This is a genomic window from Peribacillus deserti, assembly GCF_016909175.1.
GTDB classification, from domain to species: domain Bacteria; phylum Bacillota; class Bacilli; order Bacillales; family DSM-1321; genus Paraperibacillus; species Paraperibacillus deserti.
Genome location: NZ_JAFBFI010000012.1, coordinates 57,672 through 115,342 on the forward strand (window position 1 = coordinate 57,672; position 57,671 = coordinate 115,342).

The window sequence follows — 57,671 nt, forward strand, 5'->3', positions numbered from 1 at the left end:
CCTTTAGCTTATTACCGCAATGAACATTGTTTCATTGCGGTTTTTTTATGTTTAAGGCTGATTTTAGCCCTATTTAGAATGAGCGGAAGGCGCAAGAATAGTGCGCAGAAAATGGGCAAGGAAGACCCACAGACTTCCAGCGCCGGGGAGGCTCCGGACTGTAAGCGGAAAGCGGTGCCTGCTTAACAGAACTATATTAAAAAATAAAATTGTAATCAGGAGAGTGTCGTTTTGAATCAGAAAACATTTAATCATTTAGGTTATTTGCAAATAAAAGAAGAAATTTCCCGCTTTGCCATGACTGAAACTGGAAAAGAGCTGATATTGGCAAGCATGCCATCCGTGAATAAAAAACAAATAGAATCATGGCTAGATGAAGTTGCAGAGGGTGCTTCGATCCTTGAAAAAAGTTCGAGTGTGCCAATAAGTGCTATGGGCGGCATGGAACGTTTATTTGAAGGGATTAACAAGGGAGTGGCCTTACGCGCAGAACAATTGACGAAGCTGCTTGAGTTTCTGGATTCCAGTGTAAAAATGAAACGCTTCATGAAAGACAAGGACATCTTAGCACCAAGAGTTGCCTCCTATGCGGAGGCTATTGAAGAAATACCGGAATTGACTGCTGAAATCCACCGCTGCGTTCGGAACAACAGGATCGATGATCATGCCAGCAAGGATCTAATGAAAATCAGGAGAAGTATTGCTTCTCAACAGGATAAGCTCAAAGAAAAAATTACTTCTATTATTAAATCAAGTAAATTTAAAACTTATCTGCAAGATCAGGTGGTCAGTGAAAGACACGGGAGATATGTGATTTCCGTAAAGAAAGAATATAAGGGAAAAATCAAGGGCACAGTTTTGGATACGTCAGCTTCTGGGTCAACGATATTCGTCGAGCCCGAAGAAGTGTATTATCTGCAGGAAGATCTGAATCTCTTAAAAGTGCAGGAAGAAACTGAAATTGAAAAGGTATTAAGCTATCTGACCGGGTTAGTGGAAGAACGTGAAACAGAACTGAGGCTTGCTGCAGAAACAATGATTGTTTATGATGTCATTTTTGCAAAGGCTAAACACAGCAGGCTCATGTCAGCTAATAAAGTAATGGTAGCGGATCATAACTTTATTGATCTTAAGGAAGCCAGACATCCCCTCCTGGGTAATCACGCGGTGCCTTTAAACCTTACTCTTGGTGATGAACATAACGTTCTTGTCATCACAGGTCCAAACACTGGAGGCAAAACTGTAACGCTGAAAACGGCCGGCCTTTTAATCTTAATGGTACAGAGTGGCTTCCATATTCCAGCTGCGCCCCATAGTACGGTAGGGATTTTTCAAAAAATATTAATTGATATTGGGGATGGCCAGAGCATTGAGCAAAACCTTAGCACGTTTAGTTCACACATAAAGAATGTGATTGAGATCTTAAAGGAAGCTAATGATTCGAGCTTGGTTTTAATGGATGAATTAGGATCAGGTACAGATCCGGGTGAGGGCATGGGGCTGGCTGCCATGATTTTGGATCAGCTTGAAAGAAAGGGATGTACCGTCATCGCAACAACTCATTACAGTGAAATTAAAGAATTCGCCGATCTGAAGGAAGGCTTTATTAATGGATCCATGGAATTTGATTTAGAGACTTTAAAACCGACTTACCGGCTTATCATTGGCAAGGGGGGAGAAAGCCAGGCATTCACGATAGCTTTAAAATTAGGAATGCATCCGGAGCTTATTGAAAGAGCGCATAAAATCACCTATAAAGAGGAAAAAAGGTACAGTATAGAAAATGCAGACTATACAATTAAAAAAGATTGGGAGAAGCAGGTTTCCATTAACAAGTATCCTAAAAAAGAGAAGAAAAAGTCTGCAGAAAGGGTTCAATCTATTTATTCTCGTGGTGATAATATACTGGTTCAGGCCACTGGAGAGCACGGAATCATTTATGATGGACCAGATGATTTGGGCAATTATATCATTCAGGTAAAAGGGGTAAAAAGAAGTGAAAATCACAAAAGGCTTAAACTTTATATTAAGGCCTCCGACCTGTACCCAGACGATTACGATTTCAGCATTATATTCGACTCGAAGGAAGACCGAAAAACCAGTAAATTAATGCAAAAAAGACATGTTGAAGGATTAGTGATCCGCAAACAAATAAATGAATAAATTGTCTAACTATAAGGATTCCGGCTTTCCGTCTGGTATTTGATTGAATAATGACGAAAAAAAATATACTTTTCCTTAGAAATATGCAAATGCAATAGCTGGAGAGTTACATCCGGTTGCATTGATAATTGCTGTCCTATATTTTCATTTCAACGGCCCTAGATAAAAACAAAGAGGAGCCAGTGAATACCTGGTAAAACCTTATAAGTTAAGCCAGTTATCGAGCACCATTATGCAGGCTTTAGTAAGAAAAGGAAAAGCTGGCCGCATCCATGTAGTCCAGAAATAAAAAAAGCCCCGTACAGCGTTACAATGGAACACAACGCGAGTACGGGGCTATTGTTTAGCTGAAGAGCTTTTCTTTCAATAGCTGGATAAACTGAGTCATATCTTTAGGAGACGGAAAAGATGCCTGGGCCAGTGTATCGCTTCCGCCGCCTTTTCCATTGTAATCCCGCAGGTTCTCTTTAAACCATTTTCCGCATAAAAATCCTGAGGACGCAGGCATTGCTGCGATTAGCCTAAATTCATTCAAATTGTATAAAAGGGCAGGCTTTCCTGATTTTTCTGCCAATATTCTGCCCATGCTTTGCATTTCTTTTATTGGGAAATCAAAGGGGCATTCAATATATGAACCAGTATGTTCGGAAATGATTTTTTCCGCCGTGAAATATTGATTTTCCATCTTTGTATTTTCTAATTCTTTCTGTAAGACCGCCATATCCGCTTCCAGTTTATCAACTTTTGCTGAAATGCCCTTGGAACTTGAACTGAATTTTGAGGCAAGGCTTGATATTTGGGAGTGAATATCCTGAAAGTAGGTTAAAGCCCGGATGCCGCACATAAAGTGCAGGCGGGTTTTGCCGCGCTGCTTTTCGGTTTTAATAATTTTTAAGATTCCAATTTGGGCTGTGCTTTCCACATGAGTACCGCAGCAGGCTGAAACATCGATTCCCGAGATATCGACAATCCGGATATCCTCTGTAACCTTCGGAAGCTTTCTTAATGGAAGCTTGGTTAGTTCTGAGTGAGTCACATGGAAGGTTTTTATTTTTCGGTTTTCCCAAATATATTGATTCGCGCGATTTTCAATCTGCATCAGCTGCTCTGTATGTAACTCGCTGATATCACAGTCTATGGTTACTGTTTCTTTGCCAAGATGAAAGCTGAGTGTTGGTGCGTCAAAAAGCTCAATACAAACAGCTGAAAGTAAGTGCTGTCCGGAATGATGCTGAGTATGGTCAAGCCGTCTTTCTTTATCAAGCCTGCAGGAAACTTCCTTTAGTTCTAAAGGAAGTTTAACCTTATGTAGAATATTGCTGCCCTCTTCAATAACATCCAGTACTTGGACATCATCAATAAACCCGTGATCGGCTGGCTGGCCGCCCCCTTCAGGATAAAAAGCTGTTTCTTCAAGCATAACTAGAAAATGGTCATCTTTTTCTCTGATTGATGTTATCCTTGTTGACCATTCAGATAGTCCAGGATCGCTGTAAAATAATTTCTTTGTCATTAACTTTCATTCCTTTTGAGAAATTTCTAATAAAAGTATACCATTTTAACAGGAGACCGGCACCGAGGGTAGTATGGAGAACTGTCCTTTAAAAAGTTAGGGAGTAGTCCATTATTAGGAGTATGAAGGACAAAATGCAGTAAATGAGTTCTCGAAAAGTCCTTCATAAGGGAAGTGAAGGACAAAATTTAGTAAATGAGTTCTCGAAAAGTCCTTCATAAGGGAAGTGAAGGACAAAATGCAGTAAATGAGTTCTCGAAAAGTCCTTCATAAGGGCAATGAAGAACAAAATTCAGTAAATTGATTCTCGAAAAGTCCTTCATAAGGGAAATGAAGGACAAAATTGAGTAAATGAGTTCTCGAAAAGTCCTTCATTAGAAAAATGAAGGACAAATTTCAGTGAAATAAGTTTTTAATTTTCGTAAAATACTATAAACTTAAAATGACTACTTGTACAGGAGAGATAGACCATGACAAATTTAGTAAGTGAAGAACATATTTTATCTCATATTAAAAACCTCGTTTCTATTCCGTCCCCTTCTGGCTATGCGGAAGAAGCCATTTCACATGCAGCTCATTTTTTAGAAAAAATAGGCGTGAATTATAAGATAGCAAATAAAGGTGCATTGATTGCCACGATAGAAGGCAAAGACACCAGCATACACCGATTGCTGACTGCTCATGTTGATACTCTGGGAGCTATTGTTAAGGAGATCAAATCCAGTGGAAGATTAAAGCTTTCAAAGATCGGCGGCTTTCATTGGAATGCAGTGGAAGGAGAATACTGCAAAATACATACAGCAGAAGGCAAAATATATACAGGTACAATTTTAATTCATGAGACGGCCGCACATGTTTATAAAAATTCGGGGGACATCAAACGAGACGATGAATCCATAGAAGTAAGAATTGATGAAGTGGTAAAATCCAAGGACGAAACAGAAAAACTTGGTATTTCTGTGGGAGATTTCGTTACATTTGAAACTAGAACAGAAATAACCGACAGCGGCTTTATTAAATCCAGACACCTGGATGATAAAGCAAGTGTTGGAATTCTAATGCATATTATGCAATTAGTAAAAGAAAACAACATTTCCCTTCCATACACCACTCATTTTCTAATCTCTAACAATGAAGAAATTGGTTATGGAGGCAATTCAAATATTACTCCTGAAACAGTTGAATATTTAGCAGTTGACATGGGTGCAATCGGGGATGGCCAGGCAACGGATGAATTTACGGTTTCAATCTGCGTAAAAGATTCAAGCGGGCCTTATCATTATCGCTTGCGCCAGCATTTGGTGGAGCTGGCAAAAACGAACGATATCGAATACAAACTCGATATTTATCCATATTATAGTTCAGATGCATCTGCTGCCATTTCAGCAGGACATGATATCGTACACGGATTGATAGGGCCCGGGATTGATGCTTCACATGCATTTGAACGTACACACGTTTCTTCTTTAAAGCATACGGCAAATCTCGTTTTAAACTATATTCAATCTGATTTGGCTTAAAAAGTGTCTTTACATTGTTAGAAAATTCCTTATAATAAAGGTAATATATGACAGGCGATGACGAGAAAAGTAAGAAAGTATTCGACTTTTACCAGAGAGCTTCGGCAGCTGAAAAGAAGCAAAGGAGAATCTATCTGAAAATGGCCTCTGAGCCTCACTTCGAAACCAGACTTTCTGGCAGTAGGCTGTGACGAGAGTAGGCACTCGTTATAAATGTCTGAGTATACAAGCTGATGATTCAGTTTCGTACTTTCAGAGTCCGGTCAATGTGAATTGCCGGAGAATTAAGGTGGTAACGCGGATAACCTCCCGCCCTTAGACAGTTTTGTCTTTGGGCGGGAGGTTTTTTTATTTGCTATCTTTGTTAAAGTTCATTGTTGACTACCACACTGCCGTATTGGAGAGGAAGGTGCGAGACTCGTGCGGGAAAAGCAGGTAAAGTGAGACCCCGCTGGCGTGTAACGCCGAGGAGTCACCCGGACCAACCGCTGAAAGCGAGTTCCTGCAGTCGAAAACACAGGCGAGTTTAACAAAGCGTATCTTATCTCTAAATAAAAAGGAGGAAACAGAAATGAATGTTTTTATTGGCGGTGCATGGCCATATGCCAACGGCCCCTTGCATATAGGGCATATAGCAAGTTTGCTGCCGGGCGATATTCTGGCACGGTATTTTAGATTAGTAGGAGAAAACGTATTACATGTGTCGGGAAGTGACTGCCATGGTACACCTATTATGATTAGGGCCAAGGAAGAAGGCATTTCTCCGCAGACAGCAGCTGAGAGGTATCATTTGGAGTTTAAGAAAGTCTTTGAAGATCTAGGCTTTTCTTATGATTTGTACACTAGGACTGATGATCCTTTTCACCATGTAGAAGTGCAAAAAATCTTTATTGAGCTGCTAGAAAAGAACCTGTTATATAAAAAGAAGGAGGAACAGTTATATTGCAAAACGTGCAGCCGTTTTTTGCCTGACAGATATGTAGAAGGACATTGTCCACGATGCGGACAAGCGGCAAGAGGAGATCAATGTGACAACTGCTCCGCTATATTACATCCTGAAGAACTGCAGAATTGTCAATGCCGGCTGTGCGGGAATACACCTGAATTAAGTAAAACTGAACATTTCTCCTTTGCCCTATCGCAATTTCAGGAAATCCTTACGAACTATGTTCACTCTTCACAAACAAAACATCTCTGGCGTGATAACGCAATCGGGTTAACTTCACGCTATTTAGCTGAAGGTTTATTAGACCGAGCAGCCACCAGGGATTTAGAGCTTGGTGTGGAGGTACCCATCAAAGGATGGAGCAGCAAAAAAATTTATGTATGGATTGAAGCAGTTGCCGGATATTTAACTGCAAGCAAAAAATGGGCATCCCTGCGTGGAGAGAAATGGCTGCCTTTCTGGGAAAATAATGTGGAAGCATATTATGTGCATGGCAAGGATAATATCCCGTTTCATACGATCATTTGGCCGGCTGTCTTAGCAGGTCTTGGCCTCCATTTGCCAGACCGGATTATTTCGAGTGAATATCTTACTTTAGAAAAAAAGAAGATTTCTACGAGCAGAAATTATGCAATATGGGCTTCTGATTTAATATCCAGATATGATCCCGATTCTATCCGGTATTTCCTCACGATTAATGGACCTGAGAAAAGAGATGCCGATTTTACCTGGCGTGAATTTATTCACAGCCATAATAGTGAACTCCTTGGAGCATATGGAAATCTCGTAAACAGAACGTTTAAATTTATAGAAAAATCATTTGAAGGAAAAGTAGCAGGTCAGTTTTCTGACAAGAAGGTAAAGGATAAAATCTCTAGTTTATACGAGGAAACAGGTGAAAAAATCAGGACCGGGGAATTCAAGAGTGCTCTTGAAAATATATTTAAATTGGTAAGAGAGGCCAACATAAGGTTCGACGAACAGAAGCCATGGATCACTATAAAGAATGATAAAAAAAAATGCGAAGCAACTTTATATGAATCCGCCGTTATTATTGCTAACTTATCGAATTTACTTCAGCCCTTTATTCCCTTTTCTTCACAGAAAGTAAGAGAACGCTTATTGATAGCTGAACCGAGCTGGAAATGGATTGAACCTAATGAGTTTCACGCTGCTAATACGCAGCCTTTGTTTGAGCGTATAGACCTTGATAAAATAGAAGAAGAAAAAAGAAGATTAGAATGAAAGATGGCTATCACCACCTAGATAAGCATTTTTTCAAAGGACTTAAAGCTTTAAAAATTCTAGAAGTTAAATCGGCTGCTTGGACTGTGAAGTAAGTCAAGGCGGTTGGTCATTTTAATAGGGCAGAGTAAATGACAGGGTAATCCTTTACCTGATGGACCAGCATGCTGTCTTATTTATTCCATTAGAAAGGGAGTTGGAATTAAATGAATATAAAAACACCTGTTTGCCATACACTAGGCATCCAATTTCCTATTTTTCAGGCAGGCATGGCGGGAGGGCCGGCAACTCCTGCACTTGCAGCAGAAGTATCTGAAGCTGGCGGCCTTGGTTCACTCGGTGGAGCCTATATGAAGCCTGAAGAGATCAGAAGTGCAGTAAGAGAAATTAAACAGAGGACAAGTAAGCCCTTTGCAGTCAATTTGTTTTGTGCAGATTTAAAAGATAACTTGTACAATTCCGAAAGAGTTAACAAAGTGCTGAATTCTTTCAGAAAACAACTGGGCATCCCAGAAATACATAACCGCTCGAAGCTGATTGATTTATTTGAAGAGCAATTCCAGGTGTTATTGGAAGAAGAGGTACCTATAATTAGTACAGCTTTTGGCATACTGCCTTTAGAAAAAATGAAAGCAGTCCATGAAAAGGGAAAAAAAGTGATAGTAATGGTAACCACTGTAAATGAAGCAAAAAGGGCTGAACAAAGGGGTGTCGATATCATTGTCGCCCAGGGCAGCGATGCTGGCGGCCATAGAAGCACATTTGACATGGATCATCATCCGGACGGAGCCAATATTGGAACATTTTCACTAGTTCCGCAGATAACAGATAAGGTGAACATACCTGTAGTGGCAGCTGGGGGAATAATGGATGGGCGTGGTTTAGCAGCTGCCCTTTCCCTAGGGGCGCAGGGTGTCCAAATGGGAACAGCCTTTCTTTGCTGTACCGAGAGTGGAGCACACCCTGCATACCAGAAGGCAATATTGAATAGTACCGAAGAAAGTACAGTTATTACAAAAAGCTTTTCCGGACGTCCTGCGCGTGGCATTAAAAATGCATTTATCGAAGAATTTGAAAGGCAGGGCACAGTGCCGCTGCCATTTCCCGCTCAAAACACATTAACAGCGGATATAAGAAGGGAAGCTGCAAGGCAGCACAATGACCAATATATGTCATTATGGGCAGGCCAGGCTACAAGGCTTATCAAGAATGGAAAAGGGGCCAGAGATATTATTCTTGAAACGGTAGATGAAGCAGAAAAGGTTTTGAGGAACTTATTGAAATTAAGGGACTGACAACTCGTTTTTAAAAGCCGGAATAAATTATTTTGTGCCTGTAATCTTGCTCCATTACTATACAGACGATATTAAAAATGATAGATTAAATAGCGGTGCTTATGCAAAGTTTTGCTTTTAATATGTTTTTTATGTGTGGGCGTCTGATGAAATGGGGAAATTATTAAAGAACTGCGCATGTTATATAATACGAATTTTATAGCGCTTTCTCTGTGGGCATCAAGATTTTTATATAGCTAGTTTAAATTACTCATCCTATATAACACAAAAATCTAGACTTTAAATGATGAAATTAGGTATTAGGAGGGTCTTACACGATGGAATTTTTAGAAGCCGGAAAAGTTGTGAAACTTAGGGTAGACAGGGAAGCAAGGGCTGAGCGGGCCGATGAGGCTTTTGGCTTTTTTTTAACGAACGAAGAGGATGAAAGTGTGCTGTTACATAAAACAGAGATCAATGGCGAAGTGGAAATTGGGGAGGATATTGAAGTATTCCTTTATCAGGATAAAACAGGCAGACTGGCTGCTACTATGACCATTCCGGATGTTCAGATTGGAACATATGCATGGGCAGAAGTGGTAGAGGTCAGGCACGATTTGGGTGCTTTTGTGAATATAGGGATTTCTAAGGATCTTCTAGTTTCTCTGGATGATTTGCCGCTGATTGAAAATCTTTGGCCGGAACCAGGAGACCGATTGTATGTTTCTTTGAAAACGGATAGCAGAGGCCGGCTCTTTGGAAAGCTTGCTACGGAAGATGTGATGGGAAGTATCACGAATAAAGCATTATTTACAATGGAAAATAAGGATATCAAAGGGACTGTATACAGGCTGCTTAAAGTGGGTAGTTTTATCATCACAGAAGAAGGCTACAGAGGATTTATCCACGAAAGTGAACGGAAGAGAGAGCCTCGTCTCGGCCAAATGGTGGAAGGCAGGGTAATCGAAGTAAAAGAAGACGGAAGCTTGAATATATCCCTTTTGCCTCGAAAACAGGAAAAGATGGATGAGGATGCTGAGGTTTTATGGGAATATCTTATGTCGCGGAATGGAGCAATGCCATTTAGCGATAAAAGCCTTCCAGAGGATATACAGTCCAAATTCGGCTTGAGCAAGGCCTCTTTCAAACGAGCTCTTGGAAAGCTTATGAAAGAACAGAAAGTGTATCAGGAGAACGGCTGGACATACTCTTCAGACCGGAAATAAGATTGAAAAAATAGCTGGAAGCTCTGGGCTTCCAGCTATTTTTATGGACTTAGAACGTCCGTGAATGTTAAGTCCTGCCTTATATATGGAAAAATACCTCATTATAATTCTTATTTACTCCGCAATCCATAGATAATAAAAAGTATTCCGCACAATATACAAAAGCTTTTTGTAAAAGAAATCTTTCCTGATAGACCGAACAGTCCAATGACTGTAGTAAGAACCAGGACTGTCGGGCCGACCAATGCAAGAATGGTATTAATATAAAACGCCTTTTCCAGGCTGTTATATTTAAACATGAGTATAGCTGCAGTAATTTCTATACTCCCAGACAAAAGTCTTAGCAGGATGATAGAAAGAAGAGCTTTTTCGATAAAAATAACCATTTTGACCCTCCAGCTTGTATAGATTTCTAAATTAATATATGTACCTCAAATTAAATTAGTACAAGTCTATAAATCTGCAGGGGTTAAACGCTCAGACACCTTTTTTGCATGTGAATACATTAATATGAATGACTTCAAACTTGTCCCCTTTCATACAGACAAGCATTCATAATAACTGGGATAAGTGAATATGTTAATGATGATTGGACTGGCTCACTCTGTTTAAGAATGATTAGAGATAGGAAGCGATTTCATGAGGGGTTTTTGGAGAAAAAGCGGATTAGTTTTAGTTGGGGCAGCCATTCAGGGATTTGGGATGGGAGTGTTTTTGTTTCCGCATTCTATTCCATCAGGCGGAGCCGGGGGCCTGGCTGTACTCATTAATTATTGGTTTGGTCTCAATATCGGGTTTTCTCTCTGGCTTGTAAACTTTCTTATGCTAACGCTGGCAATCAGGTACCTGGGCAATCGAAGTACGGCTTGGACGATCGCTTCTATAACCATTACTTCTTTATCCATATATGCCTTTCAGCATTTTATTGATGTTCCTCAACGAAATGTGTTGATTGATTTAGGATTAGGCTCCATTTTTTTAGGAATTGGAGTCGGGCTTCTATTAAGAGAAGGCGTCTCCAACGGAGGAGTTGGAGTGATCGCCTTAATCATTTCTAACTCAAGAAATACTCTTCCTGGGAAATCTCTTTTTTTGATTAATGGAAGCATTTTTATTTTAACTGCTTCTATTATCGCATGGGAAATTATTCTTCAGGCACTATTGAGTCAATATATTTCCACTATAATAGTTGATCTCTTAGGAAGAGTAAATCCTAACCAGAGCTATAGCGTTACCTGGCGGAAAAAATAAATAAATTAAACGTAATCGTATCGAACCTTTGTTTGTGTGTTAGGAGTACCATCTTTCCCTTTAACATGTATCATAAATAAGGCAGCCATCCCAATGATAAGGGTTAATGCAGCTAGTGAGATAAACATGCCTGTACGGGACCATTCAATGAGGCGGGTAAAAATAGGCGGACCTATAGCTACTCCTAAAAACCGCACTGAACTGTAAACAGATGTAACAAAACCTCTGTATTCCTTTCCAACCGATCCGGTGATCAAAGTATTCACACATGGAAGGACTAATCCTGTACCAAAGCTGCTAATGACCAAAACAAATAAGAACGGTACAAGCTTTTCAAAGAAAACTAATAGGCTGTATGAAAGAGTCATGGATAAAAAGCCAATAACTATTAACTTTTTCATCAGTTCCAAATTTTTCCCTATCTTACTTCCAGTGATATAGGAAGTAGCACACAACACCAGCAATGGAATGGCTAAGATCAGCCCCTTCATTACTCCGTCAATTTTATATGTCTTTTCCAGTACATCAGACAGATAAAAGAGAATTCCAAAGAGCGTAAATAAACAAGTAGCTCCAGCTAAATATGTAGCTAGCAGCCATCTTCCATCTTTTTTGTATACGTTTTTTATTCCCAGTACATATTTGTCGAACGGGGGAGCTGCCTTTTTGTTTTGATTTTCTTTGATAAAAAACCAGGTCAAAAGGATAGAAAGTATACAAAAGGCTGGAAATGCGTAAAAAGGGGCATACCATACAACTAACCCGAATAAAGAACCGAGAATAGGAGATAAAACCTTTCCAAAACCGTTTGATGCTTCAACAACCCCAAGCACACGGCTCTGTTCTCCGCCTTTGAATAGGTCTCCGGTTAGCGCCATAGCGATCGGCGCTGTACCGGCTGCACCTATACCCTGCAGAATACGTCCCGTTAGAATCCATACATATGGGTTTGGAATTGAAGAAGCGGCAAAGCCTGCTAAGATGCCCCCAATACCATATATAATTAAGGCTGGAATAATGATGACTTTCCTGGATAGCCTGTCGGAAAGATACCCCAAAATGGGTATGAAAATCGCTGCAGCAATTGAAAAAACGGTTATCGTCAAACTTACCTGCATTGCTGAGAGCTTAAGTTCCGACTTCATAGCAGGCAGGATTGGAATCAGCATAGAATTCCCAAGAGTCATGATCAGCGGAATCGAGCCTATTGCCGCTATGGCCATGCCTTTATTTGAGGAGGACGCCACTTTGGTGTTCACACCCTTTCGTTGACTTACATATCTTTATATTCCTCATTATTACTTCACCATTAACGGCGGGGGAACAATCCATCCCTTGTCTTTGTTAACATCCAATAATTTTGCTGCATAATCAGCAAGCTGTGTATGAATGTTTCGGTAAAGCTCTGTAATATCTTTCCTTATCGATATTCCCATAATAGTAGAGGCCAATAACATGCCTCCGTTTACTTCCTTTAAAACCATCGCTGCTATTTCAGGGTCATTAAAACGAGCTCCAGCAGGAATGTCTTGAACTTCAACATTTGGACGGTCTGGAGGAGCAGGCGGCAGGCGAATGCCGGCTTCCTTGACAATGGTCTCTACTTGTTCAGCCCCCTGCATCAAGCAATTGTCCTTTAGGTCCCCTAAAAATAATTTAAGATCATGGTCACCGGTATGGTTGGTCAGCACTTGAAGCGTTACTAAAAATGCTTTAGTTTCGAATAAATGTGTCCAAAGATAGAAAACCTCTCCTGAATGCAGTGGTTCTTCTTTAGGATTTCCGCTTAAAATTCCCATGACAATCCCTCCTTTAGTAAGTCTAATACTATTTTTGCTATCCTTCTTAGAATTATGTATGGGTTTTATACAAGCCGGGACAGGAACCTACTTTTTCTTTTGACATATGCTGACAGTGAGCAATCAAAAAGAAGAGAAGGGCTGATTCCGTTGAAGTATAGTAAACGATTATTATATAGCTTATTATGTTTTGTATTATCTGCCAGTGTCCTGTTAACTGCATGTTCAGGCTCAAATACAGCCAAAGATACTACTGTGAATAAAAAGGCTTCCGCAGTGAAGGAAAAGGCTATCAAAATTGGCTATCAAAAAAACGGCCCCCTGGTTATATTAAAATCTCTCGGTACCCTTGAGAAACAGCTTAAGGGAGAAGGATTTCAAGTAGAATGGAAGGAATTCACGGCCGGACCGGCGCTCTTGGAGGCATTAAATGTAGGGAGCATTGATTTTGGCAGAACCGGGGATTCACCGCCTATATTTGCACAGGCGGCAGGTGCCCCTTTTGTTTACGTTGCAGCAGGTAAAACAAAGTACAAGGGAAGTGCGATCCTTGTCCAAAAAAATTCTCCAATCAAAACACAAAAAGACTTAAAAGGGAAAAAGATAGGCTTTGCTAAAGGGTCCAGTTCACATTATCTTCTGGTGAAAGCCCTCGAAAAAGCAGGGATTTCCTACAAAGATATACAGCCGCAATTTTTACAGCCTGGAGACGGTCGTGTGGCGTTTGAACAAGGAAATATTGACGCCTGGGTTGTGTGGGATCCTTTTACTGCAGATACAGAGCTGAATTCCAATGCGCGGATGCTGGTTAATGGAAAAGGACTTTCAACAGACCGTGACTTTTTCTTAGCTAACAAGGACTTTGCCAATCAGCACAGAGATATAATTGATATCGTACTGGAGGAAATTCAAAAATCATCTGATTGGGCCAATTCAAATCATAAGGAACTGGTAGCTGTCCTTTCACCACTTCTTAAAATCGATGAAAAGTCGCTGCTTCTCTCTGCCCAGCGCCGGCTATACGGAATCGACCCTTTGACTGAAGACATTATTAAAGAACAGCAGGAAATTGCAGATATGTATTATAAGCTGAAAATTATTCCAAGTAAGATACAAGTAAAGGACTTGATTGATACAGGGCGCTGATCTCAATAAAATGGAAGAGGGGATTTATGATGGTTAACCGGAGTAAAAATCGCCCAATCGATCTTTTAATTCCATGGGCGATTCCATTTCTTCTCCTTATTTGCTGGCAGCTTTTCGCTTCGCTGGGAGCAATACCTCAGAGGATTCTCCCTGCACCACTCGATGTATTCCGGGCAGCAGCAGAGCTGTCTAAAACAGGTGAACTCTCCGATCATATTTCCATTAGTCTTGGAAGGGCAGTGACTGGTTTCTTAATAGGGGGAAGCATCGGGTTTATACTTGGGCTTTTTAATGGTGTATCCAAAATCTCTGAACTATTATTCGATACTTCCATACAGATGCTAAGAACGATCCCGCATTTAGCATTAATTCCTCTTGTTATATTATGGTTTGGAATAGACGAAACTTCCAAGATTTTCATTGTAGCACTAGGTGTGTTGTTCCCAGTGTATATCAATACTTACCATGGAATAAAATCGGTCGATAAAGGGTTGATAGAGATGGGGAAAGCATATGGCCTAAAGGGATTTTCCTTATTTCGGACCATTATTTTTCCTGGTGCATTATCCTCTATTTTAGTTGGATTTCGGTTTTCTCTGGGAGTAATGTGGATGACACTTATCGTTGCTGAAACCATTTCAGCCCATTCAGGAATTGGATATATGGCCATGAATGCGCGTGAATTTATGCAAATGGATGTAATTGTGCTGGCAATTGTCCTTTATGCTCTCTTTGGCAAGCTATCGGACGTTATTGCCAGATTAATTGAGGGGAAATGGCTGCAATGGAATTCTTAGATAGTGGTCAAAAAAGGAGGCACAGTTCATGGAATCACAAAGGTTTGAAGCTCATATTTCGCTGAGAAACGTAAAAAAAACTTATAATAACCGTCCTGTACTGGATGGAATCAATCTTACAATAGGCAGAGGTGAGTTTATAGCCGTTGTGGGCAAAAGCGGCTGTGGAAAGAGTACACTCTTGAGGATTTTAGCGGGCTTAGAAACTAGTGATGAAGGTTCAATACTGATTAATGGAAATCCACTAAAAGGAATAAATCAAGATGCCCGGATCATGTTTCAGGATGGCAGGCTTCTGCCTTGGAAAAAAGTCATTGATAATGTAAGAATCGGTCTTAAAGGGGAGTGGGAACAGGAGTCCTTCCGTGCTTTAGAGAATGTGGATTTAATGGACCGGGCTGATGAATGGCCAGGCAAGCTTTCAGGAGGACAAAAACAAAGGGTAGCTTTAGCGAGGGCTTTGGTGCATAAACCAGAGGTCCTCCTGTTTGATGAACCGTTAGGAGCTCTGGATGCATTAACAAGATTGGAAATGCAGAAGCTGATTGAAAATATTTGGAAAGAACACAAATATACATCGGTCCTTGTGACTCATGATGTAGAAGAAGCAGTAGCTATTTCAGACCGGGTTATCTTAATTGAAAATGGCAGGATTGCCTTAAATCAAGAAATCAGCCTGCCAAGACCTAGGCTTAGAACTCATCCAGCCTTTACAGAATATGTTGAGGATATATTAAATCGAATCCTTTATCTAAAAAGTGAAAAAGATATGCATTTAATTGTAAATAAAAAGAAAAAGAGAGTCTTTTGAGAAGCTCTCTTTTTCTTTTTTTGTGTTTATATTCCATGCTGCTCTGTGGTTTTCATAAAGGCAGCAATTTCGCCATTCACTTTCTCCCACTTTTTCAAGATAAGGCCGCTTCCTTTTATAATAACCTCTTTACTTCCAGGCATTTCATTACATAAAGCAGCAGATTTGGCTGCGAATTTTGATTTAACCCCTAGTATTACAAGAGAAGGAACGGAGATTTCCTTAAGGTGCGGACTTATATTAAATTCCAAAAGATTTCTATAATCAGAAATCCATACTTGTATATCAGACTTTCTCATATGGTTTTTTAAAATCTCTCGTAAATGTACATCATTCGTTAAATGGCTGGATATCAGCCTGATTGCAAGCTCTTCCCGTTCCTCAAGCATTTTAATGGAAGCTTTATATAGATAATGGTGCAATCGCTGTTCAACCCGTGCAAACCCTTCGATCAGGATAAGAGCTTTCACTTCTTTTGGGAAACGCAGTGCTGCTGTCAAGGCGATCGCACAACCGCCAGAATAGGCTGCAAGATGAACGTTCTCAAGTCCAAGCTTTTTGATGAAGAAAAATACTTCCTCTGCTCTCTCCTTCAGGGAAATCCTGGACAAGCAGCTCCCGCTATCCCCGCTCCCGCTGAGATCAATAGCTATGATCCGAAATTTATGTTTAAGATAGGCGGATTGATAGCGGAATATTTTTCTTCCGACACCTGGAGGGTGAAGAAACAGTATAGGGGTTCCTTTGCCTTCGTCCTCGTAGTAGGTATATTTTCCATTAATCATTACATGTTTAAGCATACAAATCCCTCAGATAAACGTTTTGTTATATCTTCCCCAAATTGCTAAAAAATACAAGCACACTAGAGAGGGAAGAAAAATTAATTCAGGGTCATACTAATTCATAGTAAAAGTTCCGGTCTATAAGAAACGCCAAAGCTTATGGTTGAATTTAATTTTTTGTTGTTGAAAAGGAGCATTTTTGTATGGCAGAAGATACAAAACAAAGCGAAAAGGTGAGTAACTGGTGCCTGATCAGTATGGCATCCATCCCCTTAATCATGACCCTGGGGAATTCCATGTTAATTCCGGTATTGCCTATTTTAGAACGAAGGGTAAATATTTCTCCTTTTCAATCCAGTTTAATTATCACGAGTTATTCTATTGCATCCATATTTCTTATTCCTGTCGCCGGCTATTTATCAGATAGAATAGGCAGGAAAAGAGTAATTGTTCCGAGCTTAATTATTGTTATGGCAGGCGGACTGGTCTCTGCCTGGGCATCCTGGAGGATGGCTGACCCTTTTTGGACCATTATTGTGGGCAGGATTTTACAGGGGGTAGGTGCAGCAGGGGCGGCACCAATAGTCATGCCATTAGTAGGGGATTTATATAAAAAAGAAGACGAAGCAAGTTCATGTTTAGGTATTATAGAAACGTCAAATACGGCCGGAAAAGTTTTAAGCCCTATATTGGGTTCAGCTCTTGCAGCCTGGGTTTGGTTCTTACCTTTCTTTTCAATAACCATATTTAGTGCAATAAGCGTTATTATGGTTCTTTTCTTTATTAAGGCACCTAAAACAATGGATAAACCTAAGAAGATAACGGAATTTATCTCAAATACCAAGGAGATCTTTAAGCAGGAAGGAAGATGGCTGTATACGATTTTTTTTATCGGATGCTTCGCCATGTTTATCCTCTTTGCTGTTCAATTCTTTCTTTCTCAGGAGCTGGAAACTAAGTACCACGCAAAGGGCATAAATAAAGGACTGCTGCTTGCCATTCCCCTTGCGTTTTTATGTATATCGTCTTATATCACCGGACGCAAAATAAAAGGCGATAAAAAGCTGATGAAAAAGTTAATTTATATAGGATTGATGATCCTTTCTGTTTCTATAGCATTTACCAGCCAATTTGACAATTTAATTATCCTTTTGGCAGTAACCAGCATTTTTGGAGCTTCTATTGGTCTTCTTCTCCCCACACTTGATGCATTGATAACGGAAAATATAGAAAAAGAAGAGCGGGGGACTATTACTTCATTCTATAGTTCTGCCCGGTTTATAGGTGTGGCTGTTGGCCCTCCAGTTATGGCTTTCTTGCTTAAGAACAATCCATTATGGGGATTTATTGGTTCCGCATTAGCTGGACTACTGCTAGTTTTTGTGGTGAAGAAATTTATCAGAGTAGAGGACAGTGCATCTAATAAGGGGGGCGGCAAAGAGCAACAACCAGCTCCATAAATCTGAGACATACCTAGATATTGAAAAAATAAACTATTCGAGTTAAAGGATGAATCATTATGACAAGAGGGCAAAAAAACCTTGAACAATATAAAATGCCTCATATTACAGACAAAAAAAGAGACGTAACGTATCGAGTTGGGTATACAGCTACCACTGGTAATCAAACAGGGAATACAGATGAACCGGGTAAAAGATCTGATTGGCCAAATTAAAGTACGAAAAGCAAGCCAGGAGATGGCTTGCTTTTTTTTGAATTAAATTGATTAATTATGAGGCAGGAAATAGTTATAAATAAATTGAATGACTTACTCCGACAAAAAGACAATTCTGAGTTACAACTCATTTACAGCGTAACAGTGTTATGTTACACTGTTTTCGATGGGAGGTTAATTATGAATGATGAGTTAATTTCTAAAAAAGATCTGCTGGAACTGACTGGCATTTCCTACGGACAATTGTACAGATGGAAACGAAAAAATCTTATTCCTGAAGAGTGGTTCGTCAGAAAATCTACTTTTACAGGACAAGAAACCTTTTTTCCTAGAGAACAGATGTTATCCAGGATTAAGAAGATTCAAAACATGAAAGATGATTTATCATTAGACGATATTGCTGACTTACTATCCCCGGATCAAACCAGTTTCTCTATATCTAAGGAAGAAATATTGAAACAAGAAATAGTTTCTAAGTATAGTCTGGTTCAATATGCCGCTATTTTTCCTGAGAGGGAAGAATTATCCTTTTATGAATTAATTTATTTACATGTGCTAGATTCTCTGCTGGTATCAGGAGACATTCATGTGGATGAAGGAAGAATGGCTATTGAGTTCCTGCGGGAACATACTCAATTAATAAAACAAGGAAAGTCAAGATTGATTTTATTAAGGAAAATGGGTGTTTCATCTTGTTTACTGCTTACAAACACAGAAAGTGTTTATGCTGACAAGAAAACAAATATAGTATTTGATGCAGCCCTGGATTCTTTAGCTGAAGCACTTAAAATAAAAATTCAAGGAAAATAGGAGGACTATTTATGAAAACTGAAACAAAGTATCCTTTAAAAATTAATGGGTCAATGACAGTCCCAGGCGGAGCTTTTACGGAAGTTCATATCAATGGTTCAGGAAAAATCACAAGTGACTTCTGCTGTGATAGCTACCATGTGAATGGACAGTCTCATGTAATCGGCAATATAACGGCGGAAGAAGTCACAGTGAACGGTAAGGCAGATGTTCAAGGGAACCTAACAACAAAAGAAATAGTAATCAATGGCAAGGCAGATGTTACTGGAAATATTCAGGCCAGCGATATTCAGATTCATGGCAATCTGAACATTGAAGGTAATGTTGCTGCAGATGATTTTGTTTCTAAAGGGAAAACTACGATTGAAGGAAACTGCGAAGCTGAAGATTTTACTTCTAAAGGAATTATTCACATTAGCAAAATGCTCAATGCAGATTCTATTGAAATAAAATTAAATGCTGACAGTTACATTAAAGAAATCGGCGGAGAAGAAATTAAAATCAGAAGAGAAAGTATGGCCAATGGATTAGGAAAATTAATCTCTTTTTTGGCAAATCCGAAATCAAGTACTTTCACATCCGATTTAATTGAGGGCGATGAAATTTATGTGGAATTTACAACAGCTGAAATTGTAAGGGGAAATGAAGTGCAAATCGGTCCTGGCTGCACCATTAGGAGAGTGGAATACAGAGACGAATTAACTGTGGATCCTTCTTCAACCATTAAAGAGACCATACAGAACTAAATAGTTTCTTTGTAAAAAAGCCCTTTTCTGCAGCGTTTATACAGAGCAGGGCTTAAATTTAGTGATCTGTTATTTTTTGTTTTTTTCTAAAAGGCATCCACCAGTTCAAATCTCCAAGCAGTTTCATTAATGAAGGTACCAGCAGAATTCTGATAATAGTGGCGTCTATTAGAATAGCGATCGCTATTCCAATACCAATCTGCTTAACAGGAGTAACTCCAGTAAAGGCAAAAGCCCCGGTGATCACAATCATGATAAGTGCGGCTGAAGTGATAATTTTGCTGGTAGATGCCAGACCCTCAACAGTTGCTATATCATTATCACCTGTTTTTTTATACATTTCCTGTATTCTTGATATCAAAAATACTTCATAATCCATGCTCAGTCCAAATACCAGACTGAATACAAAAACGGGAAGCATTAATGCGATATCGGAGCTTTCAAGTCCAAAGTGGCCTTCCTGAAAAAGCCAGACAAGGATCCCGAAAGTAGAGGTCAGGCCTAAAATATTCATAGCTATGGCTTTTAACGGAATAACAACTGATCTAAAGGCAGCCATTAATATAAAAAAAGTGGATAGTAGAATGATCGAGAAGCCAAGGGCGGCCTTGTTATATATTTCGTCGAAAATTTCTTGATAAAATTTAACTCCGCCTCCAAACTGAAGCGGATAATCCCAGTCAGCCTTGCTCCACGTACGGATCCAGTCCTTTGCTGCAGCGGATTTTTCTTCTTCTTTTAATGTTACAGTGAGAAGCAATTTATCCCCGCTGATGAATTGCCCCATATACCTCTGGATGGACCTATTTAATTGTGGATTATTCATAGCGTTTAGCAGCTGTTCACTTGATTCCATGCGAGTGATGCTGTAAATGGATTCCACTGAAGAAACAGCAGCATCTTCTTTTAACCGGTCAACCAGCTTTTTCATGTCCTTCAAGCCGGCTTCATCTCTCCAATTTCCAGGGCGTTCTGCCACCACATAAGCGATACTTCCTTTGCCGGCATGGAAAGCTTCCTCAATCTTATCCATAGCCTTTCTTGATTCATAATGCGCAGGAAGTGCATCTACTTCAGGGATGGCCAGTTTCATTCCGCTTACTGGCAGGATGCCGATTAAAAGGATTACAAAGGCAGTTACGCCGATAATAATTGGATGTTTCATGACATGCCCAGCAAACTTCCTCCAGCCATCATTCTGATTTGTTTTTGGTTTGAGAATCATCCATTTATTAATATTTGACCCCAGTATGACTAAAAAGGAAGGAAGCAGGGTCAGAGCAGAGAGAACGGAAACGGCCACTACGACCATACCGCCGATGGCTACTGTCTGGAATATATTGATGTCAATTACCATCATGGCAGCCAGGCCGATGAATACACACAGCGCAGAAAACAGTATGGATTTTCCTGCTGTTTTTATGGTGATTTTTACCGCTTCATCTCTACTGTTCTTCTTAAGCTCTTCACGGAAACGGTTAATAAATAAGAGAGCAAAATCAATACTTAATGAAAGTCCCACCATTGGAATTACATTGAGCACGAAAACCGATAATTGCATTCGATCGCCTAGAAAGGACAAAATTCCAAACGAAATGACAACTGTGATTCCTCCAATTAAGATAGGTATAACCGAAGCAGCGAGGCTGCCAAAAGCAAGAAGCAGAACGATTAATGCAACAGGCAGTCCAATCAGTTTTGCACGTTTCAAATCTTCCTGGCTGGCTTTATTCATATCATCGACAACTATCGGAGTTCCTGTTATAGAAATACCCTTTCGGCCCTCCAAAGCCTTTTTAATTTGATCAGTCTCATATTTCACTTCATCTTTTGATTTATCGAATTGTATAGAAGCATAAGCAATTTCCGGCTTGAAGAGCTTATCTTCCTTGAGCGGTGAAAGGATCCCGTTGTCTATGTGCAGGTTTTCTACAGCAGATAAACCATCCGAAATACTCCTTTTAAACTCTTCCCCGGACTGGCCCCTCTGCTTTTCAAATAGGATGAGGACATTGGTGCTCGAGCGATGGAACGTTTCGTTTAATTCGTTTTCAACGGTCTTAAATTCTCCTTCTGTTTCAAATCCGTCACCCTTAAGGACAGAGGGGAGCTTTAAAGCGGAGGCGCTTAATCCCAATAATAACAAGACCCAGACTGCCACAAGATAAACCCTGTACCTTACAATCATATTGCTCAATTTCCTCATATTTACTCTCCTTGGCAGAGTATTATCTGCAGAACTATTTCGTGGTTCATGCAAAAGAATAAACTCTGAATAATGATGATTGTATAAAAGTTATTATTTTACATATGCTATTAGCAATTATATATGAAAAAGAGCAGGCCAGGTTAAAGAAAAGCTGCTACAAACCTTTGGGAGGAAACTGTATGTACGCAAAAAAACCGCCTATAGAATTTGAACCTATTATCGAAAGCACTGATGTGTATTCCTGCGCAGGAGACTCCTGCAATGGCTGGATGAGGAAAGAGTTTGTATCAGATACCTTAGACTGCCCTTTATGCGGAAGCAGTATGATTGAAGAGGTTAGAGACCTGCCCCAGATGAAAAAGAGCTATAATTTCTACTAGAAATCCGGCCCCTTGTATGGGGCTGGATTTTTATTTTCTAATTTATATAAATACCTGAGCACTCAGCTTTTTCTCCTCTTCATTCCCCCTTTTTTTAAAAAAACTTTCATTTACTTTGTATAGAGCCGTCTTGCTGCCCTGAATCGTACTATGTTAAGGTAAAAGTTTATGTTCGGGAGAGAGGTCATGGTATCATAAAACTATATTTTAAACAGAAAGTTTTAATAGGAAAAACTTAAGAAAAGAAGAGGTATAAGTATGTTTGATTATCATGTACATACAGAGTTTTCAGCTGATTCAAAAATGCCGATGGAAAAAGCATGTGAGACTGCTTTGGACATGGGACTTAAGGAAATTGCCTTCACTGAGCATCTAGATTACTTTTATCCAAATAGTGAGTTTATTTGGGAGTTTGATTATTTTCAGTATGCTCAGAAGGTCGAATCCTTAAGGAAACAATATGAAGGTCAATTAACCATTCTAAAAGCCGTTGAGGTTGGCATGCATCCATCCACGTACGAAAAAAGCAAAAAATTCACAGATGACCATGATTTTGATTATATTATAGGATCGGTCCACATAGTGGAGGATTTAGACCTTCATAATGGTGATTATTTCAAGGGGAAGAACCTTAATGATTCTTTAGAAACATACTTCAAAATCGTTCATGCCTATGTTAAAGAATACCAGGACTTTAACATTTTAGGCCATTTAACTTTAATAAAACGATATTTGCATTTTGTCAAATCCCACTGGCAGCAGGTAAAATGGGAGAATTATTTTGATATTATTGAAGATATTCTCAAGTCATTAATTGAGACAGGAAGAGGCATAGAAATAAATTTATCCGGGTTTCGTTACCGCCTGGACTGCACACTCCCCAATCTGCCTTTTGTAAAGCTGTATAAAGAACTTGGCGGAGAAATTATCACAATAGGGACCGATGCTCACAGTAAACACTTTGTGGGCAAGCATTTAGATACCGGGTATGAAATACTGAAAGAAGCAGGGTTCGAATATATTACAACATTTAAAAAGAGAAAGCCAATCTTTCATAGAATCGATTCTCTGTTTTAAACTATAAAGAAGCTGCACCCTGACAAGAGGCTGCAGCTTCTTACGTACAGACTAGTCCAAGGAATAGGTAATGGTTAACAGAAAAGTCTGCCCCGTAAATGGGCAGACTTGAGACTTTGTTTCACTTTATAGGAGTATTTCCTGCTTGCAGTTGAATTGGTTTCTTGGTTATCCTTCTGCCAAGCTCCGTTTGAAGCAGTAAAAATAATCCGCCAATTGACCAGTATAAAGGAAGCGCAGCCGGGGCGTTGAAAGAAAAAAGCAAGATCATAGCTGGAGACATTAAGCCCATAAACTTCATAGACTTTTGCTGTTCTTCAGGCATGTTTTTCAGAGACAGCCTAAATTGTAAGTAATAGATGAAGCCGGCAGCAATAGCCAGCGCATGATCTGCATGCCCAAGGTTAAACCAAAGAAAAGAATGTGACGCAATATGGTGAGAGCCCTTTATGGCATAATAAAAGCCCATTAGAATCGGCATTTGAATAAGAGCAGGAAGACAGCCTAAGTTCAATGGGGTTATTCCGTGTTTTTGGTATAACCCTGCGATTTCCTGCTGATACTGTTTTTGCGTTTCCGGATCTTTGCCAGATTTCATTTTCTTCTGAAGAGCGGCTAGTTCAGGTTTGAAAGCTTCCATTTTTCGTTTCATTTCTGTTTGAGTCTTAATCTGCCTCAGCGATAATGGCATTAAGATCAACCGGATAATGAATGTCATGCAGATAATGCTGAGTCCATAATTTCCATGAAAAATGGATGCAAAAAACTCAATGGCTGCTGTCATAGGTTCCATAAATATATGCTCGAAAAGAGTACTGCCGGCATTGCCATCCTTAGAAGAACAGCCTGACAGTGGTAGTGAAAGTAATAGTAAGGATATTACAGAGAGAACCCGCTTATACATCATATTCATATTCCTCCTTGTTATTTGCTTGTTAACTAAGGAGGATAGAAAGAGGTTCGTCTGAGTTCTGAGGCTGTTTTCTTCTAATAAGACTAATGAATTGAGTTATTGGATTTGTTTTGCACTGATTTCTTTTTTCTAATGTATAAGAGGTATTTCTATATACCTCATTATCCTTTTTGAGTTTAAGGCGATTATACCCATAAGATATATAATAGAATGCTGCTGGAAGAAGGACTGTAAGCAGTAAACCAAGACATAAGGCTGTCCGAAGCAGATGATAATCAATTTCTACGAAACTTTCCCACATAACAGTTTCCTCATTTTAAAATACTTTTTGTGTATTTTAACATGGGGGAGATAAAATCACTAGTGTACCTGGTATTTCTACGTTAGAAATGACTTAATACTCAGCCCGTAATAGAGTCTGCTTGGCCGGTTGCAGCCTCTATTTGTTTTTGGAATGATATTGTTTGGCAAGCATTTCTTTCGCCTGGTTATAGCTTAAACCAGAATTTCTATTTAATCTTTTAACTTCTTCAATGTCAGTTCCTGTAATTGTGTACTTCGTATCTTTCTTCATACCACTGTCCATTTTTATAGATTCTCGTTTTGCTGGCCAATTTCTTTAGCTCCAATGATCGCATTACCAAGCTCCAATTCCTTGTGTTCATTAACGGAATCACCCGGATAATTCTTAGGGTTAGGAAAAGAATCATCAGTTTCTATGGTTAACTCTGTCTTTTTTGGAGCCTGAGTTAAAAATTCATCGTTTTTTTGTTTGTGCACATTAAACACCCCTTTTATTTTATTATAGTGTCGAAAAAAAGAAGGTTTATTCCAGAGAAGCCGGGGTATAAAAGAAAAAAACTGTCCCAAGCAGACAGGTTTGATTAACGGAAACGAAAATGAAAGGCATTCGCAATTCTTCTTCTTTCCATTTTTAATGCTACAACTAAAAACGAAAACGCCGATCCCAATCTAATCAGGGAAATAATATTCATGGCGGAGTGCATGCCCGCATGGTTCAGGATTAGTACACCCAGCTGCGGTGCAGCAAATCCTACAAAGGAAAGTAAAAAGTTATAATTCGCAATATAATTCGCTCTGTTCTTTTCTGGTGACGCTTTTAACAGCTGATTAAATAAAAGTAAATTTGTTCCGGCAACAAAAATGCCTGTCCAGAAATTAATAGCTGTGATATAAAGCAGATTGGTGGAAAGCATATTTAAGGCAGGAGCTGAAGCCATGCCCGCCGCTGCTATGAATAATACCATTGTATTACCGTATTTATCTGCGTACTTTGCCCACCATTTTATGCTTAATATCTGGGCTGCCTGGTTAGTAACGGCAAAAATGCTCAGCCAAAGGGCAGTTGCATGTGCATCTTTAATTTGATAAATACTGAACAAAGACCAGGCCATTTGTGCTGCAAAGTTATATAAGAGAGCACATGCAAGAAAAGCTGTGTAGGGTTTATGCTTAAACACTTCAAGGGAAAATTTCCTCTTTGGCTTTTCCTGGACAGGCTTTATTGTTAATTCTTCTTTATGTTTTGAAAGGTAGTACACTTCGATCAAGGCAAAAGCGAAACCTGCCAATATCAGAATTTGATAGGGAAATGAACTGTCTTTGCTGTATTGCTCGAGGAAGAATCCGGTTCCAAAGGTCACAATTAATGCCGCGATATTATTAATTCTGTTTCTTGTGCTGAAGAAATCGCCTCTTCTTTTTTCTGGAATTATCTCACCAATCATGGTCTGCCAGGAAAGGTTAGCGAGTGCCCCAGGAAAGTTAAGTAACGCTATTAAAAATACCAGCAGCCATGCTGATATAGAATCGGAAAAAAAAGGAATGAAGAATATGAGCATAAACAAAAACCGTGTTGCAAATGTAGATATTACAGTGAAATTCTTTTTGCTTTGAACCCGGTTTAGTAAAATGGCTCCAGGGATTAAAGCGATCATCCCTATAATAGATGGAAGTGATGTAATTAATCCCATTTGCTGATTGCTTGCTCCTAAGACACCTAACGCCAATAGCGGAATATATCCATTTACAGTATTGATGGAGATAGTTTGTGCGAGACCGCTATATATGCTTGCTTTTTCATTTGAAGATAAACTCAATTGCTCCAATCTCTCCCTTTTTTTTTTGATTGACCAAGTGATTGTAATTGTTCGCTTCTCAAAATACAAGAGTGCGCAAAAAAAATAGGAAATAATACACAAGTGCAAATAATGGAAAAAAGCAAGAGCCCATAGAAAAGGGATCTTGCTTTTTGTGCTTTAATTACCTATTAAAACCTATCTTCTTGCTTGCAAAAGACATGCTATATGCGCCGATATTGTTAGAAGAAGGAGTTTTCATCTATCAGTTCCTGATAGGCCTCTTCTGCAGATTCCTGTGAGGTGAAAAGAGCATCATCATCCTCGATCACATGGAAGGTTTCATTAAGAAACAGAGCTACCTCGTTTGGATTATGAGGATGCTGGACAATTTCTGCCGGCCGAATGTTGGAAACAGAAGGAACATGGGGGTTATTATATATCACGAATACTTCATCGCCTGCTTTTAAATTTTCCCTGTCTAGAGTGGACATTTACGTACCTCCTTTTATAGTGTGAATGTAGTTTATGTATTGATCCGCTTAATTATAAAAGAAATTAGAAAGGACCGATACCAGGTTAAGCACAGATATCAAATTACGTGATAAATAGCCCTGGGATAATTGATCCTTTCAGGAGTTTAAAGATTTAATGACCCATTTCTATAGCTCTCCGGGCAACTGCATAATCATTCTGAAGCAATTTATTCAGATCATAGGCCGGATAAAATCCTCGCTGATACATAAAATTAAAAACTCTGCCATGAAGGGCAATTGCTCGGTTCAAGTGGGTATTTAACACTTTTCTAATATCTGGTGTGGCGGTTTCCGTTATGGCAATGGCATAATTTCTAACGGCTGTTTTAGCCATCATTAGCAGGGTTCCCCCATATAAAGCAGTTTCATCTCTTCTGGCTCCCTCGGTTACTGATGGGGCCATAGGCAGAAACTGAAGGAGCTCCTGAAGGTTCTGCTGAAAGGATTGAATAGAAAAAGAGTATAATTCCCGGAGCTGGGGATCGGTTATTTTTCTAAAATTTTTCTTGAGAGTCATTAAATTATTTGATGTAGCAGCAGTCAGTTCATGTAACTCAAGTGTTTCATGCCAAGCCAGGTGTCTTGCCTGTACCATGTATATCCCTCCTATTATCTTTCGACTTTGACAGTTTATTCAGAGGTGGTGCTTTCTGAAAGTTTTCCCATAAAAAGTACAAGGAAGATAAAAAACTCATACTGTCATCAAGGTCAAAAAGTTTATAAAGCCAAAAAAAAGGGAAACTTAATTAAACAAGAGATGATATATCATAAGGAAGGAGGGTAAGTTATGCTTTGGACTATTATCGGAATTTTACTGGTACTATGGGTACTCGGATTAGTATTTAAAATAGCAGGAGGACTTGTACACATCCTTTTAATTATTGCACTTGTAGTATTTATTATTAAATTTATTGCTGGCAGAGGCAGAGGAAGAAATAGAGTATAGAATCCGTAACAAAAGCAAAAGGAAATAAAATAGTTCCTGTCTATGGACTATTTTATTTCCTTTTTTTATTTTGCAATGATATAGGCGATCATGGGGCCATTAGACTTGAGATCATGGTGGGCCGTACAAATAAGACGGTATGTTCCAGGTTTCTTTAAATTCAGAGGGAGAACGGTTTCTTGACCCTTCTGCACGGTCCCTTTTATATTAGTTCCTTCTATATAAAAGGGATGTTTCATTCCATTCACTCCTAGGATTTTAAGCGTGACGTTTTTATTTGAAGGAATTACGATCGTGCCTGGGTCCCAGCGATAAGCTTCTATTATATTTCCGTCTAGCTCTGATTTGAACTCCCCCGTTACCAGATTGATAATAATCTCACCTTCAGAAGGATTGCTCGTACTTGTATTCAAAGATTCCCCCTCACGAATGTAAAATAGAGCCAGTGCGGCCATTATTGCAAAGATTGCAGCGGTTAAAATCCATTCTCTTTTTATGGTTATTAATTTCATTAATAACACCTCCTGCTATAAATCTATGCAGCTCCCCCTATTAAACTTGTCCGCATGCATAAAAAATATTTTCATTTCATGAATTTTAAGGATAAAAGTAAGGAATTCAAGCTTTTTTTGAGAATAAATCATAGATATAAACAGAAATAATGAAGCTTTATTATCAGAATATTCGGTTTTTGTGTAAAACTCTCGTTATATTTATGTTAAGAAAGTCATCCAATTAATATCTCCCTGTTCTTTATAACGCTACTTTTTCTGATATGATAGAAGACATTAGCGAACAAAGAAGCACTAGGAGGAATATACATATGAAAAAGACTTTATTCTCATTAGTCGCAGCTGCGGCGCTTACAGGTACAATGGGAGTTAATGCCCAGGCAGATGAAATGGTAGTGAAAAAAGGCGATACTTTATGGAGAATCAGCCAGAACCACGGTGTAGAAGTATCCGACTTAAAAAGATGGAACAATCTAAAAAGCGATATTATTCATCCTGAGCAGCATATAATAGTATCTCCGGACAAACGGCATGTCGTACATCAAGGTGAGACTATATGGAGCATTGCGAAAAAATATGGTGTGTCAGAGTACAATATTAAACAATGGAATAACTTATCTTCAGATATCATTCAGCCAGGCCAAAATCTAAAAGTGAATTCTGTTTCCTACAGTGTTCCGCCTCAAAAAACTACAGCTGCTTCAAAACCAGCTGAAGCTAAACCGGTGGCAGCACAACCTGCAGCTGCACGACCGACAGCAGCACAACCGGCAGCTGTGAAACAGGAAGCCGCCCCTGCTAAAGTTCTGACTGTAAATGCAACAGCTTATACGGCTGACTGTGAGGGCTGTTCTGGAATCACTGCAACTGGTGTGAACATAAAGGAAAATCCAAATGCAAAGGTTATCGCAGTAGATCCATCAGTTATCCCGCTCGGTTCTAAAGTGTATGTTGAAGGCTACGGCTATGCGACCGCAGAAGATACGGGTGGTGCCATTAAAGGCAACCGCATAGATGTTTTCATTCCGAATGAGCAGAATGCTTTAAACTGGGGAACAAAAACAGTTAAGGTTACCGTAATTAAATAATCACTTCACCACTGAGATTGCCTTATTGAGGGCAATCTCTTTTTTGTTAAGCTGTTAAAACTTGCTTGTTGATTGCGCCATGAAATGCGGAGAACGGTCCGGAAAGAGATTCTAAACCCATAATAAGGAATAGGTATTTTGGTCTATTAGAGTTTCTTGCATCCTTAAAGCGGGAATGAACTAATAGATGGTAAGAACTGAGAGGAGAATCTCTAAAATGATAAACGCAGAAGCTAAGGAGGCCGCAAAGACCCAGGCAAAGGAAGTCTCACATGAAATTAAACCCTGGATTAAAAAATTTGCCCGTGCAGGCTTTATGGCAAAAGGAACTGTTTTTTTCTTAGCTGGTATTTTGTCCTTATTAGCCGCATGTGGAATAGGCAGCAAAGCAAAGGGAACGAGTGGTGTCTTTGCTTCGGTTGTAAGCAAACCTTATGGAGAAATAATTGTATGGATTATTGCCTTAGGGCTTGTAGGGTATATATTGTGGCTTTTCTTTCAAATAATCAATCAGCAGTCTCAAAACAAACACGGAATGAAGGATATTATAAAAAGAATCGGATATGCCATATCCTGTGGTATTTATATTGGACTTGCTGGAAGGGCATTTTCTCTTGCCGCCCATGCTGGGAATTCCGGGAACACTAAGCAAACATGGACTGAAATGCTTTTGAGTGCAGAAGCCGGTCAATGGATCATAGGACTAATAGGAATCGGCATCTTTGGATGCGGAATGTATGAAATGTATGCTGGATGGAGCAAGGGCTTCCTAAAGCAATTTGACTTGGCCGGGATGAGCGAAAATGAAGTTGCCGTAACAAAGAAAGCGGGAATGCTTGGGCTGACTGCAAAGGGAATTGTCTTTTGCTTCCTTGGATATTTTGTGGTGAAAATGGCTGTAACAGTAAACCCGAATAATCCTAAAGGTTTGGATGGTGCATTAGAAAAAATGCTTCATCAAGCCTATGGACCCTGGATTCTTGGGGTTACTTCCATTGGATTAGCTATTTATGGTCTATATGAAGTGATGAAGGGAAAAAATAAGCATATTATCATTTAGTGAAAATTCATCCGCTTTTATTGGTTAATTTTTTTGTTTTTATATGATTGAATCCAATGTTTAGAAAAACAGTCCCGTGGGAAAAGAGTTATAACAAACACAAATTAAAAAGAGTAATCAATTTTCTTTCAGTAAAAAATCCAGCATTGACTTCAAGTGAAATATGGGTTATAATTAGGACTTAGTTTCAATTATATTAGTTGAGGATATGAATTGAAATATCGAGGGTAATTAAAAAGCAGAATTTTAACAGACTTTAATTACAACATGATATTTCCGCTTAATGCTAACCCAAGTGCATGCTGCTGCACTTATTAAGCTGGGGTAATACCGGCATATAGACGCGGTCTATATGATATAACAGTTACAACTATTTTAAATAAGTAGATTAGACGGTGTTACCGTATATTATAAAATTTTGCTGAAAGAGTCAAAATCTTGTTTTTCAACTGGCGCGACCTAGGAGTCGCAGGATGGAAGAGAGGTAGGGCTTTCATATTTAGGTTTTGAATGTTGATTACTCTCACCTAAATATATGCTATACAGTTTAAACACAGTTAAGCTGTAATAGTATGTTTAACTTTACAAACAAATATTTGTTCCAAAAAGGTGCTGCCATACATTTGGCTGCACTTTTTTCAATTTTTCTGCTCTACGTCAAAGGATTTTTGATTGTAGTGATGGAATATATATAGAATGTAAACTTTGAATAAGAACATAAACATTATACGATGACTAAGTACTAAGTTAAAATCAGGAGTGGATTACATGCTGGAGATCGAAAGGGATATAACACCGTATTCAGCCCATACACTGCTTGCTCCTTCTTATCGAATTGATACAAGAGATTTCACTGAGAAGGAATATAATAAATTTGTAAAGTTAAATACGGTAAGAGACTGGTCCTCATTAAAGTGGAAAGATGTCGGGAGGCCATATCAGGTAACTTCCTATGCAAAGGACAAAAAGAATTGGGAAACTGAAAACCGTCGTGAACTGCCTGCCCGCACTTCGTGGGAAATGTTTAATAAATCTTTTCATGAATGGTTTGTTAAGGATGTTCCCCAAGAAATGGATATAACAAAAGAACGTTTCTTTAATAGCTTAAAGCAGTTTAAACCTGCAGAAACGAAGGCAGCTGCAGGAGGCTTCATCAGAATCCATCTTTGGAATTATGTACATAGAATTCAGGATGGAATATGGGATCCTCGCGGCAAGAGAGCCCTATTTGAGGGGCTGGAGCTCAAAGCTCCCAAAATTTTGTTTCTAGGTGCCGCCGAAGGCTACGAAGCGATGCAGCTCGCCTCCTTGTATCCAGGAAGCGAAATAGTCCTGGTTGACTATGATCCATTTTGCAAGGATACCCGGTACGGAGAATTTCCGGATTCTTATCCTTTTTTGGGGGAAGATCCGCTGACTGGCGGGAAGAAAATCTATTATAAAACGGATATTCCTACGGAGTATGTAGTTTCTGATATAAGAAAGCTGCCATTTGGCCATGAATTTGATATTGTCCTAAGCGTCGGTCTGCTGGAGCATTTTCCTGATGAAATGAAAGCAGAGGTTGTAGAGTGGCACCGAAAGTTTCTAAAGGCTGGGGGATATATAATCATGACCACGCCGAGGGCTCAGCTTCGATCAAAGCTATATTATGAAATCATGGCAGATGTAATGAACCATACCTACCGAGAGTTGATGACAATAGAGCAGATGGGATTGTATCTGTATGAAAACGGACTTGATATTCTTCGGCACGGGTATATCAAGGTTCATAATGGTATTGTAGCTAGGGCACGATAATTTCTGGCATGTTAATGTGCCAGCTTCTTTAGTAAGAGTATTTAGAGCAAGTTAATGATATAGTATGGGAAAGAGAAAGAGACTTGATTAACAGGGTGATATGATGCAGGAAGAAATAAGTCTTTCAGTAAGGCCTTTAGTCGAATATGTTTTTAGAAGCGGAAGTATTGAAACAGGATTCAGGTCAGCGACAGCTATGACCGAGGGCACAAAGATCCACCAAAAAATACAGAAGTCGTATAAAGAAACAGACCAAAAAGAAGTATTCTTGCGGACTGAACTGACGCTTGAGGAAATAATGATCAAGCTGGAAGGCCGCTGCGATGGACTTTTAATCGAAAATGACGAAATAATCATAGATGAAATCAAATCTACAAAAAAAGATCTTAATGGAATTACAGAAGATACATATCCAGTCCACTGGGCTCAGGCCCAATGCTATGCTTATATGTATGCAAAATATCATCATTCTGCCCATATGATTGTGCAGCTTACATATGTACACGTGCTAACAGAAGAAAAGGCAGTTTTTAGAAAAAGATTAAGTTTCGATGAGCTGGAAACTTTTATAAACTTTGTAATAAAAGAATACCTGCCATATGCCAATTTAAGACTTCGGCATATGGCTAAAAGAGACAGCAGTATCCAAAGCTTAAAATTCCCTTATTCCTCCTATCGGAAAGGCCAGAGGCACTTTGCAGGTGCCGTTTACAAAACTATATCAGAGCAAAAGAATTTATTTGCAAATGCTCCAACCGGAATTGGGAAAACGATATCGGCCACTTTCCCCTCGATAAAGGCTATGGGCGAAGGGAAATTAAAACGGATCATATATCTTACGGCTAAAACTATAACAAGGCAGGTGGCTGAAGAAGCTTTTTTTCTGATGTTACAGAAAGGCCTCACTGTACATTCAGTAACCATAACAGCAAAAGAAAAGGTATGTTTTAAGGAAAATCTGTCTTGCAGTAAAGAAAGCTGTGATTTTTCCAATGGCTATTATGATAGGATTAACGGGGCAATTCTTGATATTTTATCAAACGAAACGATTATGAATCGCAAAGTAATCGAGCAATATGCTTTCAAACATAAAGTATGCCCTTTTGAATTTTCCTTAGATCTTGCTTATACGGCGGATGTCATTATTTGTGACTACAATTACATCTTTGATCCTAAAGTTTCCTTAAGAAGACTTGTTGAAGAGCAAAAAAAGGAAACCGTTCTGCTCGTTGATGAAGCACATAATCTGGTGGAACGGGCAAGGAATATGTTTTCCTCTCAGTTGGTTAAATCCGAGTTCCTTCATATAAAAAGAGAATTTAAAAGTATAAACAAATCTCTTTCTGAAGCGGCGAAAAAACTGAATGATTTTTTTATAGCTGTTAAAAAACAGATCCCTCTATCAGGATTTATTGTAGAGAAGAACATTCCTGAGGAATTGTTAGTATTAGTAGATGAATTTACCGGCCATGCAGAAGCAGAACTTCTTTCATCAAGGACAGAGCCTGATGAACTTCTTCTTGAAGCTTTTTTTTCTGCGGGTGATTTTTTACGAATTGCAAAGTTATTTGACGAACGATTTGTTTATTTCTGTGAAAAAGACAGAAATGAGATTAGAATTTCTTTGCTATGCCTTGATCCTTCCATGCAGCTTCAGAAAACGGGAAAGGGGTATAGGTCCAAAGTGTATTTTTCAGCTACGCTGCAGCCGATTCATTTTTTCAAGGATATGCTGGGTGCTGATCAAACAGATTATACGATTTCCATTCCAACTCCATTTACAGCCGAGCAGACAGAAATATTCATATATCCACTCTCAACTCGTTACCATGATAGAGAACGCAGTTTAGTTCCCATTTCCGATTACATTTATGAGCAGGTAAACGGGAAGCCTGGGAATTATTTAATATTTTTTCCTTCTTATAAATATATGCAGGATGTACTTTCTATTTTTATGCAAAAAGAATTTTCAGGGAAGATATCTATACAGAATTCGGATATGACCGAACAAGAAAGAGAAGATTTTTTAGAGTCATTTACTGAAAATGCTGCAGATTCTCATGCAGGATTTGCTGTTTTGGGCGGTATTTTCTCTGAGGGTGTAGACTTAAAAGGGGACAGGCTTAGTGGTGTGGTAGTGGTAGGAGTAGGCCTGCCTCAATTGAATGCAGAAAGAAATATAATGAAAGATTATTTTACTAGCACCGGAAAAAATGGCTATGATTATGCCTATGTGTTCCCAGGTATGAATAAAATTCTTCAAGCGGGCGGAAGACTGATTCGATCTGAATCTGACACCGGTACTATTGTTCTAATAGATGACAGGTATCTAACTCCAAAATATCAATCGATGCTGCCAGAAGAATGGCGCAACTATAAAATTGTCAGGCGCCAATAATACAAACAAAACCGAATTACGGAGAGATTGTATATGGCCAGCATGCCCTATTCCCTGAAAAGTAGGATTACCTCATGTAGTGAAAGGGTACATATATCGTATCACCAAGGGAGGCGATACGATTGACTGAAAAACAACAAACCGCCGCTGAAAAGGTAGCCGGCAAAAACTATGATCCAGAGAAAACCGAAAATATGGATGAAACTGCACAAGGACTTGCAAAGACGCACGAACAGGTTAATGATTACTATGTAGGGAAAACTGTTGATAGTAAAAGAAGATAAAGAATGAAGTTAAAAAAGAGCGTGTCTAGTACGCTCTTTTTTCGTGTTTTATTGAGGAGATTAGATGTGGAAAGCTGTTTCCCCAGCATCCTGAAAGCTCCGGTAAACTGGCAGAGGATAAGGAGCAGCAGAATACCAAACCTTGGTCCTGACCATTGCCAGTAATAATATGATCCCATTGTTCGGCGATATTTTTGCCGCTTTTAAAAGAAAAACATTCTATCGTGGTCTTCGTTCTTCTCTGCATAGTGAAAATCACCTCTAATTGATCTCGCTGGATTATGATTGGTCTTGGAAAGCATCTTCGTCACCTTAATCATTTTATGTATTAATTTTAAAATAGACTTAGGGAACGTTCGAGAGTAATTTCAAGCCGGTTGATTGGAGTAGAAGGAGCGCGAAGACTCCAGCGGGAGTAACGGGAAAGGTCAGACCCTGCAAAAGCATTTGCGACGAGGAGGCTCACCGCTCGCCCCGCGGAAAGCGAAGCGCCTCGAACGGAAATCCTGGCAGGCGATGATATGATGCTTCATTGGATTCAGGAAGTAAAATCTTGCCTGAAGGAAAGTTTATTTTTGTTGCTCCTCCATACATATTCAGGGAAAATAAAGCTAATAAAGAATGGGATGGAGAGTAAATATGAAAAAATTCCATTGTTGTGCATCATGTATTCATTTTAAACCAATCAGGGAAGATTCAGGTATGCGCTATTTTTGTTCAAGGCTTGGCTATGAAACAAATCCAAAATATCAATTTGACTGCTGGAAGCCGAAAGTAAAGGTTATAGCATTAATGAATAAGGACATTGCTACTTAACCACTAATTTAATGCGCTGAATCAGAATAATAACAAAGTCAGCGGCAAAACTAACATGGAAATGAAGATTGGAGGTATTCTATGAAAACTGTAAAAGATTATATGTCTTCTACTGTTGATTACTGTACAACTCTTGATAATGTTTTTGAGGTTGCAGTCAAAATGAAGGATCTGGATGTCGGTATCATACCAATTCTAGAGGATAACCGCCTTGTGGGTGTGATTACGGACAGAGACATTGTTGTGAGAGGTGTAGCTGAAAAGCATCCCGGTTCCACCAAGGTAACTGATATTATGAGCTCTGACTTATATACTGCTGATCCTGATATGAGTATAGAGGAAGCGGCACACATGATGGCAGAACAGCAGATCAAGCGTCTGCCAGTTGTTAAAGATGAAAAGCTGGTCGGCATTATTGCTCTCAGAGACATTGCTGTGCATGATGAAACAAAATCCCAGGCTGGATTCGCCTTATCTGAGATATCCGAGACCCAGGGAAACAATATGAATTAGTATGAAAATAAGTTAGCCCTAAGGGTTAGCTTTTTTTTATTTTTTCAGAATAAATTGTTTAAATTTTTGTCCTGATACTGTTTGTGATTTAATGGAAGTAAGAGATTAATGTGTGAGGTGTTTATTCTGAAAAAACCACTATCAATCGTGATTACAGCCCTTTCTGCCGTATTACTGTGCGTATGGCTTGGAGGATTTTTGTACGCAGTACAAACAAATCTTAATGTACAGGCTGATGAGAGTAAAAATACTTCCCAGGATACCGGCAAAAAGAGTCAGGCCGTCAACAATGAGAAAGACCTTAAAGTAGTGGCTGTTGGAGACTCATTAACAAGGGGAATGGGTGATGAGACTGGCAAAGGATATATTGGCTATCTGACAGACGAAATGAAAGCTAAGTCTAAAAAACCTGTGATCGTTCAGAACCTTGGTATAAGCGGCCAAAAGTCTGATTCACTGCTTGCTCAAGTGAAAACGTACTCTGTAACAAGACAGCTGAAGGAAGCTGATTATATTTTGATTACGATAGGAGGAAATGATTTATTCCAGGGAGGACAGACTCTGGTAGATTTCCAGCCGGCGGCAGTAAAATCAATTCAACAAAAATATCTGCATAATTTAGAGGCCATTTTATCTCATGTAAGGTCTTCAAATAGCGGCGCTGTGATTTTTTTGGTCGGTTTGTACAATCCTTTTATTGAGCTTGAGAATGGAAAGGATACTTCTCAAGTGGTGAGAGAGTGGAATTATAAGAGTGCTGAAGCAGCAGCAAAGCAGATAAAAACAGTTTATGTACCCACATTTGATTTGTTTGAACTTAAAGTCAATGACTATCTATATACAGACCGCTTTCACCCGAATTCAAAAGGGTACCGTTTGATTGCAGAACGAGTTGCTGCACTGCTGACATGGTAAGGAGGAAGAAATGGCTTGATTACACTCTCAGTTAAAAATCTAAAGAAAAAGATAGGTAAAAAAGAAATTATAAAAGGGATTGATATTGAACTATACGAGGGCGAAGTCTTTGGATTTCTCGGTCCAAACGGAGCAGGAAAAACTACTACCATCAGAATGCTGACAGGTCTAATCAGGCCTACATCCGGCAGCATCAGTATTTGCGGTTACGATCTGCAAAAGGATTTTACAAATGCGATGATGCATCTGGGATGTATTGTAGAAAATCCTGAGCTGTATCCTTTTTTATCGGGCTACGACAATTTAGTTCACTTTGCACGGATGATTCCAGGTTTTCAGAGTAAAAGACTGGCTGAGGTCATAGAGCTGGTAGGTTTGAGTGAAAGAATTCACGACAAAGTTAAGACCTACTCCCTGGGTATGAGGCAGAGATTAGGAATAGCGCAGGCACTGCTTGGAAATCCAAAGGTTTTAATTCTTGATGAACCTACCAATGGTCTGGATCCGGCCGGTATTCGGGAGATGAGACAGTTTATTAGAGATCTAGCCAAAAATGAAGGCTTAAGTGTCCTTGTTTCCAGTCACTTATTAAGTGAAATCCAATTGCTGTGTGACCGTGTAGCCATTATATCTAAAGGAGCCGTCATTCAGACTGATACTGTACATGCTCTGCTTTCGTCGCAGGAAAAAATGGTATGGAGAGTGGAGCCGCTTCAGCAGGCAAAGCAGATCCTTGAATCTGCAACAGAAGTGGTAGAGCTGGAAGACTGCCTTATAACGGACTTTGATGCTAATAAAGCAGGGCTTTGGAGCAGGGAATTAGTAAATTCAGGTATACAAATAATTGAAATGAACCGACGGCTCCCCGCTCTCGAAGATTTATTCTTAGAACTCACGGGCGGTGATCGGATTGAATAAACTCATTCAAAATGAAATGTTGAAGCTGCTCGCCAGAAAAAGGCTGATTGTAGTAGGAATTATTCTATCAATACTTGTAGTCTTATTTACATATGCACAATATCAAACTGTACAGACACAGCTAAAGAAGCTTGGGACTACGGACTGGAGAACAACCCTTCAGCAGCAAATTATTGATACTCAGAACAGGCTGAGCAACAGCCGAATTCCTGATGACTTTAAAAAGGAGCTTGAGGTCCGGGTAAAACAGCAGCAATATTATTTGGACAATGATATCAATCCAGCCGAACCAGGTGCTCCCAGCTTCACAAAAGAATTTATGGAAAATTCCATTGATTTGCTGCTGCCGCTGATGATTATGGTAATAGCAAGTGATTTAGTATCATCGGAATTTAGTATGGGCTCAATTAAACTGCTCCTCACCCGGCCGGTTAAAAGGTGGAAAATTCTTTTCAGCAAGTATGTAACATTGCTGTTAGCCATATCACTAATCATTGCCATGATGGGGATGATTTCTTATTTGATTTCGGGTGTTGTTTTTGGATTTAAGGGCTGGACAGCGCCTGAATTTATTGGGTTTCAAATCACGGAAGCAGGGTTCGATGCATCAGGTGCCAGCATTATCCCTCAATGGCAATTTATCTTAATGGATTTTGGTGTAGTCTGGTTTGCTGCAGTTGTTGTCGGTACTCTGTCCTTCATGGTTTCTGTTTTAATAAGGAGCACGGCTGCCGGTATGGGAATTATTCTGGCATTACTAATTGCAGGCGCCATCCTAAGCAATATGGTCTCTTCCTGGACATCAGCCAAGTATTTCTTTATGTTGAACATGAGACTGACAGATTACTTAAATGGCAGCCCTCCGCCAATAGAAGGAATGACCTTGTCTTTTTCCCTTGCAGTGCTGACTGTATGGTGGCTGCTGGCCCTTTTTATTTCTTTCGGTGTATTTACAAAAAAGGATATTTATTAAACTTGTATGGTTAAAAAACATATAAATGAAAAGAGGTATGGGCGATATGTTTAGTTTTGAAGGAATTGATCATGTACAATTAGCTGCCCCGGCTGATTGCGAAAAGGAAGCAAGATTATTTTATGGAGGAATATTAGGGATGGAAGAACTCCCGAAACCGGAAAGCCTAAGTCCATCAGGCTGCTGGTTCCGCTGTGGAAATCAGGAAATTCATATAGGAGTTGAGGAATTTTTTAGTCCCGCTAAAAAGGCTCACCCGGCATTAGTAGTAGCTAATTTAGATGAATTGGAACAGCATCTATCAAAAAACGGGGTTAAAATAAAGGCTGACAAGCCGATTGCAGGCAGAAAGAGATTCTTTATTAACGACCCTTTTGGGAATAGAGTAGAATTTCTCGAATTTATTACCGTGGAAAAATGAAGAAGCACAGCGAATAAATCTAAGTCTTAAATAATATGAAACTTTTTCACTTCTATATCGTAAGCATTGTGAGGCAAATGCATTCATTGATTTATGGAATGATTTATAAGATTCTATTTTTAATAGTAAAGGGAGCTGGAATAAATGGCTGTTTCTTTAAGCAAAGGTCAAAAAGTAGATCTGACTAAAGGACAACCTGGACTGAACAATTTGCTTGTAGGTCTTGGGTGGGATCCTTCTCAAAGTGGAATGGATCTGGATGCTTCTGTTTTTCTTCTAACGGAAAATGGAAAAGTAACGGGTGAGCAGGATTTTATTTTTTATAACAATCCCCAGGGCGGGCAGGGATCGGTCATCTATAGTGGAGATAATAGAAGCGGCCAGGGAGTGCAGGATGATGAACAAATACGTATAGACCTTAGGCGTGTACCTCAGCATGTTCACCGGATCGCTTTTTCTATAACGATCCATGAAGGAGAGAGCAGGAGGCAGAACTTCGGTCAGGTCCAGAATGCTTATGTACGTGTCATAGATGAGGCTTCCGGGCAGGCATTAGTTCATTATCATTTAGGTCGTGATTTTCAGGTGGAAACGGCTATTGTGGTCGCGGAATTATACCGTTACAAGGGAGACTGGAAATTTTCTGCAACAGGAAGCGGATTTAGCGGCGGTCTCGCTGCCCTGTGCCATAATTTCGGAATAGAAGTGGAGAGTCCGCAGCCAGCTGTTTCACCTCAGAGTTCGTTTGGAACAACTCCTTCTTCATCTTTTCAGCAGATACCATCCCAGCAGAGCTTTGCACCACAGCAAAACTTTAATACCACTCCTAATCAGCAAAATATGGGCGGTTCCTTTCATAACCCAGCGTCAGGCCATGGAGCTTCGCAATCCTCTGGTTCCGGATTTACTTGCTCAAGATGCGGATCGCAGAATGTTATGACAGGCAAAAAAGGATTCGGACTCGGCAAAGCAGCTATAGGAGGGCTTGTTTTAGGGCCGATTGGACTGTTAGGCGGATTTATCGGCGGAAATAAATTGAAGCTGACATGCGTGAATTGTAAAAACACCTGGGAACCCGGGAATTCAGAGATATCCCGAATTACTGATACCCTTAAAAATCAAGCCAAGAACCTTATTCAGCAGTATAAATCAGCAGACTCACTGGATGCAATTGTAGCAGGTCTTGCACTAGTTGCTATGGCTGACGGCAGGCTGGACCATGCTGAAAAACAAAAAGTACAAGAGTTTATCACTCAGAATTCTGAATTAAGCTCGTTTGGTCCAGGGCAGGCTTTATCCAAATTTGATCATTATATCGGCAGCATGACGCGCGACCACCATCGTGGGAAAGAAGAAGCATTCAGTAAGCTTCACAAGCTGCGAAGCAAGCCAGATCTTGCAAAATTAGTTGTGAGATACTGTGTAGCAGTCGGTTATGCAGATGGCAACTTTTCGTATGAAGAGCAGCAGATGGTATCCGACATATGCAGAGTTTTAAACTTAAACCCATCTGAATTTCTTTACTAAAGGCGATGTTAAAGTTCAATGTTGATTTTCGCACTAAGTTGACCTTCGTTTAAGGTACGAGACTCCTGAGGGAAAAGCGAGTGTTGTCTAGCTCCGGACTGACACCTTCGGTCATAAGCCATTCGCCATCAAAAGGCAAAAAGCGCCTTTCGCTGCCGCTTGTCTTATGTCTGGCTAACGCATAAGGGCGACTATGCTTCTGTCTTCGCTGTCGCTTGCCAATCAGCAAGTCTTCTTTATCAGGTATCTAACTTTCTATATAGTGGTTTTTTTAACGAGTTTGTTCATCACAATTCTCTAAAAAAGAAGTACCTTGAAAGTCACCGTCCTCCGCTTTTCTATTAAGGGAGACCCCGCAGGCGTACACGTGAGAGGAGGCTCCCGAACCGCCCGCGGAAAGCGAGTGCCTGTAGCGGAAATCAACAGACAAGTTTAACAGAGCTTTACTAAAAAAGGCCGGCTGTTTGAGCCTGCGGGCGTTCTTCTTAATTCTTGCTATAAGTAAGACTATGGTGATGGGTTGGTCACATATCAATTAGAAGAGAGTTTTTATCCTTTCCTTGCAGGTTATTAAAAAATTGTTAGCAAGCCGTACAAAAGACTATTGTGCTGCCGATTATTAGAATAATAGTTGTATAATATGCTTGTTTACATATATAATGGTTTGCAGTAAAGCAAAAATTTGGAAAGGAAGTGAGCTGCATGATAAGATCGCTGGCTAATCAATCTATCACATTCACTTCCTTTTATTTCATTAAAGAAGCAGATGCATTTAGCATTTGCTTCTTTTTTTTGAAAAGGGGGAGAAAAAGATGAAAAAGTATCAAAGAATTTTAGTTAAATTGAGTGGAGGAGCTTTATCAGATGAGAATGGAAACAGCTTCGACCCGGCGAGCCTGGAGCACATTGGAAAGGAAATATTATCATTGGCAGACCTTGGCATTGAGGTATCGCTTGTTATCGGGGGCGGAAATATATTCAGAGGGAAGCTGGCTGACTATTGGGGAATAGACCGAGTTGAAGCAGATAATATTGGCACACTTGGAACTATTATTAATAGTCTGATGCTAAGAGGAGTTCTTAAAAGCAAGACTGATAGAGAGGTTCGGGTTATGACATCCATTCCTGCCTCCACAGTTGCTGAACCTTATATCAGGCTGCGAGCAATCCATCATTTGGAAAAAGGGTATATTGTGATTTTTGCCGGGGGAAATGGCCAGCCTTTTGTGACAACCGATTACCCAAGTGTACAAAGGGCCATTGAAATGGAAAGTGATGCGATATTAGTGGCTAAACAGGGTGTTGATGGTGTATTTACCAGTGACCCTAGGAAAGATGCAACGGCAAAAATGTATAAGACCTTGAATTATAATGATGTGGTAAAAAATAATATAGAAATTATGGATCAATCATCTTTACTGCTGGCAAGAGATTTTAAATTGCCTGTTCATATTTTTAACTTTAGCCAAGAAGGCACTATGAGAAAAATCTGTGAAGGTGAAAGCGTTGGAACCTTAATAAACAGTGAAGCGACGATGCTGACCTAAAAGGCATGAGATAAAAAAAGCGATCGATTGATCGCCTTTTTGGTTACTTCAAATATGTAAGAAACCAATCCCTGATTTGTTCAGTATGATTAATGCGGGCAAAAGGTTTTCCGCTTCGTGTTATTTCATGATTCTCGCCGGGATAGGAAACTAAGACCGCTTCTTTTCTCTGTCGTTTAAGAGCGACAAAAAATTGCTCGGCTTGTTCGATTGGACAGCGATAATCTTTTTCGCCATGAAGCAAAAGAAGAGGAGTCTCTACTTGGGAAACATATTTCAGAGGGGAATGATTCCACAGCATTTCCGGGTTCTCGATTACATTCCCTTTGAGCTCCCACTCTGTAAAGTAGTACCCAATATCGCTGACTCCGTAGAAGCTGAGCCAATTACTGATGCAACGCTGCGTGACAGCAGCTTTAAATCGGTTCGTGCGGCCAATGATCCAGTTGGTCATGAAGCCTCCATAACTTCCTCCTGTTACTCCCAGCCTGGTTTCGTCGATATATGAGTAAGATGCCAGGGCATGGTCTACTGCAGACATAATGTCTTTATAATCGTCTCCGCCATAGTCTCCTCTGACTGCGTTAACGAATTCCTGGCCATAGCCATGACTTCCTCGCGGATTCGTATAGAGGACGGTAAAACCCTGGGCTGATAGAGTTTGAAATTCATGATAATACGTGTTCGCATACATCGCATGCGGCCCGCCATGAATCTCTAGGATTAACGGATACTTTTGATCCTGTTTGAATTTAAGAGGCTTAATAATCCAGCCGTGCAGGTCCTTCCCATCCGGAGCTTTCCACGAGAAGGGTTCTGCGGGTGTTAATTCAATATCGTTTAAATAAGATTGGTTTACATTAGTCATTTGCTGCAGAGTGCCATTAGTCAGGTTCAACGAATATAGGTCCCCGGGGTTGGCAGGATGACTAATTGCCACAACTGCCTGATGCGTATGAGGATTGATTGAAAGTCCATAAATATGTTCTGGCTCCAAGCGTGAAGGATACATAGCTCCTTCAACCGTTCCATAATAAACACCCGTACTTCCATGATCACTCATAATAAAATAAAATCCAAGGCTGTCAGAGGTCCATGTTATCCCCGAATCCGAGCCCCCCGCATGGAAATCTCCTATTGCAATATCCCCAATATAAGCATCCCATTCGGAAGTAAGGCAGCTAAGCTCGCCATATTGTGTATCATACAGCCAGATTTTTGGAAGAGAAGCTCCTTTGTATTCCTTTTCATGGCCGATCAGTGAGAGGTATCTCCCATCAGGTGACCAATGAGCATCTGAATAGTAGCCGCTGCCGCCAGTCAACTTTGTTTTTTCATTATTTGAGAGATTAAGCATATATACATCAGAAATAATGGCATAGTCACGGTCTTCATCTTCACTTGCGGAATAAACAATGGCTGTGCCATCAGGCGACCAATCAGATGGCGAACAGTCCCAGTCTCCTTCTGACACCTGGTTCAGTGCTTTTGTTTCTATGTCTAATATAAAGAGCTGCTGATAGGTGTCCTTAAGATAACCAGAAGAATCGGATTTGTAACGAACTTTGTTAAAGATTGCGGCTTTAGATGGTTTTACATCCTTCTCCTTATTTTTCGGATCTATCAAATATGGTTCACCTGGCGTCACTCCGCTGGAAAAAAGGATTTTTGAAGAACAGGGAGACCAGACGATAGAGCCGGCCCCATTATTGAGTTCTGTGAGACATTCGGCTTCTCCGCCATTTTTACTAATTAAGTAAATTTGTGTTTCACCAGATCGGTTAGAAAGAAATGCTAATTTTTCACCATCAGGCGACCAGCGAGGTGAGTGATTTTTATGCTTTCCAAAGGTCCATTGGCTTGTAGAACGAGTATTCAGATCTAATAGATAAATATTAGACGTGTAATGATTATCAAGGTCAGCGATGGTCTTGACAAAAGCAGCCTTCTCGCCACAGGGTGATAATTGCGGATCAGTAACTGAATATAATTGGTAAAGATCTTCGGCTGAAATGCCTCTCATGTTTCCTTATCCTCTCTTAATAAATTTACTATTTGAGCATATCATGAAAATTGTTAAAAAACTCTAGCAATTCATTTTATTAACACACAAAAAATTCCCCCTGTGATAGACAAGTTATAGTGCAAAAGGTTTTATTACTTCACTGCAATGCTAATACTCTATGAGCAGATAAGACTTTTTAACTGCTGTATATAATAAGAATTAACTAAAAATATACAACTTTATAACTAATCGAATAGTTGTAATTTTAAAAATATGTTAAAATATAGGCTGTTGCTTGAAAAGGGGGTCTAGGGATATGAAGTTACTAAAGGAAACACTTATGCATTTTAAACCTTATTGGAAAGGACTTCTGATTGCATTTGCCTGTTCATTGGTCGGCGGTGTATTTACGATTTTTCCGCCCGTTCTAACAGGAAAAATAGTCGATGGAATTGTTTCAGACACATCAGGGCGGATCATTGGCTGGATGATTGCCGGAGTCATGTTCTCTTTTCTTTTTAAGGTGGTATTTGAATCTCTTCAGGAATTATTGCAGGTTAGAATCGGACTGGACGTAATTACAGATATGCAGCTCAGGGCATTTAGACGTTTGCATAAGACGCCGATGTCTTTTTTTACGACAACGCCCCGGGGAGACATGCTATACAGGCTTACACATGATGTTGAATCTGTTCAAAATTTGAACAATACGGTTATACCAAGGTTTGTACAGCAATTAATAAGTGCGGTTGCTGCGTTTACTGCCGTAATTTCATTATATTGGCCGGCAGCCGTTATAATGGTTGGAGTATTTGCGATATATCTTTATCCCTCATTTAAGATTGGAACAAAGGTTAGAAAAATGGGGGCCGTCCAGCGGGATATGAGCGCAGATATGTACAGCCATCTGCAGGAAAGCATTGAATCGATCCGGCTTGTACGAACTTTTCAGACACAATCCAAGGAAATAAAGACACAGGAAGAAAAGCTTACTAAGTGGAAAAACTTTTCAATCCGTCTTGCATTGATTGGAAAGGTTAACTGGCGTTTAGGGAACTTGTTTAATATTGCTACACCTGGTGTGGTAATGCTTGTTGGCGGATTATCAGTCTGGCAGGATAAAATTACAATAGGAACACTCGTAGCCACTCTAAGTTTTATTCCGATTATGTTTATGCCTGTCCGTTCGCTGGCAGAAAATGCTTTAATTATTCAACAGGCAATACCAGCTCTTCAGCGGATATATGAGTATTTCGATCTTCCTCAGGAACATAATGACAACCTGCCTGGCATTGGACAAATAAAAGGCTCCATTCAAATGGACGATATTTGGTTTAAGTATCCGGGTACAGAGCATTTTGTTCTTAAAGGAGTCACTCTTAAGATGGAATCTGGGACACACATAGGAATTGTCGGAACAAGCGGGGGAGGGAAAAGCACTCTCGTTCAAGTATTGCTCGGACTTTTCAACCCAGATAAAGGCAGTGTACATATTGACCATAAAAACCTAAATGAATATAACCGAAACTCTTTCAGGCAGCAGGTAGGAGTTGTATCCCAGGAAACATTCCTGCTGAACAGTACGCTGCGTAAGAATCTTCTATATGGGCGGCCTGAAGCATCACAAGCGGAACTAGATGAAGCGTGTGAGGCAGCAGGACTTACCGAGCTCATAACATCACTCACAGAGGGATATGAAACAATTGTAGGAGAAAGAGGGCTTAAGCTGTCAGGAGGACAAAGGCAGAGGGTTGCCCTTGCCCGTGCGATCTTAAGACATCCGCCTGTTTTAATATTTGATGAAGCAACATCTTCTTTAGACGGTGAAACAGAAGAGCGCGTGCAGGCTTCGTTAGAGGAGTTAATACCAGGAAGAACCACGATAACAATTGCACACAGACTTGTAACGGTAAGGAATGCAGATAAAATCATTCTGCTTGATAAAGGCGTTGCTGCCGAAGAAGGAACACATGAAGAATTGCTTGCATTAAGAGGCCAATATTATCAGTTATACATGGCCCAGTACAGCGAGCTTGAAAAGGAGAGTGCAGTATGAGCCAAATTGCAGCCGGGCCAAAGAAGGCTGGAGACGGAAAAAGAGTCATCCGATTCCTGAAACCCCACAAGAAATGGGTATTTGCCGATTCGTTTGTAATCGCCATTAGCCAGGTTTTTTCTGCACTAATTCCGACTCTTGCGTTAAGCTGGCTGGTTGACTCTATTATACCGAATGAATCAAACAGCTTGTTATGGGGGTTAATGTGGCTGCTGATCTTTGCCGCAATTATTGATTTAACTCTTATGGTCATTGATGAATACTTTTGCCACCATGTAGCAAAATCGGTAACAAATTGGCAGAAGCTTAGATTGTTCACCCATTTGCAGGTCTTGCCTTTTTCATTTTTTCATAACAGCCAATCGGGAGAACTGCTTGCAAGGGTTTCGGATGATCCTGATACACTTCATAATTTTTTAGCATGGGAAGGCTCCACCTTTATGGCTGCTGTTCAGGGAGTGGTCCTTTACAGCTTTGTATTATTATGGATTCATCCTTATTTAATGTTTGCCAGCGTAATACTCGGGGTCCTCTTTTATTACACATCGAATGTAGTCGGGTCCAAGATGAGAAGTGCATCTGCCAATGCCAGGAGGGAAGCTTCCAGATATCTTGAAAGATTGAGAGAGTCTGTAACAGGCATTCATCTATCACGCGTCCTTGGAGTTTCCGAGGCGGAAGTAGATAGTGTAGCAGAAATTAGAAAGTCATTTGTTATTGAAGCAAGACAAGAATTACTCGCCAGAATGAAATCGGTTGTTGTTATAGGCAGTTTCAATGGTTTTGTATTAGCAGCTGTATACTCAATCAGTATATTTCTTATTTGGGATAAAGAGCTGACCAGCGGCCAGATGCTTACAGCAGGAGGACTGGTAACGATAGCTGCCAATGAAATTCAGCGGCTGCTAAGAAACTGGCTTTCTGTTAGAAGAACAGGCCCGGCCCTGGATCGGTCCGAGAATTTGCTGGCAGAGAAAGTTTCAGATGCAGAAACTTCTGAAGGAAGAATGATTTCGGACCTTAACGGCACATTAGAATTCAAAAATGTTAGATTTACTTATCCGGGAAAGAATGATCCTGTTCTAAAGAATATCTCATTTAAGGTTTCCCCGGGTGAGGCTATTGCACTTGTTGGTCCAAGCGGATCAGGCAAATCCACCATTGTTGATTTAATTCTTCGTCTATACGAACCAGATCAAGGTGGGATCCTCATAGACGGCGAGGAAATAACAGAATTAAATGCTGGCTGGCTCCGTTCACAATTTGCTATTGTATCCCAGGATATTCAGCTTAGAAATGGTACACTTTCGGAAAATCTAAGAATCGCAAATAGTGAGGCCTCAGACGATGAATTGATTGAAGCCTTATATGACAGCGGTTTGCAGGAATTTTTCCAATCACTTCCGCTTGGACTTGATACACCAGTCGGAGAGAGAGGAAGCCTGCTCTCCGGCGGGCAAAAGCAAAGATTATCCCTTGCCCGGGCCTTAGTGAAAAATGCCCCATTCTTACTCTTGGATGAGGCAAGTTCAGCTCTGGACCCGATAACTGAAACACAAATAAATAAAGCCATCGCCGAGAGAAGGCTCAAGCAGACAGTCATCATCATTTCCCATCGTCTTTCAACAGTTTTGTCCGCTAATCGGATTATTGTAATGGAAGATGGGCATGTAGTAAATGAAGGCAGCCATGAGTCGCTGCTGGAATCCGAGAATGGAGTATATTCAAGGCTGTTTAAGCGCGAAGCAGAAATTGGAGAAAATGTTTATCTTAATCATGTATGAAAAAGCATCGAAGGCATAAGCAGCTTTTCTATTTATAAGTAGATAAGCAAAAAGGACCTGAGTGATCCGCACCCTAATTGTTATATATCATTAACGATTGGGGTGCAGTTCAAACAGGTCCTTTTTCGTATAAGGCATGGAATTGAAGGCTAAAAAAAAATCGATAAACTTGTTCTTAGTGTCATTGTCACTCAATAAAATCCATGTGTGTGAATACCAATCACCTATCATGGGCAGAGTTAAAGCAGCCTTTATTTAGTAATCAGAAAATTACTTTTTCTGAAAAAAAGAGAACAAACCTTTTCCTTTTTTCTTTTTTACTTCCTCTGGCTGGAAAGCTGCTGGGATATCTTTGTTGATATATATATTCTCGATGTCAACTGCTTCTTTAGATGCAAGAACAAGACCAATATCAGTATCATTTTCCAAATTTGAAATGACTTTGTATGGAATGTTCTGCTGATTGGCGAGCTTAACGTATTTGCTAATATGTGAATAAGTGATTTCTCCATTTAATAAAAGTGCAGAGTTGGGATACTGGTTAATAGCTTCTGCCACTTCCTTATACACTTTCTTTTCGGTAACCTGGCCAATGTATAATGCAGTAATGACTCTCTCCCTGAAGGTGCCTAAAAATTTTCGTTTTTCTTCAGGCTTAAGCTCTTTATGCCCGTAAATCCCCTGCTGTAAATAATCATCTACATTCTCCTTAGACAAAACGAAATCCCCCTCCTTATTTTTCTTGATAGTATATGTATGTTAGAAATAAACGGGAAAAGGGGCGAGTTCCATTTAAAAGTGAGGAACGGCCCCTCATCCACAAATAATCAGCATTAATTTATCTTTCCTGCTTTTTTTCTGCCAAATGATGTGGCCAGTTTTTGTATACCCTATTTTAAATATGGAAAAGTTTCTTTTATTATTTAGAATGGGTTTTCTGCTTTTTTCTAGAGGAACTCAACTCAATGGAGCCCGTTTCTTGATTGGTGGTTCCCTGTCCTTTGACTTTAGCAGAGCTCAGCCCGGATGTTGAAGCGTCTTGTTTAATTTTTTTCATGTCACTAACACCTCCATGACCTTACTGTTTCCAGATTAAACTGGCTTTATAAATCCTAGGAATAGTTTATTGCGTATTGGGACAATTTACATACGTAAGGAGGTGTTATCATGGCAAGAATTGGAGTAGAGCAGTCTTTAACGAATGTATCTGAAGCATTGCGTGGCCGCGGCCATGAAGTAGTTGAGTTAAAGCAGGAGTCTGACGTACAGGGATGCGATGCCTGTGTAATCACAGGGTTGGATTCAAATGTTATGGGAATGACAGATGCTTCGATCCAGGGCTCAGTAATAGAAGCTAATGGCCTTACAGCTGAAGAAGTATGCAGCCATGTCGAGAATAGACTTGGCTGATTCTGCCTGCTGAGTGCAAGCCGCGTGTTAGGGCAAAGAATGGAAGATAAAAGGGGAAGGCTAAAGAAAAACATTCTTTAGTCTTTTTTTCTAAATACAGGTTGGTATTTATGTTTCTAACAAAAGGAGGGATCGACATGGACAAAAACCAGGGCGGGAAAAATAGGATGCAGGATGGAAAGTACCAGACAGGAGATAAAAGAAAAATTGATACCTTAGCAGATGCTACGGGTCCTGCATCAACTACTAGAAATTTTAATAATGAAAAATAAAAAAAAGGAAATGGGCGGTAAACCCATTTCCTTTTTTATGCAAGGATATAAAAACTATAAGAATCTAAAGCCAGTTCATTATCCTTGAGGCTAATGATTTCACCCGTAAATACATTCGTAAGGTCTCGATTCCTAAAGCCTTCTGGAAGAGCCGCATTTATTGGGGCAGATGAAGGATTCATCACAAACAGTAATTTACTAGTTTCAAATGTTTTAGTATACATTAGTAGATTTTCGCCGCTGGTTTCCACAAATTCAAATAGGCCGTTATTTCCAAATGCAGGCACACTTTTTCTTAAGGAAATTAACCGTTTTACGGTTTCAAATATATCAGTATCCTGTTTGTCTGGATCCCATTCCATACATTTTCTGCAGCCAGGATCCTGGCCGCCTGTCATACCTATTTCATCTCCATAATAGATGCAGGGAGTTCCTGTAAAGGAAAGCTGGAATACGTACAATAACTTCATTTTTTCTTTATTATCCTTACATATCGTAAGGAGTCTTGGAGTATCGTGACTATCCAGCAGATTAAACGCTGCTTCGTTTACATTAAGAGGATACATATGCAATAGTTCTGTAATGGCATTCCTGAACTTTGAAGCAGTCCAATTATCTTCTGCAAAATATTTGAGAGCTGAATTGGTAAACGGATAATTCATGACCGCATCAAACTGGTCGCCATGCAGCCAGGGCATGGAATCATGCCAGATTTCGCCGAGGATATATACTTCCGGGTTAATGGCTTTAATTTCTTTTCGAAATTCTCTCCAAAATGCGTGGTCCACTTCATTTGCAACATCCAAACGCCAGCCGTCAATACCAAATTCTCTGACCCAGTACCGGCCTGTTTCAAGTAAATACTCTCTCACCTCTGGATTTTCAGTATTTAGCTTAGGCATCAATGGTGTGAATGCGAAGGTGTCATAGTTTGGCTGTGGTTCAGTTTTTACAGGGAACTCCCGGACGTGAAACCAGTTTTTATATTTTGATTTTTCGCCTTTTTCCATAACATCCTGCCATTGCGGGAAATAGAACCCACAATGGTTAAACACTGCATCCAGCATGATTTTTATTCCGCGTTTGTGGCATTCGTCTACAAGCTTTCTAAAGGTTTCTTTATCCCCAAACTGCGGGTCAATTTCAAGATAGTCGATTGTATCATATTTATGATTGGAAGCTGCCTTGAAGATGGGGGTGAAATAAATCCCGTTGATTCCCAGATTCTCAAGGTGGCTTAAATGGTCGATCACGCCTTGAAGATCTCCTCCAAAGAAATTATCCCGCTCAGGTTCCGCACTTCCCCAGGGCAATGTGCCTTCGGGGTCAATGGATGGATCACTGTTAGCAAACCTCTCAGGAAATATTTGATACCAGACAGTGTCTTTTACCCACTTTGGATAACTGAAGACATCGATGCTATTTAAAAAAGGAAAAACAAAATAATAAGCATTATCATTTGTAGCGATATGGTCTAGAAAACCCTTTTCGGTATAAACAAGTGTTTCAGCGCCGCTGACTAGTTCAAATCCGTATCTCAGCCTTCTGTAAGGGGGCTTTATAGCAATAAACCAGTAATCAAAGAGGTCAGAGCTTCCGCTTTTCTTCATCAGCTCCTTATCAAAGATCCAGTTTCCATCTTCCCAAATATAAGGGTCTCCGAAAACAAGACTTACCTGTTCAACATCCTCTTTTTTTGTTTTCAGTCTTATATGTAATGTCTGATTGTCATAAGAATAGGCAAAAGTATTTTTTGGTCTGTGGTAAATTGCTTCTTTTAACATAAAATCCCCCCAATTTATAAAAAAGCCTTTTATTTTGCAAACGATTTCATATAAACTATCAAGTATAATGTAATATGATAGACAGCTAAAGTCAAATATTATCGGAAAATAGCGAATAGTATTTATATTGATGAAAAAAATTATCGATTCTTAATAAGAAGCAAAAGGCAGGGACACTATGGGTATTTTTAAAAGTTTTGCACTAAATCGAATAAGTTTGAAGATAATAGCCGGATTTGGAAAAAAGAAATTAATCCATATCATCCTCCAGAATATCTTGATCGGCACTCTGATTGCGTTTCCGCTTGTAGTTCAAATATCTAAATCAGATGAGAGCAAACTTTCCAAGGCTTCCTTCCCTGTGTTGGAAAAGGAGGAAACATGGTTTAAAACTGTAAATGATTTAAAGGTCATAGATGGAAAGCTAGTGTCCCCTCATACAGCCCAAGAATTAAAAAGGGGAAATGAGCATATTGCAGTAGATCCACAAAATAAATATAGAATGAAAGATAATAGTCATTCTTATATAGTGTTTTCCGAGCAAATTTTATATATAAAAGCTTATGGAATCCAGCTTAGAATTCCCTATTCTGAAAGCAGTTTAACTACTTTTGGCGCAGCTGAGTTTAAAGGCGGAGGCGAATTTTTAGCTGCAATAGCAGCAGCAGCCACACCCTATTTACTCATCCCTGCTATGCAATTTATATATCCATTAAGCATTTTATTGAATTTTATTTTTATTGCTATTGTTTCTCTTTTTGCCCTTCCGATGAATTACAGATCTAGAAAGAAGGCGGGCTATAGGCAGCTATTTACAATGTTCTCTTATGCTGCCACAATGCCAGCGATTCTAGCTTTTGTTTTTGGGAGTCTCGCATCTGCCGCGTTTGTTTATACCATTTATAATTTCGGCTTAATTCTTACAGTTTATCTTCTATTCAAAAGATATTTAAGATAAGAGACAGCTATCATTATGAGAGGTTTTATAAATTGTTACTAATCCGGAAACTAGAATTCTAAAAATATATATACCAAGAATTCTAAAAAATCAAATTGACTTTCCATTTTTAATATAATATGATTTTTGTGAAAACGGTTGCTCAACTGTTAATCAAAAGGAGAGGTGCATGGGATGAAGAAAGCTGTAAAGAAATGGTCACTGTTGTTTTTAGCTCTTTCTCTAATGTTAATTGCTTTTGCAGGATGCTCAAAGAAAGAGTCTGCTTCAAGCGAGGGGAAGGAAGAGGCCAAAGATGATCTGCCCTGGGACAAAAAAGAAAACGGTTACAAAATTGAACAGGATTTACTTGATGGTAAAGGTTCTCTGAAATTCTGGACTGATAATGATGACTATGCTGCTGCTATTATTGAGGCTTGGAATAAAAAATATCCGGACGTTGAAATTGAGTACGAAAAAGTCGGATCTGTAGATGCCCGGGCTAAAATGGCACTTGACGGTGAAGCCGGCCTTGGTGCAGACGTTTTCATTCAGCCGCATGATGGTATCGGTCCTTCATTGGCAGATTCTATTATCGGGCCAATGGGAAGATATGACGAACAGCTGAAAGGCAGAATCATTGAATCCGCTTTAGGAACTGTGGAAAACGAAGGTCAATATTACGGTGTTCCTATTTCTACTGAATCCATTGCATTATTCTATAATAAAACCTTGTTGAAAAAATTAACCGGTTCGGATGAGCCAGCTAAAGACTGGAATCAAATCATTGAACTGTCTAAAACATATAACGATAAAGCTAAAAACCAATGGACTATCCGCTGGGAATCCGGCAACTCTTATACAAATCACTTCTTCTTGACTGCTGCAGGCTTTAATTTGTTCGGGAAAGAAGGAAAAGATGCGAAAAAATTAGATTTCGAATCTGAAAAGGTAACAGAAGGACTAGAATTCTTTAAATCTGTCCGTCCTGTATGGGATGTAAATGCAGAAGATGCAACAAATGATACAACTACATTAGAATTTGTAAAAGGTAAAACACCATACTTAATTAACGGACCATGGGCTATTGCGGATGCAAATAAAGGCGCAAAAGAAAATGGCTTTGAATATGGGATCACTACAATTCCTACAATTAATGGCGAAACGCCAAAAACTTTCTCTGGCAATCAAATTGCAAACGTTTCTTCTTATTCAAAATACCCGGGAGCAGCCCGCGTATTTGCAATGTTCCTGGCTTCTGAAGAAGGTGCAGAAGTACTTTATAAAACGACTGGTAAACTTCCAGCGTTAAATGCTAAAGCGGCTGATAAAGTGGACGGCCTGGGAGAAGATGAACTTCTTAAGGGAGTCGCAAAACAAGCGGCCAACTCGGTTCCCATGCCTTCAATTCCAGAAATGGCAAGCTATTGGGATCCAGCAAAAGCAATGTATGTAAATGTTTGGAACGGACTGCTCGAAGTGGAAGCAGCCCAGAAGAAGGCAACTGAGGACTATCAAGCCTTGCTGCAGTCAGCTGGAAAATAAGATGTAATTTCATAAGATTGCCTCTTTCGAACAGTCCGCGGAAGAGGCAATTATTATAAATAGGGGATTACATAGAGTTTCACTAAAAGGCTCTATTAAACTTGAATATGTCAGTCCATTATGGATTGTTGCCCTTCATAAAAACGATGAATAGTAAGCTTATTAAATATTAAAAAGGGGGAGTGAACCATGGAGAATGGTATGCATAAACGGCCTATTATACCGGGAATTGCTTCTGCAGTTATCTGGGGGCTGGGTCAGCTTTTAAATAAACAGCCGGTCAAGGCCTTATTCTTTTTCTTCATGCAGGCTTTGCTGGTACTAATAGAAGTATTAACTGGCCAGTATACAGATCTATCAGAAGGATACACCTTTAGAGAAAACGGCGGATTTTTTATAAAAGGACTATGGGGTATGGTAACTCTAGGGGAAGTTCCGAGGCGGATGTCTATTCTGGGTCTGACTGATGGGGATCATTCCATCGTTCTTCTTATTAATGGAATTATCGGCCTTATATTCTTACTAATCTTTGTCTCCGTTTATATCTGGAATATTAAAGATGCGTTCCGTACAAGAAAATTGATTAACAAAACCGGTATTGTCCCTAAAACGAAAGATTATATTGATGAGCTTTGGAGCAGCATGTTCGAATATATTGTTCTGACTCCATCTATCATTATGCTGGTATTAATTTGTTTGATGCCGATTCTTTTTGGCATGGTCATTGCTTTTACCAACTATAATGGGGCACATCTGCCGCCTGCTAAACTCGTAGACTGGGTTGGTTTTGACAATTTTATTAATTTATTTCAGCTTCCAATATGGTCGAGAACATTTATGGGCGTTTTTGGATGGACCCTGGCATGGGCCGTTCTTTCAACAGTAACCTGCTTTTTCGGTGGTCTTTTTCAGGCAGTTATTCTCAATAATAAGCGTGTAAAAGGGAAAAAAGTGTGGAGAACTATTTTTATTCTTCCCTGGGCCATTCCTGGAATGATTTCATTGCTTGTGTTTAAAACACTGTTTAATGGTCAGTTTGGACCGGTAAGCCAATTTTTGATGGATATTGGCCTAACAGACCAGAGAATTTCCTGGTTTACAGATTCTTCATCACCCAATCTTGCCAGGGCTATGATTATCTTAATTAACCTTTGGCTGGGATTCCCTTATTTCATGGCCTTAATGAGCGGAATTATGACAAGCCTTGACAAGGAAATCTACGAAGCTGCTAAAATGGATGGAGCCAGTCCTGGGCAGGAATTCTGGAAGCTTACATTTCCGCTGGTGCTAAGTGCAACCGCCCCTTTGCTCATCATGTCATTTGCAGCTAACTTCAATAACTTCGGTGTCATTTACTTCCTGACACAGGGCGGGCCGACTAATCCACATTACCAATTTGCAGGATATACGGATATATTAATTACCTGGATTTATAAATTAACCATTGATAATAAAATGTATAATATGGCATCCGTCATGTCCATTATTATCTTCCTGGTAATCGGTTCTATATCAGCCTGGAATTTCAGCAGAACGAACGCCTTTAAGGATGAGGAGGGAGCATAGGATGGAAACGGTTACTGAGTTAAATAAAGGAACGCCGCAAACAGGTAAAAAGACTTCTGCGTATAAAGTGAAGAATTCTATTATTACCATTCTGATTTATTGTCAACTGCTCATAGTAGCAGCTGCTGTTTTATTTCCAATTGTCTGGATTGTCGGGGCTTCTTTCGGCCAATCGACCGGCCTTGCAAATGCAACACCCATTCCTAAGGATCCCACAATCATGCACTACAAAAAGCTGATCGAAACAACGAAGTTCCTTGACTGGTACTGGAATACATTTAAAATTGCCGTTCTCAATATGATTTTCTCTGTTTTCCTTAGTACTTCGGCGGCATATATTTTCTCTAGATTTAAATTTAAAGGAAAAAAAGCTGGACTTATGTCTATCCTTATTTTGCAAATGTTCCCTTCATTTATGGGGATGATAGCCATCTATATTCTATTTTTAAACTTTGGCCTTTTAAACAACCATTGGGGGCTGGTCATCGTATATGCAGCAGGACAGATTCCCTTCAATACCTGGCTGATCAAAGGGTATTTACAATCTGTGCCTAAGTCCTTGGATGAATCAGCAATGATTGATGGAGCGACGAAAACACAGATATTTTTTAAGATCATTCTTCCGCTTTCTAAGCCTATCCTGACGTTTGTTGCCTTAACACAGTTTATGGCACCTTGGATGGATTTCATACTGCCTCGGCTGTTAATTAGCTCAAATGATAAAAAGACCCTTGCTATCGGGCTTTTTGAATTTATTAATGGGAATACAAACAATAATTTCACTATGTTTGCAGCAGGAGCGATTCTAGTAGCGGTTCCCATTACATTATTGTATGCCTTTTTACAGAAATACCTAATCAGCGGCATTACCGCAGGAGCGAATAAGGGGTAAAGTGAAAAATCGATACAATGAAGGTGTGCTAAAGCTTTTCTGGAACAAAAGGATTTGCTTTAATCTTCCCTCCCAGTATAGACTATTGGAAGATAATGTTTTAATTACAATAAGAAAATTTTACTATAGGAATGGTGTACTATGGCAATCACAATAAAAGATATCGCCAGGGAAGCGAAGGTCGCGCCATCAACGGTTTCAAGAGTAATCGCTGACAATCCTAAAATTACAGAAAAAACAAAGAAAAAGGTCAGAAAAGTCATGGAACAGATGGGTTATTATCCAAATTTCCATGCCCGAAACCTAGCTAACCGGGCAACTAAATCAATAGGAATTGTGATGCCTATATCAGCGAGAAAAGGAAACAATACTTTTCAAAATCCTTTCTTTCAAGATGTAATTAAAGGAATCAGTTCATTTGCACATTCAGAGGATTATTCTTTATATATAACTACCGGTGAAACAGACGAAGAAATATATTCTGATGTCATGAAGATGGTGAAAGGTAAGCGTGTAGATGGAATTATCCTTTTATACTCCAGGGAATCGGATCCTGTACTTGAGTTTTTGACAGACAACTCGTTTCCTTTTGTTCTAGTGGGAAAGCCTCCTGAAGATGTAAGGAAAAATATTACTTATGTAGATAATGATAATTATGCTGTCTCGCGTGAGCTGACACAATTTCTCTTGTCACTGGGGCATGAGAGAATAGCATTTATCGGAGGACATGAAAAGCTGATTGTCACAAAAAATCGTCTGGCTGGATTCTTAGATACTTTGGCTC

Annotated in this window: 55 protein-coding genes and 1 other annotated feature (1 of these 56 only partly in view); of the genes, 38 read left to right on the top strand and 17 right to left on the bottom strand. The window is 39.6% G+C overall.

Annotation, left to right across the window (positions count from 1 at the left end; all coding sequences use genetic code 11):
- Positions 1–231: 231 nt before the first annotated feature.
- Complete coding sequence (locus JOC77_RS13580) at positions 232–2,163, top strand: endonuclease MutS2 (RefSeq protein WP_239558755.1); 1,932 nt, start codon at positions 232–234, stop codon at positions 2,161–2,163.
- A gap of 343 nt (positions 2,164–2,506) precedes the next feature.
- Here JOC77_RS13580 and JOC77_RS13585 read toward each other — a convergent pair whose 3' ends face one another.
- Positions 2,507–3,676 carry an alanyl-tRNA editing protein gene (locus JOC77_RS13585; RefSeq protein ID WP_204544085.1) on the bottom strand — a complete coding sequence of 390 codons (1,170 nt, stop codon included), beginning with the start codon at positions 3,674–3,676 and terminating at the stop codon, positions 2,507–2,509.
- A gap of 470 nt (positions 3,677–4,146) precedes the next feature.
- Here JOC77_RS13585 and JOC77_RS13590 point away from each other — a divergent pair, with 470 nt between their 5' ends.
- The 4 genes from JOC77_RS13590 (at position 4,147) to JOC77_RS13605 (ending at position 9,887) form a co-directional block, all read left to right on the top strand.
- Complete coding sequence (locus JOC77_RS13590; protein ID WP_204544087.1) at positions 4,147–5,196, top strand: M42 family metallopeptidase; 1,050 nt, start codon at positions 4,147–4,149, stop codon at positions 5,194–5,196.
- Between the two features lie 48 nt (positions 5,197–5,244).
- Positions 5,245–5,516, top strand: a binding site (T-box leader).
- A 251-nt stretch (positions 5,517–5,767) separates the two neighbouring features.
- Positions 5,768–7,387 carry a methionine--tRNA ligase gene (gene metG / locus JOC77_RS13595; protein ID WP_204544089.1) on the top strand — a complete coding sequence of 540 codons (1,620 nt, stop codon included), beginning with the start codon at positions 5,768–5,770 and terminating at the stop codon, positions 7,385–7,387.
- A 206-nt stretch (positions 7,388–7,593) separates the two neighbouring features.
- Positions 7,594–8,682, top strand: coding sequence for an NAD(P)H-dependent flavin oxidoreductase (locus JOC77_RS13600; RefSeq protein WP_204544091.1), 1,089 nt, complete (start codon positions 7,594–7,596; stop codon positions 8,680–8,682).
- A gap of 317 nt (positions 8,683–8,999) precedes the next feature.
- Positions 9,000–9,887 carry a CvfB family protein gene (locus JOC77_RS13605; protein WP_204544093.1) on the top strand — a complete coding sequence of 296 codons (888 nt, stop codon included), beginning with the start codon at positions 9,000–9,002 and terminating at the stop codon, positions 9,885–9,887.
- 110 nt (positions 9,888–9,997) lie between these two features.
- Here JOC77_RS13605 and JOC77_RS13610 read toward each other — a convergent pair whose 3' ends face one another.
- Positions 9,998–10,273, bottom strand: coding sequence for a YqhV family protein (locus JOC77_RS13610; protein WP_204544094.1), 276 nt, complete (start codon positions 10,271–10,273; stop codon positions 9,998–10,000).
- 253 nt (positions 10,274–10,526) lie between these two features.
- Here JOC77_RS13610 and JOC77_RS13615 point away from each other — a divergent pair, with 253 nt between their 5' ends.
- A complete protein-coding gene (locus JOC77_RS13615; RefSeq protein WP_204544095.1) occupies positions 10,527–11,138 on the top strand; it encodes a YitT family protein in 612 nt (203 codons plus the stop codon).
- 5 nt (positions 11,139–11,143) lie between these two features.
- Here JOC77_RS13615 and JOC77_RS13620 read toward each other — a convergent pair whose 3' ends face one another.
- Both JOC77_RS13620 and JOC77_RS13625 read right to left on the bottom strand, forming a co-directional pair.
- Positions 11,144–12,361, bottom strand: coding sequence for an MFS transporter (locus tag JOC77_RS13620; RefSeq protein ID WP_204544207.1), 1,218 nt, complete (start codon positions 12,359–12,361; stop codon positions 11,144–11,146).
- Positions 12,362–12,436: 75 nt separating this feature from the next.
- Positions 12,437–12,937, bottom strand: a complete 501-nt coding sequence (locus JOC77_RS13625) for a DUF3231 family protein (protein WP_204544096.1) — start codon at positions 12,935–12,937, stop codon at positions 12,437–12,439.
- Between the two features lie 150 nt (positions 12,938–13,087).
- Here JOC77_RS13625 and JOC77_RS13630 point away from each other — a divergent pair, with 150 nt between their 5' ends.
- The 3 genes from JOC77_RS13630 to JOC77_RS13640 are packed head-to-tail and all read left to right on the top strand — an operon-like array spanning position 13,088 to position 15,691.
- Positions 13,088–14,083: a sulfonate ABC transporter substrate-binding protein gene (locus JOC77_RS13630; RefSeq protein WP_239558756.1), complete on the top strand. Its 996-nt coding sequence runs from the start codon at positions 13,088–13,090 to the stop codon at positions 14,081–14,083.
- Between the two features lie 26 nt (positions 14,084–14,109).
- Positions 14,110–14,880 carry an aliphatic sulfonate ABC transporter permease SsuC gene (gene ssuC / locus JOC77_RS13635; RefSeq protein ID WP_239558757.1) on the top strand — a complete coding sequence of 257 codons (771 nt, stop codon included), beginning with the start codon at positions 14,110–14,112 and terminating at the stop codon, positions 14,878–14,880.
- Between the two features lie 28 nt (positions 14,881–14,908).
- Complete coding sequence (locus JOC77_RS13640) at positions 14,909–15,691, top strand: ATP-binding cassette domain-containing protein (RefSeq protein ID WP_204544102.1); 783 nt, start codon at positions 14,909–14,911, stop codon at positions 15,689–15,691.
- A gap of 26 nt (positions 15,692–15,717) precedes the next feature.
- On the opposite strand, the gene JOC77_RS13645 is transcribed toward JOC77_RS13640, so the two are convergent.
- Positions 15,718–16,491 carry an alpha/beta fold hydrolase gene (locus JOC77_RS13645; RefSeq protein ID WP_204544104.1) on the bottom strand — a complete coding sequence of 258 codons (774 nt, stop codon included), beginning with the start codon at positions 16,489–16,491 and terminating at the stop codon, positions 15,718–15,720.
- Positions 16,492–16,676: 185 nt separating this feature from the next.
- Between JOC77_RS13645 and JOC77_RS13650 the strand changes: the two genes are divergently transcribed.
- The 4 genes from JOC77_RS13650 to JOC77_RS13665 all read left to right on the top strand — a co-directional run bounded on the left by JOC77_RS13650 (position 16,677) and on the right by JOC77_RS13665 (position 19,704).
- On the top strand, positions 16,677–17,933 hold the full coding sequence (locus JOC77_RS13650; protein ID WP_204544106.1) for an MFS transporter: 1,257 nt from the start codon (positions 16,677–16,679) through the stop codon (positions 17,931–17,933).
- 59 nt (positions 17,934–17,992) lie between these two features.
- Complete coding sequence (locus JOC77_RS13655; RefSeq protein ID WP_204544108.1) at positions 17,993–18,148, top strand: hypothetical protein; 156 nt, start codon at positions 17,993–17,995, stop codon at positions 18,146–18,148.
- A gap of 180 nt (positions 18,149–18,328) precedes the next feature.
- Positions 18,329–18,958, top strand: coding sequence for a YhbD family protein (locus JOC77_RS13660; protein ID WP_204544110.1), 630 nt, complete (start codon positions 18,329–18,331; stop codon positions 18,956–18,958).
- A gap of 11 nt (positions 18,959–18,969) precedes the next feature.
- A complete protein-coding gene (locus tag JOC77_RS13665) occupies positions 18,970–19,704 on the top strand; it encodes a polymer-forming cytoskeletal protein (RefSeq protein WP_204544112.1) in 735 nt (244 codons plus the stop codon).
- 58 nt (positions 19,705–19,762) lie between these two features.
- On the opposite strand, the gene JOC77_RS13670 is transcribed toward JOC77_RS13665, so the two are convergent.
- A complete protein-coding gene (locus tag JOC77_RS13670) occupies positions 19,763–21,910 on the bottom strand; it encodes an MMPL family transporter (RefSeq protein WP_204544114.1) in 2,148 nt (715 codons plus the stop codon).
- A gap of 182 nt (positions 21,911–22,092) precedes the next feature.
- On the opposite strand from JOC77_RS13670, the gene JOC77_RS13675 reads away from it, so the two are divergent.
- Positions 22,093–22,293, top strand: a complete 201-nt coding sequence (locus tag JOC77_RS13675) for a cold-inducible protein YdjO-related protein (RefSeq protein WP_204544116.1) — start codon at positions 22,093–22,095, stop codon at positions 22,291–22,293.
- A 258-nt stretch (positions 22,294–22,551) separates the two neighbouring features.
- A complete protein-coding gene (locus tag JOC77_RS13680) occupies positions 22,552–23,370 on the top strand; it encodes a histidinol-phosphatase HisJ family protein (RefSeq protein ID WP_204544118.1) in 819 nt (272 codons plus the stop codon).
- Positions 23,371–23,491: 121 nt separating this feature from the next.
- Here JOC77_RS13680 and yidC read toward each other — a convergent pair whose 3' ends face one another.
- From yidC to JOC77_RS13710, 6 genes are all read right to left on the bottom strand, one after another.
- The gene (yidC, locus tag JOC77_RS13685; RefSeq protein ID WP_204544120.1) at positions 23,492–24,277 is read right to left on the bottom strand and encodes a membrane protein insertase YidC; all 786 of its coding nucleotides are present in this window, start codon (positions 24,275–24,277) and stop codon (positions 23,492–23,494) included.
- Positions 24,278–24,722: 445 nt separating this feature from the next.
- Positions 24,723–24,869 carry a hypothetical protein gene (locus JOC77_RS13690; RefSeq protein WP_204544212.1) on the bottom strand — a complete coding sequence of 49 codons (147 nt, stop codon included), beginning with the start codon at positions 24,867–24,869 and terminating at the stop codon, positions 24,723–24,725.
- A gap of 2 nt (positions 24,870–24,871) precedes the next feature.
- Positions 24,872–25,063, bottom strand: a complete 192-nt coding sequence (locus JOC77_RS13695) for a hypothetical protein (protein ID WP_204544214.1) — start codon at positions 25,061–25,063, stop codon at positions 24,872–24,874.
- Between the two features lie 104 nt (positions 25,064–25,167).
- On the bottom strand, positions 25,168–26,403 hold the full coding sequence (locus tag JOC77_RS13700) for an MFS transporter (protein WP_204544122.1): 1,236 nt from the start codon (positions 26,401–26,403) through the stop codon (positions 25,168–25,170).
- A 221-nt stretch (positions 26,404–26,624) separates the two neighbouring features.
- Complete coding sequence (locus tag JOC77_RS13705; protein WP_204544124.1) at positions 26,625–26,876, bottom strand: transcriptional regulator SplA domain-containing protein; 252 nt, start codon at positions 26,874–26,876, stop codon at positions 26,625–26,627.
- A gap of 154 nt (positions 26,877–27,030) precedes the next feature.
- The gene (locus JOC77_RS13710) at positions 27,031–27,513 is read right to left on the bottom strand and encodes a spore coat protein (protein WP_204544126.1); all 483 of its coding nucleotides are present in this window, start codon (positions 27,511–27,513) and stop codon (positions 27,031–27,033) included.
- 192 nt (positions 27,514–27,705) lie between these two features.
- Here JOC77_RS13710 and JOC77_RS13715 point away from each other — a divergent pair, with 192 nt between their 5' ends.
- Complete coding sequence (locus JOC77_RS13715; protein WP_204544128.1) at positions 27,706–27,864, top strand: lmo0937 family membrane protein; 159 nt, start codon at positions 27,706–27,708, stop codon at positions 27,862–27,864.
- Positions 27,865–27,929: 65 nt separating this feature from the next.
- On the opposite strand, the gene JOC77_RS13720 is transcribed toward JOC77_RS13715, so the two are convergent.
- Positions 27,930–28,376, bottom strand: a complete 447-nt coding sequence (locus tag JOC77_RS13720) for a cupredoxin domain-containing protein (RefSeq protein WP_204544130.1) — start codon at positions 28,374–28,376, stop codon at positions 27,930–27,932.
- A 311-nt stretch (positions 28,377–28,687) separates the two neighbouring features.
- Between JOC77_RS13720 and JOC77_RS13725 the strand changes: the two genes are divergently transcribed.
- The 13 genes from JOC77_RS13725 to pyrH all read left to right on the top strand — a co-directional run bounded on the left by JOC77_RS13725 (position 28,688) and on the right by pyrH (position 42,636).
- The gene (locus tag JOC77_RS13725; RefSeq protein WP_204544131.1) at positions 28,688–29,464 is read left to right on the top strand and encodes a LysM peptidoglycan-binding and 3D domain-containing protein; all 777 of its coding nucleotides are present in this window, start codon (positions 28,688–28,690) and stop codon (positions 29,462–29,464) included.
- Between the two features lie 217 nt (positions 29,465–29,681).
- Entirely contained in the window at positions 29,682–30,524 is an 843-nt protein-coding gene (locus JOC77_RS13730; RefSeq protein ID WP_204544132.1) for a DUF1206 domain-containing protein, read from the top strand.
- Between the two features lie 768 nt (positions 30,525–31,292).
- Positions 31,293–32,324 (top strand): class I SAM-dependent methyltransferase, encoded by a 1,032-nt coding sequence (locus JOC77_RS13735; RefSeq protein WP_204544133.1) that lies wholly within the window; start codon positions 31,293–31,295, stop codon positions 32,322–32,324.
- A 103-nt stretch (positions 32,325–32,427) separates the two neighbouring features.
- Complete coding sequence (locus tag JOC77_RS13740; RefSeq protein WP_204544209.1) at positions 32,428–34,722, top strand: ATP-dependent DNA helicase; 2,295 nt, start codon at positions 32,428–32,430, stop codon at positions 34,720–34,722.
- 122 nt (positions 34,723–34,844) lie between these two features.
- On the top strand, positions 34,845–35,006 hold the full coding sequence (locus JOC77_RS13745) for a YozQ family protein (RefSeq protein WP_204544134.1): 162 nt from the start codon (positions 34,845–34,847) through the stop codon (positions 35,004–35,006).
- Positions 35,007–35,645: 639 nt separating this feature from the next.
- Positions 35,646–35,822, top strand: coding sequence for a hypothetical protein (locus tag JOC77_RS13750; protein ID WP_204544135.1), 177 nt, complete (start codon positions 35,646–35,648; stop codon positions 35,820–35,822).
- Between the two features lie 81 nt (positions 35,823–35,903).
- Positions 35,904–36,335: a CBS domain-containing protein gene (locus tag JOC77_RS13755; RefSeq protein ID WP_204544136.1), complete on the top strand. Its 432-nt coding sequence runs from the start codon at positions 35,904–35,906 to the stop codon at positions 36,333–36,335.
- 198 nt (positions 36,336–36,533) lie between these two features.
- Positions 36,534–37,250, top strand: coding sequence for an SGNH/GDSL hydrolase family protein (locus JOC77_RS13760; protein ID WP_239558758.1), 717 nt, complete (start codon positions 36,534–36,536; stop codon positions 37,248–37,250).
- 15 nt (positions 37,251–37,265) lie between these two features.
- Positions 37,266–38,168, top strand: a complete 903-nt coding sequence (locus JOC77_RS13765) for an ABC transporter ATP-binding protein (protein WP_204544140.1) — start codon at positions 37,266–37,268, stop codon at positions 38,166–38,168.
- A complete protein-coding gene (locus tag JOC77_RS13770) occupies positions 38,161–39,141 on the top strand; it encodes an ABC transporter permease subunit (RefSeq protein WP_204544142.1) in 981 nt (326 codons plus the stop codon). Before JOC77_RS13765 ends, JOC77_RS13770 begins: the two co-directional genes overlap by 8 nt.
- A gap of 46 nt (positions 39,142–39,187) precedes the next feature.
- A complete protein-coding gene (locus JOC77_RS13775; RefSeq protein WP_204544144.1) occupies positions 39,188–39,562 on the top strand; it encodes a VOC family protein in 375 nt (124 codons plus the stop codon).
- Between the two features lie 144 nt (positions 39,563–39,706).
- On the top strand, positions 39,707–41,089 hold the full coding sequence (locus JOC77_RS21625) for a TerD family protein (RefSeq protein WP_204544146.1): 1,383 nt from the start codon (positions 39,707–39,709) through the stop codon (positions 41,087–41,089).
- Positions 41,090–41,901: 812 nt separating this feature from the next.
- Positions 41,902–42,636 (top strand): UMP kinase, encoded by a 735-nt coding sequence (gene pyrH / locus JOC77_RS13785; protein WP_204544148.1) that lies wholly within the window; start codon positions 41,902–41,904, stop codon positions 42,634–42,636.
- 43 nt (positions 42,637–42,679) lie between these two features.
- Here pyrH and JOC77_RS13790 read toward each other — a convergent pair whose 3' ends face one another.
- Positions 42,680–44,659, bottom strand: a complete 1,980-nt coding sequence (locus JOC77_RS13790) for a S9 family peptidase (protein ID WP_204544150.1) — start codon at positions 44,657–44,659, stop codon at positions 42,680–42,682.
- Positions 44,660–44,957: 298 nt separating this feature from the next.
- On the opposite strand from JOC77_RS13790, the gene JOC77_RS13795 reads away from it, so the two are divergent.
- Both JOC77_RS13795 and JOC77_RS13800 read left to right on the top strand, forming a co-directional pair.
- Positions 44,958–46,697: an ABC transporter ATP-binding protein gene (locus tag JOC77_RS13795; protein ID WP_204544153.1), complete on the top strand. Its 1,740-nt coding sequence runs from the start codon at positions 44,958–44,960 to the stop codon at positions 46,695–46,697.
- Positions 46,694–48,481 carry an ABC transporter ATP-binding protein gene (locus JOC77_RS13800; protein ID WP_204544154.1) on the top strand — a complete coding sequence of 596 codons (1,788 nt, stop codon included), beginning with the start codon at positions 46,694–46,696 and terminating at the stop codon, positions 48,479–48,481. The genes JOC77_RS13795 and JOC77_RS13800 overlap by 4 nt, the downstream gene beginning before the upstream one ends.
- Positions 48,482–48,751: 270 nt before the next feature.
- On the opposite strand, the gene JOC77_RS13805 is transcribed toward JOC77_RS13800, so the two are convergent.
- A complete protein-coding gene (locus JOC77_RS13805; RefSeq protein ID WP_204544155.1) occupies positions 48,752–49,198 on the bottom strand; it encodes a YueI family protein in 447 nt (148 codons plus the stop codon).
- Positions 49,199–49,400: 202 nt separating this feature from the next.
- On the bottom strand, positions 49,401–49,538 hold the full coding sequence (locus JOC77_RS13810; RefSeq protein WP_204544156.1) for a YuzL family protein: 138 nt from the start codon (positions 49,536–49,538) through the stop codon (positions 49,401–49,403).
- A gap of 110 nt (positions 49,539–49,648) precedes the next feature.
- On the opposite strand from JOC77_RS13810, the gene JOC77_RS13815 reads away from it, so the two are divergent.
- Positions 49,649–49,891, top strand: a complete 243-nt coding sequence (locus JOC77_RS13815; protein WP_204544157.1) for a YkuS family protein — start codon at positions 49,649–49,651, stop codon at positions 49,889–49,891.
- A gap of 137 nt (positions 49,892–50,028) precedes the next feature.
- The gene (locus JOC77_RS21630; protein ID WP_275585079.1) at positions 50,029–50,163 is read left to right on the top strand and encodes a hypothetical protein; all 135 of its coding nucleotides are present in this window, start codon (positions 50,029–50,031) and stop codon (positions 50,161–50,163) included.
- Between the two features lie 35 nt (positions 50,164–50,198).
- Here the strand turns inward: JOC77_RS21630 and JOC77_RS13820 are convergent, their stop codons facing one another.
- Positions 50,199–51,947: an alpha-glycosidase gene (locus JOC77_RS13820; protein WP_204544158.1), complete on the bottom strand. Its 1,749-nt coding sequence runs from the start codon at positions 51,945–51,947 to the stop codon at positions 50,199–50,201.
- 178 nt (positions 51,948–52,125) lie between these two features.
- Here JOC77_RS13820 and JOC77_RS13825 point away from each other — a divergent pair, with 178 nt between their 5' ends.
- From JOC77_RS13825 to JOC77_RS13850, 5 genes are all read left to right on the top strand, one after another.
- Positions 52,126–52,905 carry a DUF1189 family protein gene (locus JOC77_RS13825; protein ID WP_204544159.1) on the top strand — a complete coding sequence of 260 codons (780 nt, stop codon included), beginning with the start codon at positions 52,126–52,128 and terminating at the stop codon, positions 52,903–52,905.
- A gap of 174 nt (positions 52,906–53,079) precedes the next feature.
- The gene (locus JOC77_RS13830) at positions 53,080–54,429 is read left to right on the top strand and encodes a sugar ABC transporter substrate-binding protein (RefSeq protein WP_204544160.1); all 1,350 of its coding nucleotides are present in this window, start codon (positions 53,080–53,082) and stop codon (positions 54,427–54,429) included.
- 189 nt (positions 54,430–54,618) lie between these two features.
- Entirely contained in the window at positions 54,619–55,995 is a 1,377-nt protein-coding gene (locus tag JOC77_RS13835; RefSeq protein WP_204544162.1) for a carbohydrate ABC transporter permease, read from the top strand.
- Between the two features lies 1 nt (position 55,996).
- Positions 55,997–56,887 (top strand): sugar ABC transporter permease, encoded by an 891-nt coding sequence (locus JOC77_RS13840; protein WP_204544164.1) that lies wholly within the window; start codon positions 55,997–55,999, stop codon positions 56,885–56,887.
- Positions 56,888–57,028: 141 nt separating this feature from the next.
- Positions 57,029–57,671, top strand: partial view of a LacI family DNA-binding transcriptional regulator gene (locus tag JOC77_RS13850; RefSeq protein ID WP_204544168.1) — the 5' portion only. The gene runs 401 nt beyond the window's last position; only the first 643 of its 1,044 coding nucleotides appear in the window; the start codon lies at positions 57,029–57,031; its stop codon lies off the right edge, out of view.

Excerpts from the sequence above, each read along its gene's own strand:
- JOC77_RS13585 (WP_204544085.1), bottom strand. The coding sequence starts at position 3,676 with ATGACAAAGAAATTATTTTACAGCGATCCTGGACTATCTGAATGGTCA.
- JOC77_RS13590 (WP_204544087.1), top strand. The coding sequence starts at position 4,147 with ATGACAAATTTAGTAAGTGAAGAACATATTTTATCTCATATTAAAAAC.
- metG (WP_204544089.1), top strand. The coding sequence starts at position 5,768 with ATGAATGTTTTTATTGGCGGTGCATGGCCATATGCCAACGGCCCCTTG.
- JOC77_RS13600 (WP_204544091.1), top strand. The coding sequence starts at position 7,594 with ATGAATATAAAAACACCTGTTTGCCATACACTAGGCATCCAATTTCCT.
- JOC77_RS13605 (WP_204544093.1), top strand. The coding sequence starts at position 9,000 with ATGGAATTTTTAGAAGCCGGAAAAGTTGTGAAACTTAGGGTAGACAGG.
- JOC77_RS13610 (WP_204544094.1), bottom strand. The coding sequence starts at position 10,273 with ATGGTTATTTTTATCGAAAAAGCTCTTCTTTCTATCATCCTGCTAAGA.
- JOC77_RS13615 (WP_204544095.1), top strand. The coding sequence starts at position 10,527 with ATGAGGGGTTTTTGGAGAAAAAGCGGATTAGTTTTAGTTGGGGCAGCC.
- JOC77_RS13620 (WP_204544207.1), bottom strand. The coding sequence starts at position 12,361 with ATGGCCATAGCGGCAATAGGCTCGATTCCGCTGATCATGACTCTTGGG.
- JOC77_RS13625 (WP_204544096.1), bottom strand. The coding sequence starts at position 12,937 with ATGGGAATTTTAAGCGGAAATCCTAAAGAAGAACCACTGCATTCAGGA.
- ssuC (WP_239558757.1), top strand. The coding sequence starts at position 14,110 with ATGATGGTTAACCGGAGTAAAAATCGCCCAATCGATCTTTTAATTCCA.
- JOC77_RS13640 (WP_204544102.1), top strand. The coding sequence starts at position 14,909 with ATGGAATCACAAAGGTTTGAAGCTCATATTTCGCTGAGAAACGTAAAA.
- JOC77_RS13645 (WP_204544104.1), bottom strand. The coding sequence starts at position 16,491 with ATGCTTAAACATGTAATGATTAATGGAAAATATACCTACTACGAGGAC.
- JOC77_RS13650 (WP_204544106.1), top strand. The coding sequence starts at position 16,677 with ATGGCAGAAGATACAAAACAAAGCGAAAAGGTGAGTAACTGGTGCCTG.
- JOC77_RS13655 (WP_204544108.1), top strand. The coding sequence starts at position 17,993 with ATGACAAGAGGGCAAAAAAACCTTGAACAATATAAAATGCCTCATATT.
- JOC77_RS13660 (WP_204544110.1), top strand. The coding sequence starts at position 18,329 with ATGAATGATGAGTTAATTTCTAAAAAAGATCTGCTGGAACTGACTGGC.
- JOC77_RS13665 (WP_204544112.1), top strand. The coding sequence starts at position 18,970 with ATGAAAACTGAAACAAAGTATCCTTTAAAAATTAATGGGTCAATGACA.
- JOC77_RS13670 (WP_204544114.1), bottom strand. The coding sequence starts at position 21,910 with ATGAGGAAATTGAGCAATATGATTGTAAGGTACAGGGTTTATCTTGTG.
- JOC77_RS13675 (WP_204544116.1), top strand. The coding sequence starts at position 22,093 with ATGTACGCAAAAAAACCGCCTATAGAATTTGAACCTATTATCGAAAGC.
- JOC77_RS13680 (WP_204544118.1), top strand. The coding sequence starts at position 22,552 with ATGTTTGATTATCATGTACATACAGAGTTTTCAGCTGATTCAAAAATG.
- yidC (WP_204544120.1), bottom strand. The coding sequence starts at position 24,277 with ATGATGTATAAGCGGGTTCTCTCTGTAATATCCTTACTATTACTTTCA.
- JOC77_RS13690 (WP_204544212.1), bottom strand. The coding sequence starts at position 24,869 with ATGGACAGTGGTATGAAGAAAGATACGAAGTACACAATTACAGGAACT.
- JOC77_RS13705 (WP_204544124.1), bottom strand. The coding sequence starts at position 26,876 with ATGTCCACTCTAGACAGGGAAAATTTAAAAGCAGGCGATGAAGTATTC.
- JOC77_RS13710 (WP_204544126.1), bottom strand. The coding sequence starts at position 27,513 with ATGGTACAGGCAAGACACCTGGCTTGGCATGAAACACTTGAGTTACAT.
- JOC77_RS13715 (WP_204544128.1), top strand. The coding sequence starts at position 27,706 with ATGCTTTGGACTATTATCGGAATTTTACTGGTACTATGGGTACTCGGA.
- JOC77_RS13720 (WP_204544130.1), bottom strand. The coding sequence starts at position 28,376 with ATGAAATTAATAACCATAAAAAGAGAATGGATTTTAACCGCTGCAATC.
- JOC77_RS13725 (WP_204544131.1), top strand. The coding sequence starts at position 28,688 with ATGAAAAAGACTTTATTCTCATTAGTCGCAGCTGCGGCGCTTACAGGT.
- JOC77_RS13730 (WP_204544132.1), top strand. The coding sequence starts at position 29,682 with ATGATAAACGCAGAAGCTAAGGAGGCCGCAAAGACCCAGGCAAAGGAA.
- JOC77_RS13735 (WP_204544133.1), top strand. The coding sequence starts at position 31,293 with ATGCTGGAGATCGAAAGGGATATAACACCGTATTCAGCCCATACACTG.
- JOC77_RS13740 (WP_204544209.1), top strand. The coding sequence starts at position 32,428 with ATGCAGGAAGAAATAAGTCTTTCAGTAAGGCCTTTAGTCGAATATGTT.
- JOC77_RS13750 (WP_204544135.1), top strand. The coding sequence starts at position 35,646 with ATGAAAAAATTCCATTGTTGTGCATCATGTATTCATTTTAAACCAATC.
- JOC77_RS13755 (WP_204544136.1), top strand. The coding sequence starts at position 35,904 with ATGAAAACTGTAAAAGATTATATGTCTTCTACTGTTGATTACTGTACA.
- JOC77_RS13775 (WP_204544144.1), top strand. The coding sequence starts at position 39,188 with ATGTTTAGTTTTGAAGGAATTGATCATGTACAATTAGCTGCCCCGGCT.
- JOC77_RS21625 (WP_204544146.1), top strand. The coding sequence starts at position 39,707 with ATGGCTGTTTCTTTAAGCAAAGGTCAAAAAGTAGATCTGACTAAAGGA.
- pyrH (WP_204544148.1), top strand. The coding sequence starts at position 41,902 with ATGAAAAAGTATCAAAGAATTTTAGTTAAATTGAGTGGAGGAGCTTTA.
- JOC77_RS13790 (WP_204544150.1), bottom strand. The coding sequence starts at position 44,659 with ATGAGAGGCATTTCAGCCGAAGATCTTTACCAATTATATTCAGTTACT.
- JOC77_RS13795 (WP_204544153.1), top strand. The coding sequence starts at position 44,958 with ATGAAGTTACTAAAGGAAACACTTATGCATTTTAAACCTTATTGGAAA.
- JOC77_RS13800 (WP_204544154.1), top strand. The coding sequence starts at position 46,694 with ATGAGCCAAATTGCAGCCGGGCCAAAGAAGGCTGGAGACGGAAAAAGA.
- JOC77_RS13810 (WP_204544156.1), bottom strand. The coding sequence starts at position 49,538 with ATGAAAAAAATTAAACAAGACGCTTCAACATCCGGGCTGAGCTCTGCT.
- JOC77_RS13815 (WP_204544157.1), top strand. The coding sequence starts at position 49,649 with ATGGCAAGAATTGGAGTAGAGCAGTCTTTAACGAATGTATCTGAAGCA.
- JOC77_RS21630 (WP_275585079.1), top strand. The coding sequence starts at position 50,029 with ATGGACAAAAACCAGGGCGGGAAAAATAGGATGCAGGATGGAAAGTAC.
- JOC77_RS13820 (WP_204544158.1), bottom strand. The coding sequence starts at position 51,947 with ATGTTAAAAGAAGCAATTTACCACAGACCAAAAAATACTTTTGCCTAT.
- JOC77_RS13825 (WP_204544159.1), top strand. The coding sequence starts at position 52,126 with ATGGGTATTTTTAAAAGTTTTGCACTAAATCGAATAAGTTTGAAGATA.
- JOC77_RS13830 (WP_204544160.1), top strand. The coding sequence starts at position 53,080 with ATGAAGAAAGCTGTAAAGAAATGGTCACTGTTGTTTTTAGCTCTTTCT.
- JOC77_RS13835 (WP_204544162.1), top strand. The coding sequence starts at position 54,619 with ATGGAGAATGGTATGCATAAACGGCCTATTATACCGGGAATTGCTTCT.
- JOC77_RS13840 (WP_204544164.1), top strand. The coding sequence starts at position 55,997 with ATGGAAACGGTTACTGAGTTAAATAAAGGAACGCCGCAAACAGGTAAA.